The sequence below is a fragment of the Methylobacterium sp. BTF04 genome (assembly GCF_010692745.1).
Classification (GTDB): domain Bacteria; phylum Pseudomonadota; class Alphaproteobacteria; order Rhizobiales; family Beijerinckiaceae; genus Methylobacterium.
Genome location: NZ_JAAHTB010000036.1, coordinates 1 through 45,135, shown reverse-complemented (window position 1 = coordinate 45,135; position 45,135 = coordinate 1). Strand labels below are relative to the sequence as shown.

The 45,135-nt window shown below is 69.6% G+C and carries 52 protein-coding genes; 18 read left to right on the top strand and 34 right to left on the bottom strand.

All coding sequences use genetic code 11. The features are described from left to right. Nucleotides 1-218: type II toxin-antitoxin system VapC family toxin (locus G3T14_RS18390; protein ID WP_204262929.1), on the top strand; the 218-nt coding region annotated here is incomplete at its 5' end. A 3-nt stretch (nucleotides 219-221) separates the two neighbouring features. Here the strand turns inward: G3T14_RS18390 and G3T14_RS18385 are convergent. The 8 genes from G3T14_RS18385 to G3T14_RS18350 all read right to left on the bottom strand — a co-directional run bounded on the left by G3T14_RS18385 (nucleotide 222) and on the right by G3T14_RS18350 (nucleotide 5,584). Next, nucleotides 222-899 (bottom strand): response regulator transcription factor, encoded by a 678-nt coding sequence (locus tag G3T14_RS18385; protein ID WP_163643991.1) that lies wholly within the window; start codon nucleotides 897-899, stop codon nucleotides 222-224. Nucleotides 900-968: 69 nt separating this feature from the next. Beyond that, the gene (locus G3T14_RS18380; protein ID WP_163643990.1) at nucleotides 969-1,343 is read right to left on the bottom strand and encodes a PepSY domain-containing protein; all 375 of its coding nucleotides are present in this window, start codon (nucleotides 1,341-1,343) and stop codon (nucleotides 969-971) included. 101 nt (nucleotides 1,344-1,444) lie between these two features. Further along, nucleotides 1,445-1,654 carry a hypothetical protein gene (locus G3T14_RS18375; RefSeq protein WP_163643989.1) on the bottom strand — a complete coding sequence of 70 codons (210 nt, stop codon included), beginning with the start codon at nucleotides 1,652-1,654 and terminating at the stop codon, nucleotides 1,445-1,447. 25 nt (nucleotides 1,655-1,679) lie between these two features. Further along, nucleotides 1,680-2,027 (bottom strand): hypothetical protein, encoded by a 348-nt coding sequence (locus tag G3T14_RS18370; protein WP_163643988.1) that lies wholly within the window; start codon nucleotides 2,025-2,027, stop codon nucleotides 1,680-1,682. 43 nt (nucleotides 2,028-2,070) lie between these two features. After that, complete coding sequence (locus G3T14_RS18365) at nucleotides 2,071-2,577, bottom strand: hypothetical protein (RefSeq protein WP_246733413.1); 507 nt, start codon at nucleotides 2,575-2,577, stop codon at nucleotides 2,071-2,073. Nucleotides 2,578-2,607: 30 nt separating this feature from the next. Next, on the bottom strand, nucleotides 2,608-3,255 hold the full coding sequence (locus G3T14_RS18360; protein ID WP_163643987.1) for a lysozyme: 648 nt from the start codon (nucleotides 3,253-3,255) through the stop codon (nucleotides 2,608-2,610). A gap of 489 nt (nucleotides 3,256-3,744) precedes the next feature. Next, nucleotides 3,745-5,337 (bottom strand): DUF2793 domain-containing protein, encoded by a 1,593-nt coding sequence (locus tag G3T14_RS18355; protein WP_163643986.1) that lies wholly within the window; start codon nucleotides 5,335-5,337, stop codon nucleotides 3,745-3,747. Nucleotides 5,338-5,359: 22 nt separating this feature from the next. Beyond that, entirely contained in the window at nucleotides 5,360-5,584 is a 225-nt protein-coding gene (locus tag G3T14_RS18350) for a DUF1289 domain-containing protein (RefSeq protein WP_163643985.1), read from the bottom strand. Between the two features lie 69 nt (nucleotides 5,585-5,653). Here G3T14_RS18350 and G3T14_RS18345 point away from each other — a divergent pair, with 69 nt between their 5' ends. After that, nucleotides 5,654-5,932 (top strand): metal/formaldehyde-sensitive transcriptional repressor, encoded by a 279-nt coding sequence (locus G3T14_RS18345; RefSeq protein WP_163643984.1) that lies wholly within the window; start codon nucleotides 5,654-5,656, stop codon nucleotides 5,930-5,932. Between the two features lie 27 nt (nucleotides 5,933-5,959). After that, entirely contained in the window at nucleotides 5,960-7,063 is a 1,104-nt protein-coding gene (locus G3T14_RS18340; protein WP_163643983.1) for a nickel/cobalt efflux transporter, read from the top strand. Here G3T14_RS18340 and G3T14_RS18335 read toward each other — a convergent pair. Next, a complete protein-coding gene (locus G3T14_RS18335; protein ID WP_163643982.1) occupies nucleotides 7,040-10,969 on the bottom strand; it encodes a glycoside hydrolase/phage tail family protein in 3,930 nt (1,309 codons plus the stop codon). The two genes, G3T14_RS18340 and G3T14_RS18335, sit on opposite strands and share 24 nt — an antisense overlap. A 65-nt stretch (nucleotides 10,970-11,034) precedes the next feature. Between G3T14_RS18335 and G3T14_RS18330 the strand changes: the two genes are divergently transcribed. Together G3T14_RS18330 and G3T14_RS18325 are read left to right on the top strand one after the other, a co-directional pair. Beyond that, nucleotides 11,035-11,340 (top strand): type II toxin-antitoxin system RelE/ParE family toxin, encoded by a 306-nt coding sequence (locus tag G3T14_RS18330; protein ID WP_163643981.1) that lies wholly within the window; start codon nucleotides 11,035-11,037, stop codon nucleotides 11,338-11,340. Continuing rightward, nucleotides 11,337-11,621, top strand: a complete 285-nt coding sequence (locus G3T14_RS18325; RefSeq protein ID WP_163643980.1) for an addiction module antidote protein — start codon at nucleotides 11,337-11,339, stop codon at nucleotides 11,619-11,621. Before G3T14_RS18330 ends, G3T14_RS18325 begins: the two co-directional genes overlap by 4 nt. Here the strand turns inward: G3T14_RS18325 and G3T14_RS18320 are convergent. The 10 genes from G3T14_RS18320 to G3T14_RS18275 are packed head-to-tail and all read right to left on the bottom strand — an operon-like array spanning nucleotide 11,605 to nucleotide 16,635. Continuing rightward, a complete protein-coding gene (locus G3T14_RS18320; protein ID WP_246733412.1) occupies nucleotides 11,605-12,063 on the bottom strand; it encodes a peptidase P60 in 459 nt (152 codons plus the stop codon). The two genes, G3T14_RS18325 and G3T14_RS18320, sit on opposite strands and share 17 nt — an antisense overlap. A gap of 8 nt (nucleotides 12,064-12,071) precedes the next feature. Next, complete coding sequence (locus G3T14_RS18315) at nucleotides 12,072-12,965, bottom strand: DUF2163 domain-containing protein (RefSeq protein WP_163643978.1); 894 nt, start codon at nucleotides 12,963-12,965, stop codon at nucleotides 12,072-12,074. A 50-nt stretch (nucleotides 12,966-13,015) separates the two neighbouring features. Then, nucleotides 13,016-13,651: a DUF2460 domain-containing protein gene (locus G3T14_RS18310; RefSeq protein ID WP_163643977.1), complete on the bottom strand. Its 636-nt coding sequence runs from the start codon at nucleotides 13,649-13,651 to the stop codon at nucleotides 13,016-13,018. A 31-nt stretch (nucleotides 13,652-13,682) separates the two neighbouring features. After that, nucleotides 13,683-14,258: a phage tail tape measure protein gene (locus tag G3T14_RS18305; protein WP_163643976.1), complete on the bottom strand. Its 576-nt coding sequence runs from the start codon at nucleotides 14,256-14,258 to the stop codon at nucleotides 13,683-13,685. 17 nt (nucleotides 14,259-14,275) lie between these two features. Then, nucleotides 14,276-14,497, bottom strand: coding sequence for a phage tail assembly chaperone (locus G3T14_RS18300; RefSeq protein ID WP_163643975.1), 222 nt, complete (start codon nucleotides 14,495-14,497; stop codon nucleotides 14,276-14,278). Continuing rightward, the gene (locus G3T14_RS18295) at nucleotides 14,494-14,814 is read right to left on the bottom strand and encodes a gene transfer agent family protein (RefSeq protein ID WP_163643974.1); all 321 of its coding nucleotides are present in this window, start codon (nucleotides 14,812-14,814) and stop codon (nucleotides 14,494-14,496) included. Before G3T14_RS18295 ends, G3T14_RS18300 begins: the two co-directional genes overlap by 4 nt. Nucleotides 14,815-14,817: 3 nt before the next feature. Continuing rightward, nucleotides 14,818-15,225: a phage major tail protein, TP901-1 family gene (locus tag G3T14_RS18290; protein WP_163643973.1), complete on the bottom strand. Its 408-nt coding sequence runs from the start codon at nucleotides 15,223-15,225 to the stop codon at nucleotides 14,818-14,820. A gap of 18 nt (nucleotides 15,226-15,243) precedes the next feature. Beyond that, the gene (locus tag G3T14_RS18285) at nucleotides 15,244-15,681 is read right to left on the bottom strand and encodes a DUF3168 domain-containing protein (RefSeq protein ID WP_163643972.1); all 438 of its coding nucleotides are present in this window, start codon (nucleotides 15,679-15,681) and stop codon (nucleotides 15,244-15,246) included. Then, the gene (locus G3T14_RS18280) at nucleotides 15,681-16,034 is read right to left on the bottom strand and encodes a head-tail adaptor protein (RefSeq protein ID WP_163643971.1); all 354 of its coding nucleotides are present in this window, start codon (nucleotides 16,032-16,034) and stop codon (nucleotides 15,681-15,683) included. The genes G3T14_RS18285 and G3T14_RS18280 overlap by 1 nt, the downstream gene beginning before the upstream one ends. Before the next feature lie 31 nt (nucleotides 16,035-16,065). Beyond that, complete coding sequence (locus tag G3T14_RS18275; RefSeq protein ID WP_163643970.1) at nucleotides 16,066-16,635, bottom strand: hypothetical protein; 570 nt, start codon at nucleotides 16,633-16,635, stop codon at nucleotides 16,066-16,068. 42 nt (nucleotides 16,636-16,677) lie between these two features. On the opposite strand from G3T14_RS18275, the gene G3T14_RS18270 reads away from it, so the two are divergent. Both G3T14_RS18270 and G3T14_RS18265 read left to right on the top strand, forming a co-directional pair. Next, a complete protein-coding gene (locus G3T14_RS18270) occupies nucleotides 16,678-17,415 on the top strand; it encodes a S1 family peptidase (protein ID WP_163643969.1) in 738 nt (245 codons plus the stop codon). Between the two features lie 113 nt (nucleotides 17,416-17,528). Continuing rightward, nucleotides 17,529-18,389, top strand: coding sequence for a trypsin-like serine protease (locus G3T14_RS18265; protein ID WP_163643968.1), 861 nt, complete (start codon nucleotides 17,529-17,531; stop codon nucleotides 18,387-18,389). Between the two features lie 28 nt (nucleotides 18,390-18,417). On the opposite strand, the gene G3T14_RS18260 is transcribed toward G3T14_RS18265, so the two are convergent. The 3 genes from G3T14_RS18260 to G3T14_RS18250 all read right to left on the bottom strand — a co-directional run bounded on the left by G3T14_RS18260 (nucleotide 18,418) and on the right by G3T14_RS18250 (nucleotide 21,172). Further along, nucleotides 18,418-19,137, bottom strand: a complete 720-nt coding sequence (locus tag G3T14_RS18260; protein WP_163643967.1) for a nucleoside deaminase — start codon at nucleotides 19,135-19,137, stop codon at nucleotides 18,418-18,420. A gap of 230 nt (nucleotides 19,138-19,367) precedes the next feature. Continuing rightward, nucleotides 19,368-20,549 (bottom strand): phage major capsid protein, encoded by a 1,182-nt coding sequence (locus G3T14_RS18255; protein ID WP_163643993.1) that lies wholly within the window; start codon nucleotides 20,547-20,549, stop codon nucleotides 19,368-19,370. A gap of 92 nt (nucleotides 20,550-20,641) precedes the next feature. Then, nucleotides 20,642-21,172, bottom strand: a complete 531-nt coding sequence (locus tag G3T14_RS18250) for an HK97 family phage prohead protease (RefSeq protein ID WP_163643966.1) — start codon at nucleotides 21,170-21,172, stop codon at nucleotides 20,642-20,644. A gap of 84 nt (nucleotides 21,173-21,256) precedes the next feature. Between G3T14_RS18250 and G3T14_RS18245 the strand changes: the two genes are divergently transcribed. After that, on the top strand, nucleotides 21,257-21,505 hold the full coding sequence (locus G3T14_RS18245; RefSeq protein ID WP_163643965.1) for a type II toxin-antitoxin system VapB family antitoxin: 249 nt from the start codon (nucleotides 21,257-21,259) through the stop codon (nucleotides 21,503-21,505). Further along, nucleotides 21,502-21,915, top strand: a complete 414-nt coding sequence (locus G3T14_RS18240; protein WP_163643964.1) for a type II toxin-antitoxin system VapC family toxin — start codon at nucleotides 21,502-21,504, stop codon at nucleotides 21,913-21,915. The genes G3T14_RS18245 and G3T14_RS18240 overlap by 4 nt, the downstream gene beginning before the upstream one ends. On the opposite strand, the gene G3T14_RS18235 is transcribed toward G3T14_RS18240, so the two are convergent. The 3 genes from G3T14_RS18235 to G3T14_RS18225 all read right to left on the bottom strand — a co-directional run bounded on the left by G3T14_RS18235 (nucleotide 21,894) and on the right by G3T14_RS18225 (nucleotide 25,101). Further along, a complete protein-coding gene (locus tag G3T14_RS18235; RefSeq protein ID WP_163643963.1) occupies nucleotides 21,894-23,051 on the bottom strand; it encodes a phage portal protein in 1,158 nt (385 codons plus the stop codon). The genes G3T14_RS18240 and G3T14_RS18235 overlap by 22 nt on opposite strands. 90 nt (nucleotides 23,052-23,141) lie before the next feature. Next, nucleotides 23,142-24,416 (bottom strand): terminase family protein, encoded by a 1,275-nt coding sequence (locus G3T14_RS18230; RefSeq protein WP_163643962.1) that lies wholly within the window; start codon nucleotides 24,414-24,416, stop codon nucleotides 23,142-23,144. Beyond that, on the bottom strand, nucleotides 24,361-25,101 hold the full coding sequence (locus G3T14_RS18225) for a hypothetical protein (RefSeq protein ID WP_163643961.1): 741 nt from the start codon (nucleotides 25,099-25,101) through the stop codon (nucleotides 24,361-24,363). Before G3T14_RS18225 ends, G3T14_RS18230 begins: the two co-directional genes overlap by 56 nt. 282 nt (nucleotides 25,102-25,383) lie before the next feature. Here G3T14_RS18225 and G3T14_RS18220 point away from each other — a divergent pair, with 282 nt between their 5' ends. Next, nucleotides 25,384-25,818: a cupin domain-containing protein gene (locus tag G3T14_RS18220; protein WP_163643960.1), complete on the top strand. Its 435-nt coding sequence runs from the start codon at nucleotides 25,384-25,386 to the stop codon at nucleotides 25,816-25,818. A gap of 352 nt (nucleotides 25,819-26,170) precedes the next feature. On the opposite strand, the gene G3T14_RS18215 is transcribed toward G3T14_RS18220, so the two are convergent. Beyond that, nucleotides 26,171-27,148, bottom strand: a complete 978-nt coding sequence (locus G3T14_RS18215) for a serine protease (protein WP_163643959.1) — start codon at nucleotides 27,146-27,148, stop codon at nucleotides 26,171-26,173. 648 nt (nucleotides 27,149-27,796) lie between these two features. Here G3T14_RS18215 and G3T14_RS18210 point away from each other — a divergent pair. After that, complete coding sequence (locus G3T14_RS18210; RefSeq protein ID WP_163643958.1) at nucleotides 27,797-28,525, top strand: class I SAM-dependent methyltransferase; 729 nt, start codon at nucleotides 27,797-27,799, stop codon at nucleotides 28,523-28,525. A 25-nt stretch (nucleotides 28,526-28,550) separates the two neighbouring features. On the opposite strand, the gene G3T14_RS18205 is transcribed toward G3T14_RS18210, so the two are convergent. The 3 genes from G3T14_RS18205 to G3T14_RS18195 form a co-directional block, all read right to left on the bottom strand. Continuing rightward, a complete protein-coding gene (locus tag G3T14_RS18205; RefSeq protein ID WP_163643957.1) occupies nucleotides 28,551-30,314 on the bottom strand; it encodes an ABC transporter ATP-binding protein in 1,764 nt (587 codons plus the stop codon). A gap of 303 nt (nucleotides 30,315-30,617) precedes the next feature. Then, a complete protein-coding gene (locus tag G3T14_RS18200; protein WP_163643956.1) occupies nucleotides 30,618-31,991 on the bottom strand; it encodes an MFS transporter in 1,374 nt (457 codons plus the stop codon). After that, nucleotides 31,988-32,680, bottom strand: coding sequence for a PRC-barrel domain-containing protein (locus G3T14_RS18195; protein WP_163643992.1), 693 nt, complete (start codon nucleotides 32,678-32,680; stop codon nucleotides 31,988-31,990). The genes G3T14_RS18200 and G3T14_RS18195 overlap by 4 nt, the downstream gene beginning before the upstream one ends. 418 nt (nucleotides 32,681-33,098) lie before the next feature. Between G3T14_RS18195 and G3T14_RS18190 the strand changes: the two genes are divergently transcribed. From G3T14_RS18190 to G3T14_RS18180, 3 genes are all read left to right on the top strand, one after another. Then, complete coding sequence (locus tag G3T14_RS18190; protein WP_163643955.1) at nucleotides 33,099-33,473, top strand: hypothetical protein; 375 nt, start codon at nucleotides 33,099-33,101, stop codon at nucleotides 33,471-33,473. A 174-nt stretch (nucleotides 33,474-33,647) separates the two neighbouring features. Beyond that, a complete protein-coding gene (locus tag G3T14_RS18185; protein ID WP_348645302.1) occupies nucleotides 33,648-35,999 on the top strand; it encodes an FUSC family protein in 2,352 nt (783 codons plus the stop codon). Beyond that, nucleotides 35,897-36,334: a PRC-barrel domain-containing protein gene (locus G3T14_RS18180; protein WP_163643954.1), complete on the top strand. Its 438-nt coding sequence runs from the start codon at nucleotides 35,897-35,899 to the stop codon at nucleotides 36,332-36,334. The genes G3T14_RS18185 and G3T14_RS18180 overlap by 103 nt, the downstream gene beginning before the upstream one ends. Before the next feature lie 7 nt (nucleotides 36,335-36,341). On the opposite strand, the gene G3T14_RS18175 is transcribed toward G3T14_RS18180, so the two are convergent. The 4 genes from G3T14_RS18175 to G3T14_RS18160 form a co-directional block, all read right to left on the bottom strand. Further along, nucleotides 36,342-36,704 (bottom strand): nitrile hydratase accessory protein, encoded by a 363-nt coding sequence (locus G3T14_RS18175; RefSeq protein ID WP_163643953.1) that lies wholly within the window; start codon nucleotides 36,702-36,704, stop codon nucleotides 36,342-36,344. After that, entirely contained in the window at nucleotides 36,701-37,372 is a 672-nt protein-coding gene (gene nthB, locus G3T14_RS18170; protein WP_163643952.1) for a nitrile hydratase subunit beta, read from the bottom strand. The genes G3T14_RS18175 and nthB overlap by 4 nt, the downstream gene beginning before the upstream one ends. Next, the gene (gene nthA, locus G3T14_RS18165; protein WP_163643951.1) at nucleotides 37,369-37,998 is read right to left on the bottom strand and encodes a nitrile hydratase subunit alpha; all 630 of its coding nucleotides are present in this window, start codon (nucleotides 37,996-37,998) and stop codon (nucleotides 37,369-37,371) included. Before nthA ends, nthB begins: the two co-directional genes overlap by 4 nt. 78 nt (nucleotides 37,999-38,076) lie before the next feature. Continuing rightward, nucleotides 38,077-38,730 (bottom strand): response regulator transcription factor, encoded by a 654-nt coding sequence (locus G3T14_RS18160; RefSeq protein ID WP_163643950.1) that lies wholly within the window; start codon nucleotides 38,728-38,730, stop codon nucleotides 38,077-38,079. A gap of 169 nt (nucleotides 38,731-38,899) precedes the next feature. On the opposite strand from G3T14_RS18160, the gene G3T14_RS18155 reads away from it, so the two are divergent. The 4 genes from G3T14_RS18155 to G3T14_RS18140 all read left to right on the top strand — a co-directional run bounded on the left by G3T14_RS18155 (nucleotide 38,900) and on the right by G3T14_RS18140 (nucleotide 44,756). Then, entirely contained in the window at nucleotides 38,900-40,087 is a 1,188-nt protein-coding gene (locus G3T14_RS18155) for an FIST N-terminal domain-containing protein (RefSeq protein ID WP_163643949.1), read from the top strand. Further along, nucleotides 40,084-41,421 (top strand): hybrid sensor histidine kinase/response regulator, encoded by a 1,338-nt coding sequence (locus tag G3T14_RS18150; RefSeq protein WP_163643948.1) that lies wholly within the window; start codon nucleotides 40,084-40,086, stop codon nucleotides 41,419-41,421. The genes G3T14_RS18155 and G3T14_RS18150 overlap by 4 nt, the downstream gene beginning before the upstream one ends. A gap of 290 nt (nucleotides 41,422-41,711) precedes the next feature. Next, entirely contained in the window at nucleotides 41,712-43,688 is a 1,977-nt protein-coding gene (locus G3T14_RS18145; protein ID WP_163643947.1) for a CoA-transferase, read from the top strand. Between the two features lie 147 nt (nucleotides 43,689-43,835). After that, complete coding sequence (locus G3T14_RS18140) at nucleotides 43,836-44,756, top strand: bestrophin family protein (protein WP_163643946.1); 921 nt, start codon at nucleotides 43,836-43,838, stop codon at nucleotides 44,754-44,756. Nucleotides 44,757-44,799: 43 nt separating this feature from the next. On the opposite strand, the gene G3T14_RS18135 is transcribed toward G3T14_RS18140, so the two are convergent. Continuing rightward, entirely contained in the window at nucleotides 44,800-44,964 is a 165-nt protein-coding gene (locus G3T14_RS18135) for a hypothetical protein (RefSeq protein ID WP_163643945.1), read from the bottom strand. Between the last annotated feature and the right edge of the window lie 171 nt (nucleotides 44,965-45,135).

Genomic DNA, 45,135 nt, shown 5'->3' with positions numbered 1-45,135 from the left:
CGGAGACCTCCTCCTTCACAAAAAGAGCTCTCCACTTTTCCGAGGCAAGTCCACTTGTCGCCTTCACGCGGTATGGGAAAGGCCAGGGGCATCCGGCGCAACTCAATATGGGCGATTGTTTCGCCTATGCGGTGGCGAAGAATCACCGGGCCGCGCTGCTCTACAAGGGTAACGACTTCGCGAACACGGATGCGGGCGGGGCGTCGCCGGGCCCCTGACCCTCACACCCGCGGCGGCGGCACCGTCGGGTCCACCAGATAGCCCAGGCCCCGCACCGTCTGGATCAGGTCCACCGCGAGCTTCTTCCGCAGGCGTCCGACGAAGACCTCGATCGTATTCGAATCGCGGTCGAAATCCTGGTCGTAGAGGTGCTCGGTCAATTCCGCCCGCGACACCACACGGCCGGTGTGGTGCATCAGGTAGGACAGCAGCCGGTATTCGTGGCTCGTGAGCTTGACCGGATTGCCGTCGACGAAGACCCGCCCCGAGCGGGTGTCGAGCACTACCGGGCCGCAGGCGATCTGGCTGGTGGCGTGGCCGGCCGCGCGCCGCAGCAGCGCCCGCACGCGCGCCATCAGTTCTTCCATGTGGAACGGCTTCGTCACGTAGTCGTCGGCGCCGGCATCGAAGCCGTCGACCTTGTCCGACCAGCGGTCGCGGGCGGTGAGGATGATGACGGGGGTCTTGATTCCGGCGCGGCGCCACTTCTGCAGCACGCTGACCCCGTCGGTCTTGGGCAGGCCCATGTCGAGGATGATCGCGTCGTAGGGCTCGTTCTCGCCGAGATAGCCGCCCTCCTCGCCGTCGAAGGCTTTGTCGGCCACGTAGCCGGCCTCCTCCAGCGCGCTCACCACCTGCCGGTTGATGTCCCGGTCGTCCTCCACCACCAGCAGCCGCACGTCACCGCACTCCTATTTTGGGGAGATCCATTTGAATCGGCCCGGTCATGGGCTTGGTCATGGGCCTGATCATGGCTCCGTGACCTGGCCGGTCGTAGCATCGACCATGACATGGACGAAGCGCCCGTCCCGGCGCAGGGCCGTGAGCAGGTAGACCAGCGCGTCCTCGTGCCGGCACAGGCGGGCGCGCTGGATCTCGGCGCGCGGGATGACCTGGCGGGCGGCCCGGATGGCGGCCACCGGCTCGATCACCCGCTTGTCGGCCACCGCCTCGCGCAGGTCGGCGGCGCTGAGGCAGGAATCGCTCGGCGGCGCCGCCCGCAGGGGCGCGACCACCGTCCCGGTTCCGGCCCCGATGGTCTCCTCGGCGAGCGTGTCCATCGACCCCATCGCGAAGCCCGCGACGGTCAGGCCGATCAACAGCAGGGCGAGGAGGATGCGCATGGGTCGATGGGACTAGGGGAAGGGCACTGAATGCGCCCTGAATGCGAGCCCAAGCCCAACCTGGACCGTTCGGTTCCCGGACCTGAGATGTTCTAACCGTCTCAGAGCGGCAGGCCGGCCTGGGCGACGAGGCGGTCGAGGGTCGCCCGCAGGGTCGCGCTGACGTGATCCTGGCTGTCGATGTGGTCGAGGGCGGCCTTGCGCAGGGCGATCATCGAGCGATCGAAGCGTTGCCGGGCGGTGTGCAGCCGGAGTGCCGCGGCCCGGCGCCGGCCGCGGGCGCGGCGGAAGGACTTCAGGAAGTGCGTCATCGGGCGTCCTCGTTTCTGGGAAGGGTTACGGACACGGCCGCGGTTCTGCGATCCGGCGCAGGATCTCGTCGAATTTTTCGCGGGCCCGCTCATCGTTTCGGTCGACGCCGCGCGCGATCTCGGCGGCCAGCCGCGACAGATCCTCCAGCACGCGGGTGCGGTTCTCCAGGGCGGCGGCCATCGCCGCGTTGGTCTGCGAGGCCCGTTCCAGGGCGGTGGCGGTGGCACCGGTCTCGCCGATCCGCGCCTCCTGCGCACGCTGGGCCTCACGGTGGAGATGCAGGCAGGCGAGCCCGAGCATCACCGCCACGACCCAGCCGGCCCCGTCATGGGTGAACAGCAGGCGCACTCCCTCGAACGCGATCTTTTCCACGGCGCATCCTCCACACGGCGCATCCTCCGTGCCGTCGCTTGCCTCACGGGACCGGGCGGCCCCGCGCGGCGGCGAGTGCGGGGGCCAGGGTGTTGGCAGCGGTGGCGGCCTCTTCCAGGGCAAGGCTGCGAAACACCTTCTCGCCGAGGCCGTCGGTGCCACCCGCCGCCTTCACCAGCCAGCCCGGTGCCTCGCCGAGGGCGCGTTGCACCGCGCCTGCGATCACCGCGGACCCGACCGCGATGGTCAGGGTCCGTCCGCGCACGGCGCCGGCCACCGCGTTGATCGCGTAGTCGCCGACGTTGCGGACCAGCCGCTCCACCAGAGTGGTGGTGACCAGGACCCGCAAGGGCCCCGCGAGCCGGGCGAGGGCCGCCGTGGCGGCGGTGACGGCCAGCGGTACCATCACGTGTCCGATGCCTTGCGCGACGGCCGCGAGGGTGTCGCCCCAGGGCAGCACCACGGCGTCGCCGGCGAGAGCCGTGCCTACCGAGAGAAGCAGCAGCGGCATCGACGCTGCGGTGAGACGGACGATGGGACGGGTGCTCATGGGGGCATGTCTCCGTTGCGGATGAGTGGTTCAGGCGTCGCGCCGCAGGCGGGTGCGCAGCGCGGTCCAGAGGCGCGCGAGCGTGCCCGTCGGTGCAGGCGGCTCCGGGCGGCGGACCGGCAGGGTTGCTGCGGCGCGGGGGATGGATCGGCGCGCAGAGGGCAAGGCCGGCAGTACGGCCGACAGCGGCGCCCCCGGTGCGATGATCGGCGCGGCGTCGCCCCGGCGGGCACGCGGCGGCGCCAGGGCATAGGGCGTACGGAACTGGTCGTATTCGGCGCCCCGGCGCGGGATCAGTTCGGCAGGACGGTTCCACAGCAGAATCGCCGCGGCGGCGCCATCGCGGTCTCCTGCCGCCAGCCGGCGGACCACGCTGGAGCGCGCGAAGGCGCCCGGGCCGATGTTGAAGCAGAGCGAGACCAGGGCGTCGAAGGCGTGGTCGGCGAGATCCGGCGGCACGGTCGCGGCGACGCTGCGGACGTAGCGCGCCACGTCGCGGGCAAACAGCGCATCGCATTCGGCCGCGGTGATCCGAAGTCCCGGCGTCACGGTCGGCGGACCGGCCGCGGAGGTGTGGCCGATCCCGATGGTCCAGATTCCCACGGAATCGCGATAGGCCGCCAGCCGGCGCCCCTCGCGAGCGATGAGCACGGCGCGGCCGAGGTCGGTCAGGTGCATGGTGGACTCCAAAGTTTGTCGGAGAGTCGTCGGACCGTCATGATTTCGCGCAGGGGTCGGCGATTGCTGAGCCCTGTGAGAGCGAACTCGCAGGGGGCCTGCCGCAGGATCGTCCTCGGTATTCCCGGGCGATCGGAAGTCCGGCGTGATGATCCTGCGCGTCGGCGAAGCGAGGATTACTTCAGAATACTCGCGACATTTTTTGGCGTGCAGGTAGGAGACGTTTCCTTGAGAGGACTTTGTAACGACAGAATGTAGGAACGCTCATATTATACGAGTGCTGGAGCCGCCTCAGTATCGCGCCCGCTTGTCTCAGTTGGATAGGGCGCGAAACTGCTCGGATACGGTTCATGCTCCGCAGTTTTTCGTGCGGCGTTACACGAATTTTGTCAGAGATAAGCCCAAGAATTCAACCTTGAAGGCATGATCGACACACGGCTGCACGAACGGGCTATCGCCATCGATCATTGGAAAATTCGACTTATACTTTCAGGAAAGCTGCTCACCGCTGAACAGGGAATCCGTTGCCGCAACATAGCCGTCGGCGCCGGTGAAGCGGACGAAGACCTCGACCGTATCGCCAGCGGCGAGCGCCAGTGTCGTGCCGAGCGCGAGGGTGGAGACGCCGTCGGTCAGCGAACCGGTCAGGGCCACCCGGCCGCGGCCGGCGGGGCTCCCGTTTCGGTAGAACTGCGCCTCGAAGGCGGTGGGCGCGCTCGTGCCGTTGCGCTTGAATCCCAGATTGGCCGTGAAAGTGTGGAGACCGGTTTCTGCTGCGGTGAAGCGACTCGTGGCCGCCGCGAAGGCGCCCTGTGTGTTGGAATCGACCGTGTTGAACTGGATTCTGGTCCAGGCGCCGGCAGCGAGATAATTGTCGAAGTTCGTCCACGCGGCGAATTTCGGAAGGTTGGTCAGTCGGTTCCAGCGCGCTCCGTCATGGGCCTTGAACGCCGTCGTGGTGGAATCGAACACCAGCTGACCGGCGGCGGCGCCCTCGATCGACGGCGCCGCTTGCGGCTGCAATTCCAGTGCGCCGTTGGCGCGAAACTTCACCACCGAGCGCCGGGCGGTTGCGCCGATGGGCGTGGTCTGGAAATCGATCGCGGTGCCATTGCCCGCCGGCGTGAAGTCCTCCTCCGCAAAGCCGTTGAACGCCACCACATTGAGGGAATAGGCCCCATCGCTGCGCCAGCCAGCGCCGAAGAACCCGAAGAAGCGGTCGAGGGCCTTGATGCCCGCCGGTGCGGTGGGCGTGCCTCGCGCGGACCTGGCCTGAAAGGACGCGACCGGTGGGATCGTCGCCGCCCCATCGCCGCCAAAATTATCCACCTGAACGCTGTGTGGCACGACGCCGGGACCGGGGGGCGCGCCGGGGCGTAGCGTCGTCAGGTGCAGTCCAGCTTCGGGGGCGACCGTCTGGCCGAAGCCGACGCTTCCGGTGGTCGGGTTCACGGTGAAGGCCTGGGCGTAGCCTGTGCCGTCCGCGCTGACCTTGAGGCCGATCTGGTCGGTTCCGAACAGCCCCAGCATCGCACGGGTCGAGAAGCCATCCTGGAAGACGATTCCGGCATCGTTGGCCGGGGCCTTCTTGTTCATCGTCAGGCGCATGTCGCCCGATCCCGGCGTCGTGTCGTCCCACGAGAACAGGGCTGCGTCGGATTTCACGGCGAGGCGGTTCACGGCATCGGCCGCCGTGCCGATGCCGAGCCGGGTGAGGTTCTGCAGCGCCTTGACCGTATCCCGGAAGCCGGTCCAGGCGGTGCCGGTGAACAGGTAGAGTTCGGCCTCGTCGACCACGAAGGCGAGCCAGCCGGCCTTGGGCGAAAAGTCGACCCAGTGTCCGTCCTGAAAGCGCACGATCCGGCCTGCGAGGCCGGCCCAGGCGCCGGTCGGGTTCGCTGCCGCGAGGAGATAGCGGTCGCCGTCCGCCGGGTTGGCGGGCGGTGCGGTGCGGTCCTTGTCGAGGCAGGCGAGCTGCACCAGCGTGTCGAGGCCGGCCAGCGCCTCGTTGTGGGTGACGTGTTTCTGCGCCTGCCCCGCCGCGATCAGCGGCAGCGCGAGGTTGGCGGTCATCTGCGACATCGGCCGGCTCCGGGGTGGAGGGTTACGGGTCGCCGGCCTCGGCCGTTCGACCCTCTGGATCGTTGACGCGCACTCGCTCCACCCGCCGAGGCAGGTCGCGGGCGAGCGCGGTGCGCCGATACGGCGTCAGGCTTCGCCAGGCGCGGATTTCGGGGATCGTGAGGCCGCAGCCGAAGCACCACCCCGTCCGCCCGTCGAAGCGGCAGACGGAGATGCACGGGTCGGATTTCGCGTCGCTCTTCGCCATGCTTGTGCGCCTCTCGTCGATAGGGTACCCCCCTACCTTAGAAACGACGCGATGGCATTCGGGAAAACGATGTCCCACACGATCAAGGACAAGGGAAAACTGCTCGCCCGCGTCCGGCGAATCCGCGGGCAGGCCGAGGCGGTGGAGCGGGCTTTGGAGGCCGAGCTCGGCTGCACCGATGTGCTGATGCTCGTCGCCTCCATGCGCGGGGCCATCAACGGGCTCACCGCCGAGGTGATGGAGGACCACATCCGCCACCACGTGGTCGACCCTGCCCATGAGCCGGATCCGGAGCGCGCCAAGGGGGCCACCGAGCTGATCGAGGTGCTGCGCACCTACCTGAAGTGACCGCCGACCGATGACGGTGTCTCCCTCATGACCTCCCTTCCCGAACTCCTCCGCCAGGGCAGCGCGCATGCGTGGCTGTTCGTGCCGAGTGCGATCCTGCTCGGGGCCCTGCACGGGCTCGAGCCCGGCCATTCGAAGACGATGATGGCCGCCTTCATCGTCGCGGTCCGGGGCACGGTGACCCAGGCAGTGCTGCTCGGCCTGTCGGCGACGCTGTCGCATACCGTCGTGGTGTGGGCGGTGGCGCTGGCCGGGCTGTATCTCGGCCAGCATTGGGGCTCCGAGGCCACGGAGCCCTATTTTCAGATCGCCTCGGCCGTCGTCATCGTCGCCATCGCCGCCTGGATGATCGGGCGGACCTGGGCGGAGCGCCGCGGCGGCCACCATCACCCACATCATGAGCCCGAGGTCCGGCGCATCGCTACCGGTGGCGGCGGTGTTGCCACGCTCGCCATATACGAGGATGGCGTGCCGCCGCGCTGGCGCCTGCGCTTCGAGGGATCCGCGCGCCTCGCCGCGGGGCAAGTCACCCTGGAGACGACGCGGCCCGATGGCGCGCGCCAGACCTTCGGCTTCGTCGATCGGGGAGAACACCTCGAAAGCATCGCGGAAATCCCGGAACCGCACGCCTTCACGGCCTCGCTCCACCTCGTGCGCGGCGCGCTGAGCGAAACCCACACGGTGGTGTTCCAAGAGCACGACCACGACCACGACGATGCCCACGCGCGGGCCCATGCGTACGATATCCGCAACCGGTTCGCCGGCCGCAGCGCCACCACCGGGCAGATCGTCCTGTTCGGCCTCACCGGTGGGCTGATCCCGTGTCCGGCGGCGATCACCGTGCTGCTGCTCTGCATCCAGTTGAAGGAAATCAGCCTCGGGATCGTTCTGGTGCTGTGCTTCAGTATCGGGCTGGCGCTCACCATGGTCGCGGCCGGTGTGGTCGCGGCGCTCGGCGTGCGCCACGTGGCGCGCCGCTGGCAGGGCTTCGATACGCTGGCCCGGAGAGCACCCTACGTCTCGGGGGCGCTGATCATCTGCGTCGGGCTCTACACCGGGTTCCAGGGCTGGAGCGCCCTGCACGGGCACACGGATCAGGCCGCTCTCTCATGGTCCGCTACCCGCCCATGATCCTTGCCCGCCCATGATCCTTGCCCGCTCGCGGCAGGGCGGCCCACGGCCGGTGGCCAGGCCGATCTGCGCGACGCCGAGGTCCAGGCTCGCCTGCGGCCCTCCGAAATCGGCGGTCTCGTCGGCAGTCCGGTACAGCAGCGTCGGGCTCGCGGCGGTGAGGGTGCGGACCAGGCGCCCGCCCTCCCCGAAGATCTCGACGACATACGCCTCCGGATCGTCGAGGGGGATCTCGGCCACGTCCCAGGAATCGCCGTCGCGGCGGGCCCGGCGGATCCAGGTGACCCGCACCCCGTCCGCCTCGCGCCGGGCCCGGAGGTGGACCGGACTCAACGGGCGCAAGGCCAGCAACCCGGCGGTTGCGAACAGCTCCGCGAAGGCCGGATCGCCGGGGTCGCGGTCCGCCGGGCCGATCCTATAGCGAAAGGCGCGGCCGGCCTCGTCGAGGCGCTCGACCAGCGGCACCACGGCCTCGTCGAGACGTACGATCAGGCTGCCCGCCGGAAGGGTGCGGGCCGCCTCACCCTCGCTGCCGGCAAGCCCGCGCAGGAGCCGGGTGAGCCGGTAGGTCTGCGGCCCGATCAACGTGATCCCGGCGGCCGAGATCAGCTCCACGGCGCCGTCCGTCCCGATCAGCGCGAACAGGTTGCCGCCGGCCAGTGCCTGTTCCTCGTCGATGGCCCCGAGCGCGCCGGCATGGCGCAGGTGGACGTCGAGCCGATTCGCGCGGTCGAAGCGCCATAGCGGTCCCGGCGCCAGAGCCGTCAGGGTCTGCCCGAGGCAGGCGGGATAATCGGCAAAGCCGTGCAGGCTCAACGGCGCGCCCGCGCCGGCCGAGCGCCAGATCGCCACCGCGCCGGGCCACGGATCGGCGGCTACCGCCAGCACCTGCAACGGCGTCGGCGCACCCCGGTCGGCGGGCAGGTCGAGGACCACCGCGAAGGGCCGCCCGGCGAGCAGAGGCACCGCCCGGCGCGGCTGCGCCTCGGCCCGGCCGGGGGCGCGGGGCCGCCGCGCCTGGAGCGGTATTGCGCGCGTCTCCATCCGCCGCCCGGCAGGGCCGTCGGCGATCCGCACGATGCGATGGGGGTTGGCGTCCCCCGGCAGGCCGAGGAGGTCGCCGGGGGCGAGATCGATCCGGCGCGGGCTGAGCGTCAGGCTCGCGGTGTCGCGCCCGGCGAGGGTGGCATCGAGCAGCGCCTCGGCCAGGGCCTCGGCCTCGTCCCGGCGGGTGACGATGGCGGCCTCGACCCGGGTTTCGCGCCGCCGCGCTCCCGCCGGCCGGGTCGCGGCGGCGTCGGCCTTGCGGTATTGCGCGCTCTCCCCGTCGATGAAACTCACCGCGATGGAGCGTGGCAGCTCGCTCTCCTGCGCCCGCACCCGGCTCACCGGCGCCGCGTCGCCCTCGGGCGCCACGAGATCGTCCGCAGCGATATCCGCCGCCGCCACGCGCCGGGGTGCGCCGATGGTCAGGGTGCCGGCCACCGCCGAGACGGCGAGGCCGTAGAGTTCGGTGAGCGGTTCCAGGGCGGCCCGGGCCGACATCGGCCGGTCGATCACCGTGCCGTCGAGGAAGGCGGAGGCCGTGATCCGCGTCGGCGCGGTGATGCCGAAATCGGCCAGCATCGCGGCGATCAGCCGGTCGAGGTCGAGCCCTTCGATCCGTCCGGTGATCCAGTGGCCGACGGACCAGTTGCCCGCATCCGCCCACACCGTGTCGTAATCGGGAAAGGCCGGGTAGGGCCGCGCATCCCAGGCCCACACGAAGAGCGCATCGGCCGGCACCATCGGGCCGCCATAGAGCGGCGAGACCGGATTGTGCGCCGCCTCGAAGCCGGGCAGCGCCGGATCGAAGCGCGCCAGGATCGCCTCCAGACCGCGCGCCTGGATCAGGTCGTCGCGTCGCCCCGTGGAAAAGGGCGGGGCGGCGTTCTCGGAGGATTTCGGGTCGGGGAACACGTTGGGGCCGTTGGTGCCCTTGTCCACTGCCGGCACCCCGATCTCGGTGAGCCAGATCGGCTTCGAGCGCGGCACCCACGGCGTCGCCTGCGTCTCGATCCCGCCGTCGCGCTCGATATGGGCGTGGCTCCACCACGCCACCAGATCCTTGGCGCGGTAGATCCACGGCTTGGCATAGGCCCCGTCGCTGATCGGACTGCGCATTTGCGCCGCCCGGTCGGCCTCGGTGGCGTAAAACCAGTCGAACGCCTCGCCGGCGCCGATCCGGCTCTTGAGATAGGCGCGGTCGTGGATCTCGTCGGCGACGGCGAGATCGGCATGGGCGTCCCCGTCGCGCCAGTCGGTGAGCGGCGGATAATAGTCGATGCCCACCGCATCGATGGCCGGATCGGCGAACAGCGCGTCGAGGGGAAACCGCACGCTGGCGCCGCCCGCGCGGACATCGGCGCCGTACTCGGTCCAGTCGGCGGCGTAGACGAGGCCGACCCCCGTCCCGAGCCGGGTGCGGACCTCGGCGGCCAGCGCACGGAACGCCTCCACCGCCGGGTAGCGCCCGGATTCTCCCCGTACGCGGGTGAGGCCGACGAATTCGCTGCCGACGATGAAGCCCGACAGGGCGTTGCCGGCGGCCGCCCAGGTCGCGGCCAGATCGGCGTAATGCAGCACGAGGCGGCGGTAGCCCTGCGCCCGGTCGAAGAAGGCCGCCACCTGCGTGCCGGCCGCCGCCGTGCCGTCCGGGCTGCCGGTCCGGCCGGGGGCGGGGTCGCAGGTGATGCGCCCGCGCCAGGGATGGGCCGGCTGGTGCCCGGCCGCGGCGTCGCGCGGGTCCGGCAGGGTGTTGTCGGCGGCGATATCCATCATCAGGAACGGGTAGAGCACCACGGCGAGCCCGCGCCGGTGCAACTCGGCCACCAGCCGGGTCAGTCCGGCATCGGAGGGCGTACCGCCATAGGCCGCTCCGCCGCCGGGTGCGGTGGAGACGGCCGCGACCCGGTCGCGGGTGAGCCCGGCCACGCGCCATGCGTCGCCGGTGGTGGATTTCTGCGCCCGGTCGACCTTGGGCTGCACCGTGCATTGTCCGGCGCGCAGGTCGTCGCCGAACCAGGCCGCCACCACCGAGACGCGGGACAGGCGCGGGCACAGGGCCTGGAGCGCATCGAGGGAGGCGACGACGTCGGTGGCTGCCTGGAGCTGGAAGCGGTTGGCGGGCCGGGTCGCGCCGTATCCGGCATCCTCGCTGACCGGGACCGGGTCGAGGCCGAACTCGGTGGAGCCGGGGATGAGGCACACGGCGCGGATCATCCCGGCGAGGCCCGCCACAGGCCGCACCACCTCGAAGGCGAATTGCGGCACCCGATTGCCGAAGGGGGCCAGCGCCAGGTGCTCGAAGACGATGTAGGCGAGGCCGCGATAGGCCGGCGCCCGGTCCACCCCTTCCTTGGCGACGATCAGCGGATCGGGCTCCTGCGTCTCGCTGCCCCGGTGCAGCCGGTAGGTCAGGGTGGTGCGGTCGATCTCCTGCCCGTCGGCCCAGATCCGGCGGACATGGGCGATCGTGCCCTCGCACAGGCCGATGGCGAGGTCGGCCGAGTAGGCGTAGGCGGTGCGCACGGTCTTCTGCCCGCCCCCGCCCTTCGCGCCACCCGAGGCGCGCTCCACGCTGGTGTTGGCGACCTCGAGCGGTCGCGTCGCCCAGATCAGGGTGCCGCCGACCTTGGCTCGGCCATAGACCCGCGCCACGGGATCGCCCTCGGTGGAACTCAGGCCCGCCACCTCGGTGAGGCGTGGCCCCGCGACGAAGCGCGGCCCCGCCTTGCCGCCAAACAGCGCCCCGTCGATCCCGGCGCCGGCCGCCGAGCCGAGCGCGCTGCCGATGGCGCCCCCGATCGGCCCACCCAAAGCCGTGCCGGCCGCCGCCCCGGCGGTTTGCAGGATCAGCGTGGCCATGGCGGGCTCCGGCGGAAGGGGAGGACTGGCTTGTCGAATCGTATCCTGCCGGATACGAATTAGGCATGCCGTTGATCCAACTTTCAGATCAATTCAGGCGTTGGCTGCATGGCCTACGCGATGCTCGCGCCAAGGCGCGGGTCACCGCCCGTCTCCGAGCCGCGACCCTCGGGCATTTCGGCGACGTCGAGCCGGTCGGTGATGGAGTCTTCGAGATGCGGATTCACACCGGACCGGGATACCGGCTGTATTACACCCGGCGCGGTGAGGCTGTTTATCTGCTTCTGATCGGTGGTGATAAGTCGAGCCAGAGTCGAGATATCCAGAAAGCTCGACAGATGGCTATAGATCTCGATCGGACTCCATCATGACCCAGTTCACACCGTTCGACGCTTCGGAGTTCTTGGACAACCCCGATGTCATTGCCGAGTACTTGGCGGCGGCCCTCGAAGATCCTGATCCGGAGGTTTTCGTGGCGGCTCTCGGTGATGTCGCGAAGGCACGCGGCATGACCCAGATCGCCAAGGATTCGGGCCTAGGGCGCGAGAGCCTCTACAAGGCGCTCTCCCCGGGCTCGAAGCTGCGCTACGAGACGGTTCGGAAGGTCATGAGCGGGCTTGGCGTCAGGCTGACGATCACCCCGACCCCGTGACGGCTCCCGGAAACCGGAACGCATGGGCCAAATGCCGGCGCCACCAGCGGGTGAGCGCCACCTCGGTCACCGCGGCCCCATCATGGGCGTGGACCATGGTGTCCGGTCGGCAGGCGATGGCGCAATGCTTGGCCGGCAGGTGGGCGCGAAAGGCGAAGAGCAGCACGTCGCCGGGTTGCGGCGCATAGGCCGCGAGCGGGCCGGCGACGGGGACGAGGTGGCGCCGGGCGGCCTCGGCCAGCGGATCGCTGCCGAGGGCGGCCGATTCCGCCCAGGAGGCGGCATAGGGCGGAGCCGCCTCCGGCTCCGGTCCGAGAAGGCCTCGCCAGACCCCGCGCACGAGGCCGAGGCAGTCGCAGCCGATTCCCTTGAGCGAGGCCTGATGCCGGTAGGGCGTGCCGATCCAGGCCCGCGCCTCGGCGACGATGCTGTTCGGACTCATGGATACCCTCATCGGAACAGGCTGCCGCCATCGAGGCCGGGGCCGGAGCCCGGCGCGTGGCGCAGCACGAAGTCGTTGCCCGGCAGGTGCGGGAAGCCCCGGAAGGCGCGGGCGTTGGCGAATTTCTGGCCGCAGGTGGTAAAGCGCTTGTCGCAGCCCGCCGTAACCGTGAAGCGGTCTCCCGGCGCCGGGGCGCGGGCCGGGCTCTGCCACAGGTCGAGGCGGTGGCCGGCGGCCCCGACGCCATGGGCACGGATATCCGCGGACAGGCCGGCATTGGCGCCCGCGCTCCAGGCGAGGCGCCCGCTCGAGAACCAGCCCGCCGCGAAATCCGCCGCGAGGGTGACGTCGAGGCTCCCCGGTTCGCTCTGCGCCAGGACCGTGCCGCCGGCCCGGAAGCGCGGATCCTGAAGGTCGATGCCGCAGCGGCCATCGCCGAGATCGGCATCGCAGGTGGCGCGGTAGGTCCGGCCGTTCTCCGCATCGAGGCGGTCCATCAGGCCCCGCACTTCGGCGACGAAGCCGGCGCCGGCCCGGCGGACTTCGCCGATGCTGCCGATATCGAGGAGCAGGCGCGTCTCCGGGTTGGTCCAATCCACCAGCCAGGTCTCCACCGCCGCCCCGTCGTAGAGCCCTCCGGCCACGTCCGCATCGGTGAGGCCGGCGGCGGTGAGCGCGCCCGCCACCTCGCCCCCGCCGACGGCGAAGCCGAGTTCGGCGCTGGCCTCGGCCGCCTCCAGCCCCGAGCGGGCGGCGTAGGTGACCCCGGCGAAGGCGAGGTCGCGGTCGTGGTCGGTGAAGCCCAGCACCGCACCGTCGCGTCGGGTGAGCGACCAGCAATGGCACAGGGTGGTGGACCCGCCCGCGAGATGCGCGGCGAGGTCGGGGGGCAGGTCTCGCATGGTCCAAACTCCCCGATCGGCTCACCCGACGGCGGACGCGCGCCTGCCGGTCAAGGCACGATCTCGATCAGCGGCACCTTGGGGATCTCGCCGGCCGAGAAGGCCGAGAGGTCCACGGTGAGGTCGTCGGTGTCGAAGCGCACCGGCACGTCGAAGGCGAAGCCCGCGGTGACGATGGCCCCCGCCGGGGGCGCGGTGGCGAGGGTGACGAGCCCCGTCGCCGCGTCGCAGGCGAAGGCGGCGAGCGTCAGTTCGCGGCCCGCCACCGCGACGCGGACGCTTCCGGAGACCGGCTTGGCGATGACCCGGCGGTAGGGCAGCGGTCCGTCACCGTAGGTTTTCGCGAGTTGGAACGCGCGGGTCACCCCATCGCCGGCGCCGAGCCTCTGGTCGGTGGCCGCGACGGCGCGGGAGGGCGGCCCCGAGAGATGATCGACCCGGTCGCGATAGCGAAACCCGAACAGTCGGCCGCGCCGCTCCTCGAAGAAGGCCAGCACCGCGTGGAGCGCATCCAGGTTGCGGATGCCGAAGCCGGCGTCGAAGCGCCGGCGCGAATCCGCCCAGCGGCTGTTGCGGTGCTCCCGCCCCGAGGCCAGCGTGACGATCTCGGTCATCCGGCTCGGTCCCCCGCTGCCGCGCAGGGCGACGTCGAGGGGAAAGCGCACCTCGTGGAAATCGGTGGCCATGGTGTCACGGTCTCCCCGGTCGGGTTGGCGCTCACAGGCCGCGCCGGCCGCGCGCCACCGCTCGGGCGAGGCTGGCGGCGACCTGGGCTTCCGAGCGCCGGAAGCCGGCGATGTCCGGCGTGGTGATGTTGACGGTGACGGTGGCGCCCGTACCGCCGCCGGCGGCGACCCCGAGGCGCCCGTCGCTGCCGCGCTTGAGCGGCAGGATCGCCTCCGGTCCGGCCTCGCCCACCAGGCCGAGGCCGCCCCGCATCGGAAAGTAGGTGGGCGCGGCCACAACACCGCCGCTGGCGAAGGGCTGCACCCGGCCTCCCGCGATGACGCCGCCCGTGGCGAAGGCCGTGGCCTCGCTGGTGGCGTCGCTGTTGAGCAGCCCTTTCACCAGGCCGGTGATGCCGGCCTTGACCGGGCTCAGCGCCGCCTTGATCGCCACGTTGGAAAACTTGGTGGCGAGGCTGCCCAGCACCCCGTCGAGGGTGCGACCGGCGCCGACATTGCCGGTGAGCGCCTTCGACAGGCTCTGGCCGAATTTCTGGGCGAGCTTGTCGAGGGTATCGAGCTGCTTGATGCGCGCGGCGGTGTCGCGGTCGGAGGTGGTCTCGGCCATCGGAGTGTGTCCTCGCGTCAGGCGTCGTCGGGATAGGCGGCGATGAGCCGGTCGAGATCGGCCCGGCCCGCGGCGGGGGATCGCCGGGTCGACGGGCCTGCGGCGGCGATCAGCTCGCGCGGCGTGGCGGCCCAGAAGTCGCGCGGACGCCAGCGCAGGGTCCCGAGCCCCAGCGCCAGCGCGTCGTCCCACGGGAAGGCGGAAGGAGCGTCCGGCGCGGTCCCGCCCGTGGCGTTCAAGGGTCCGGCGGTGCGCCGAAGGCGGCATCGAGCGCCGCACCGAGGCGCGTGCCGATCTCGTCGAGATCGCCGGCCAGCGGCAGGGCCGCCACTGCCGCGTCGTCGAGGGCGTGGCCGCCCCCGCGCAGGGCCGCCCCGAGCAGCGCGATGAGGTCGCGCGCGGCGAGGCGCCCATGGGAGAAGCGCTCGGCGAGGCCGGCGAGATCGCCCGCCCCGAGGGCGTCCTCGAGTTCGGCGAGCGCCCCCAGCGTCAGGCACAGGGTGTAGCGCTCAGGGCCGAGGGTGAGGGACACCTCGCCGCGCCTGCGGTTGGCCATGGCTCAGGACGCCGTGAAGGTGAGGGGGCCGGCGGAGTCGAGCGCCATGTCGAAGGTCACTTCGCCGGCATGGTCGCCGCGATAATCCAGGCTGGTGATCTGGAAGAGCCCCTCCAGGGTGCCGAAGCCCGGCACCACCACCTGGAGGGTGTCGAGGGCGCCGTCGAAGAACATCTGCCGCAGGCGCAGATCCGAGGCCTCGTCGCGAAACACGCCGGAGCCGGAGATGGCGGCGCGGCGCACCCCGGCCCCGGACAGAAGCTCGCGCCAGCGCCCGGCGGATTCGGCATTGGTGACGTCCACCGCCTCGGCGTTGAAGGTGATCTGGCGGGTGCGCAGGCCGGCCACGGCGACGAAGCCGGCGCCGTTGCCGACCCGGATGAGAAGGTCCTTGCCTCGTTGTGCGGTCATGGTCGGGCTCCGGCGAGATCAGGATTCGAGCGCTTCGGTGAGCGCCTGCAGGGTCAGGGTGGCGCGGGCCTCGCCGGTGGCCGCATCCCGCCGCACGGCGAGGGCCTGCACCCGCAGGGTCACGAGGGCGTGGCCGGTCAGTGCCAGCGGCGCATCGGCGAGGAGGCCGGCCATGCGCTCGGCCGCATCGATGGCGCTGCGCGTGGAGCCCGGCCGGGCGAACAGGATCAGCGCCAGGCCGTGCGCGTGACGGCGCGCACCGTCGACGGAGTCGTCGCGGATCTCGGCATCGCCGAACACGGCGTAGACCGGGACGGACCCGCGCGGCGGCTCGTCGTAGAGGCGGAACGTACCGCCCATCATCCGGGCGAGCGCCGCGTCCGTGGCCAGATAGGCCAGGATGGCGCCACGCAGGGCCAGCAGCGGGCTCCTGGGGATTGGATCGGTGGCGGCCATCACGGGGCCTCCGCTTCGGTGGTTTCCTCCACGTGGCAGACGAGGTCGCGGCGGTCGCCGTCGGGGTCGCCGGCCGCGCGGATCACGAACCGGCGCGGCCCGGCGGCGAGCCGCATGGCCGGCGCGATCCCGGTGCGGTAGGCGAGCCGGACCCGGTGGGTCGCCACCACGTCCGCCCGGCCGCCGCGGACACGCTCGGCCGTACCGAGCGGCTCCAGCGCGCCCCACAGGAGCGGCCCGGCGACGTAGCGGCGCACCACGCCGCCGAAGCCGTCCGGGCTGTCCACGGGCCGTTCGAGCACGAAGCGGCGGCGCCGCGCGCCGATGGGCACGCGGGGGGAAGGCTGCGTCATGGGTCGTCTCCGGTCTGGTGGCGGGCGCGCGCTACAGCCGCATCCGCCGCTGCGGCGCGATCAGCGCCGCCAGGGTCGCGGGTGGCGCGGCCAGTCCCGGCTCGTCGCCGCGATGCACGAACCACTGGGCGGTGAGGTGCCGGATCGCCTGGATCAGGTCGGGCGGCGCCGGCGGGCCATCGCCGCCATGGCCCGCCGTGACCTCGACGAGGGCGGCCCGGCGGTAGAGGTCCGGGGCGGCCGGATCGACCAGGAGGCAGGGCGCCTCCACCAGGTCGGGACCGAGCCGGACCAGGCCGGGCGCGAGGTCGGTGACGATCCCGTCGGCATCGACGAGGCCGGCCCGGACCAGTCCGAGCACGGGGCTCAGGGGCAGCGGCACGATCCCGTCCGCCGGCCAGCCGGTGAGCATCATCCGGTAGCGGCCCGGGGTGAGCAGGCGCCGGCTCGCGCTCTCCACCTGCGCCCGGGCGGCGGCGATGAGGCGCGACACCAGCGCGTCCTCGGCACCGCCATCGTCGGGGTCGAGGCGCAGCGAGAGGCGCATCTCCGACAGGCTGACCGGCTCGACGGTGGGGCCATCGACGCGTATCGGGGTCATGGTCGTCTCCGTCGGGTGCGACGCGAAAAAGGGTGGTGGGCGATGGCCGTACGTTCTCGATCGGCCGCCCTGCTCTGGCTGATGCTGGCATCCGCTCCGGCCGGCGCGGTGGTAGGGGGCCGCGAAGCGCCCGAGGCCGCCGGCTCGGCCGTGATGGTTCTGTCCTCCAACGGCGGCGTCTGCACCGGCGTGGTCCTGGGACCGGATACGGTGCTCACCGCCGGCCATTGCGTGGCCGCCCGCGCCGAGCACCGGGTCCATTTCAAGGACGCGGCCGGCGCGCCCATCCTCGTCGAACTCGCCGCCCGCGCGCTTCATCCGGGCTACGATTCCGGCGCGGTGGCGGGCCGGCGTCGCTCGGTCGATCTCGCGCTGCTGCGCACCGCGACCCCGCTGCCCGCCCGTTTCGGGCCCGCGACCCTGAGCGCCGCGATGCCGCGGGCCGGCGAGACGGTGAGCGTTGCGGGCTACGGCGTCTCGGCACCGGGCGTCGCCCGCACCACCGGCACGTTCCGCAGCGTCGATCTCGCGGTGGTCGAACCCTATGGCCCGAGCCGGATCCTGGTCTGGCTCAAGCCCACGGCGGGGCCGGCGGGCGCCTGCCAGGGCGATTCCGGCGGTCCGATCGCCATCGGCGCGGATGTGGTCGCGGTCTCGGCCTGGGTCGGCGGCGGGGCTTGCGGCAGCCTCACCCAGGGCGTCCTCCTCGGTCCGCAGCGCGCCTGGATCGACCGGACGCTGGGCGGCTGGGGCGATGCGGCGCGCTGGGCCGCCCCGTGAGGATGAGCGGGTTGCCTCCCGGACCAGGGAACCAGAGCTTGGCCGGGCGATTGCCTTCGGATACGCTTCGTCATGGTTTCGTCCGGCGCAGGGCTGGGCGCGGGAGAGACACGATGTTGCCGACCGCGCTCCGCAAGGCCGCCCTCGCGGCCGTGATCGGGTGTCTGCCCGCCCCGGCCTTCGCCGTGATCAACGGCGAGGTCTCGCGCGACCCCGACGGCCTGCGCGCCTCGGTGGTGCGCATCGAGAGCACCCAGGGCGAAATCTGCTCCGGCACCTTGATCGCCCGCGACCTCGTGCTCACCGCCGCGCATTGCGTGATGCACCAGGCCGGCTACAGCGTCGTCGCCGTCGACCGGAATTTCCGTCAGCGTCGCATCCTGGCCGTGGCGGCCGCGATGCATCCCGACTTCGTGCCCGGCACCACGCCGGAGGACCAGCCCGGCACCGATCTCGCCCTGCTCAAGCTCGCCGAGCCGCTGGGGGCCGACTTCCAGCCCCTCGATCCGCGCGGGGGCACCATCAACACCGGCGATCCGGTGGACATCGCCGGCTTCGGCGTGGTGGCGGAGAACCGCCGCAACACCGCCCGCACCCTCCGCCAGGCCCATCTGGTGTCGATCGGCTCGCTTCAGGTGGCCAACACCGTCACGGTGGTCACCGATCGGCGGCGCATGGCCGAGACGGCGGGCGCCGGTGCCTGCCTGGGCGATTCCGGCGGTCCGATCCTGAGCGGCGGCCCCGGCAACTACCGGATCGTCGGCGTGGTGAGCTGGTCGAGCGGCGCCATGCGCCAGGACAAGCGCGCCCGCACCGCCTGCGGCGGCTTCACCGCCGTCACGCCCACCGGCGAGCATGCCGGCTGGATCACGTCGCGGGCCGCCGAAATGGCGCAGCTCTCGGTGGGCGAGGCCATGGCCGGCCTGCGCGGCAACCGCTCCGACTGGATGGCCCGGCCGGGCCGGTCTCGCTGACGCTAAAGGACGCGCAAGCCGGTGCCCCTCAGTAGGGGTGCCGATCCTGCTTGTCGGTCCAGGCCTTGTAGGCCTTGAGCCCAACCTCCCGCTCGAAATTCTCGGTGACGGCGATGCGCCGCTCGCCCCAGGGCTTGGCGAAATCCTCGTACTGGAAGGCGTCGTCGAAGCCGATGGCGCTGGTGTCCTTGAGGCTTGCGGCAAAATAGACGTGGTCGATGCGTGACCAGTAGATCGCGCTCATGCACATCGGGCAGGGCGCGCCGTTGATGTAGATCTCGCAGCCCTTCAGCATGCGGGCGCGCTCGGGAACGGGGTCGGGCGAGCCGGGCTCGCGGGCGATCATCTCGAGGATCGTGCCCGCGCCGTATTCGCTGCCGAGCAGGGCCTTCGGGTTGAGGCGCGCCGAGGCATCCATGATCGCCGTGACTTCCGCGTGGAACACCGGGATCCCGGTGAGCAGCACGCGGTTCTGGCCGCGTCCGATGATCTCGCCATCCTTGACGATCACGGCGCCGAACGGGCCACCCCAGCCCTTCTCGACGGATTCGATGGCGAGGCGCGTCGCCTCTTCCATGAATTTGCGTTTGTCCGGCGCGGCGACCACGGCCGCGGCCGGACTCGTCGACAGACCGGCCGTGGTGGCGACGCCCGCAGCGACCGCGCTCGCGAGGAACAGGCGCCGGTTCGGCGTGTCGAGGGCCGAACACCCCGCGTCGTGACCGGCCTCGCAGCTGCAGGATGTCATGCCGTATCGATCCTTCGATGAACAGGAGGCCGCGCAGAACCGGAGACGACGCGTGTCGCTCCGGGCGCGATGACCGGATGATCCCGGCGATGGCCGCGTATCACCTGAACAGATAAGAAACGGCCGCCTATTCGTGAGCAATCCAACCCATTCATCGAATCGGCCATTGGGATTGTCTGCGTTAAAGTTGTCCCGCCTCCGACTTGGTCTCACCGGAGGCGGGCTTTCGCTCAGGCGAACTTCAGCAGCTTGATCGCGTCGAAGTCCTGCACGCCGCCGCCCACGCGCTTGGTGGTGTAGAACAGCACATAGGGCTTGGCCGAGTAGGGGTCGCGCAGCACCCGCAGGCCGGCGCGGTCCACCACGAGGTAGCCGCGGCGGAAATCGCCGAAGGCGATCGAGAGGCTGCCGGCGGCGGCATCCGGCATCGCCTCGGTCTCCGCCACGGAGAAGCCGAGCAGGCTCGCGGCGCGGTCGGCGGCCTGCGGCGGTTGCCACAGGTAGTTGCCCTCGGCGTCTTTCATCTTGCGGATCGTGCTCTGCACCCGGCGGTTCATCACGAAGCTGGCGTTCTGGCGGTAGCCGGCACGCAGGGCGTAGACGAGGTCGTAGAGCACGTCCGCCGGGTTTGCGGCCGGAAACGCCCCGGCCGCGCCCGTTGCCACGGTTCCGAGCTTGCCCGGCACCCAGGCGGCGTTGGCCACGGTGTCGTAGCTGAGGAACCCGCGCGGGCGGCTGACGCCGTTGCCGGTGACGAAGGCGGTGCCCTCCTGCTCGGCGAAGGCGGTCTCGACCTCGTCGGCGAGCCAGGCGTCGATGTCGACGATGGCGTCGTCGAGCAGCGTCTGGGTCGCCGCCGGCATGGCGTAGAGTTCCATGGCGGGGAAGCTCAGTTCCGACAGGGTCGGCGCGTCGGTCTGCGGCCGCGGCGCAGCCTCGGCGACCCAGCCCGAGACCGCGTCGCTCACCGAAACCGCGCGCTTGTACTGGCCGCCCGAGATGGTGCGTACGGTGGCGAGCGCCCGGATCGGTGAGAGACGGGCGAGGCGGGTGAGCACGTCACGCTCCACGATCGCCGGCACGAGGTAGCCGCCATCGGGGCCGGACCCGGCCGAGAGCGCCTTTTCCTCCAGGCGCTTCAGCCCGGCGCTCTCGCCGGCCCGGACGTAGAGGTCGAAGGCCGATTTGTGCTCGGTGGCCGCCGCATCGTGGACCACCGCGCCGGCGGCACCGAGCGGCGGGCGCCGCCCGTCGAGGGTGATGCGGTCGAGGCGGGTGCGGGCGGAGTCGAGCGCCGCGTCGATGCGGGCGAGCTTCTCCTCGGTGAGGACGTCGCGCCGCCCGGTGATCTCGGCAAGGCGGAGGTCGTTGGTCTCCTTGAACGCCTCGAAGGCGCGGGACAATTCACCCATCGCCGCGTTCACGGCGGGGTCGGCCGGGCCATGGCCGGCGGCCTTGTCTTCCAGGGAAAGAGCGTTTTTGGTCTCGAACGGGGCGTGGACGGTCATGCGAACCTCGACGTGCGGGGGGAGGGGGCGGCGACGGGCCGGGTGGAAGCGGAGACCGGCGGGCGCCGGGAGGGCGCCACACGCCGGGCGAAGGCGCGCAGTTCGGCCGCGAGCGGCGCGGATTTGGTCGCGATCCGCGCGCCGGATTGCAGCGGGAAGGTGACGAGGGAGATCTCCCAGAGATCGACGCTGTGGAGCCGGCGCAGGCCGCCGCGCTCGGGCGCCGAGCGCAGGGTGCGAAAGCCGATGGAGAGCCCGTCGAGGGCGCCCTCGCGCATCAGCGCATCGAGTTCGCGGGCGCGCTGCACGGCGAGGTTCAGCTGGCCCGCGACGCGCAATCCGCGCGCATCCTCGGTGAGGGACAGCCAGCGCCCGACGGGCTCGGCCGGATCGTGCTGCCACAGCATGCGCACGCCCTCCGCGCCGCGCTGGGCGAGACTCGCCGCGAAGGCGCCCGCCGCCACCACGTCGCGCCCGAGATCGGGCACGCCGAACAGGCTGGCATAGCCGGTGAAATGGCCGTCCATCGAACCCCCCGGAAACCGGTGTGGATGACACGGCGTCCGGCTCGGGATATCCTCGTTTCAGCGAGGATATCCATCGAGGTCGGCATGCCGCTCTACATCAAGGACGACGCGACGGCCGCGCTCGTGGCGCAACTCGCCCGCGCCGCCGGCGTGACCAAATCCGAGGCGGTGCGCCGGGCGGTGGCGGCGGAATTGGCGCGGCTGGCGCCGGCCGCTCCCGAACCGCTTGCGCTGCGCACGCGCTTTGCCCAATTGCGCGCCCGCCATCCGCTGCCGGCGGCCACGGGCGCAGCGGCCGACAAGGCGTTCTTCGACGACTTGAGCGACGCATGACCCTGTTCGTCGATGCCTCGGCCCTGATCGCGATCATCGCCGGCGAGGCCGACGCGGATGCCTTGAGCGACATCCTCGAATCCGATCCCGATCGGCTCTGCTCGGCCCTCTCCCTGTGGGAGACCGTCGCCGGGCTGGTGCGCAGCCACGCGCTCACGGTGGCGGCGGCCCGTGCCCAGGTCGAGCTGTTCTGCGAGGCCGGCGACCTCCGCCTCGTCTCCATCGGGGAGGCCGAGTTCGCCCTGGCGGTGGAGGCCTATGGCCGCTTCGGCAAGGGCCGGCATCCGGCGTCGCTGAACATGGGGGATTGCCACGCCTATGCCTGCGCCAGGGCGCACGGGGCGGGGCTGCTGTTCAAGGGCGACGATTTTTCGAAGACCGATATCGCTCAGGCCGGCCGCGGCCCGTAGCCCACCGCTTCGCGCTTTTCGGCCTCGCTCAGGAAATCCGCGCCCTGCACCCGGCGCCACAGCGATTCGCGCTCGGGCGCCAGCGCCTCGATGGCGTCGAGGTCGGGTTCGAGCCGGGTCGGGCCGAAGGCCGGTTCGAGCCACTGGCTCAGGCAATCGGCGGTGCGGCGCACCAGCGGGATCACGGTCTGGCGGTAGAAGGCGCGATTGGCCTCGGCGTAATTGGCATGGGTGTTGTCGCCGGGCAGGCCGAGCAGCAGCGGCGGCACGCCGAAAGCCAGGGCGATCTCGCGGGCGGCCCCGCTTTTCGCCTCCACGAAATCCATGTCCTTGGGGGACAGCGCGAGCGGCTTCCAGTCGAGGCCGCCCTCCAGCAGCAGCGGGCGCCCGGCATTGCCGGCTCCCTGGTAGTTCGTCTCCAGCTCGGATTTCAGGCGGCTGAACTGCGCCTCGCTCAAGGTGCTGCCCGCCGACGAGGCGAAGACCAGGGCGCCGGAGGGGCGCGCGGCGTTGTCGAGGAGCGCCTTGTTCCAGGCGCCGGCCGCGTTGTGGATGTCGAGGGCGGTGGCCGCCGCCTCCATCGGCGACAGGCCGTAATGGTCGTCCGTCGGGTGGAACAGGGTGAGGTGGAGGATGGGCGCCACGCCGTCCTGGGTCTGGTCGTACCGCAGGGTGCGCCCGCCCACGGTGTAGGCGTAGGCGATCGGCCAGCCATCCGGCCCCGGCACCACCCGCATCCGGTCGGGGCGCAGCCCGTGCAGCTCGCGGATCGTCCCGTCGAGGCCGACCGCCTCGAGATAGGCGTTCCCCGACACCATGAGGTGGCCGTAGAGCGACTCGAGCAGCCGGGCGCCGCCCTCGCGCGGGTTCGGCCGGGCGAGGAGCTGCAGCAGCGGATGATCCGCATCCGCATCGGCCAGCACCAGGGGCAGGCTGGCGGCGGCCTCCGCCACCAGCCGCACCGCCCGGTGCACCACCGCGTTGCGCTGGAACCCCTCACGGGCGAGCGCCCCACCCTCGCGCGCGGTCCAGACCGGCCGGCCCTCGCCGTAGAACGTCACCGCCAGGGGCGCGGCCTTGGTCGCGGGGGCGGGGCCGGCGGCCCGTCGGACGAGCCGGCTGAGAAGGTTTGCCATGGGGCGTCCTTGTCGAAAGACCTGCTGGGTCGGTGAGGGAGCTTGACGCGTCCGGTTTCCCTCTCCGCGCCTGCGGGGAGACAAGGCCGCTCACAGCCGCCGGATCCGCGGCTCGGCCGGCACCCGCAGCATCAGGTGCGTCAGCGCCCAGACCAGGGCGTCGAGGCGGTCGGGCGAGGCGCCCGAGGACAGGCCGTCGGCGCCGAAATCGCAGAGCTCGTCCTCGAGCGCCGGCAGGGCGCCGACATGATGGACGCGGCCCTGCGCGTACAGCACCGAAACCGGCTCGGCTCGCAGGTATTTTCCGCGGGTGGCCCGCACCGGGGTGACCGGCACCGCGGCGTCGACCTCGTTGAGGACGGCGGTGGCCATCTCGCCGCCCTGGTTGACCTCGACCACGAGGCCGTCGGCGGAGAGCCGGTGGTAGAGCGCCAACGCCGCCGAGGCCCAGGCCTGCGGGCTGGCCCGGGCCAGCGTGGCGTCGGCGAGCACATAGGCCTCGCCGGAGGCCGCGATCCCAGCCGCCACGATCCCGCAGGCATCGGCCCCGGCCTTGGAGGAGGCCGGCGGGTCCACCGCCACGACGATGCGGCGCAGCTCCGGGGCGTCGCGGACGCGGGTCGCCTCGATGCGGTCGCGGGTCCAGAGCGCGTCGGCGCGGTCCTCGATCAGCTCGCCGTCGAGCTCCTGGCGTCCGAGCCGGGTGCCGGCATAGCGCCCCACCACCGCGTCGAGGAACGACGGGGCGAGGTTTTGGGCATTGTCGGCGGTGCGGGAGCGGCTGATCACCGTGGTCGGATCGGCGAGGATGCGGCGCAGCAGCGGGATCGGCCGCGGCGTCGTGGTGACGAGGCCGCGCGGGGTCTGGCCGAGCCGCAGGCCGAACTGGATCATGTCCCAGGTGCTCTCGGCATAGCGCCACTTGGCGAGTTCGTCGGACCAGGCGGCGCCGAATTGCGGACCGCGCAGGGAATCCGGCTCCTCCGCCGAGAAGGCGAGGGCGACGGCGCCGTTGTCCCAGTCGAGCCGCCGCCGCGAGGGCGACCAATGCGGCCGCCGGCCATTCAGCGCGAGCAGGCCGGACGGCCCTTCGATCATCACGTCGCGGACATCCGCGAAGGTCTCGCCGATCAGGGCGATGCGCCCCACCGGACCTTGCGTGAAGGCCGGGTCGCCGGTGGCCAGCGCCCGCACCCATTCGGCCCCGGTGCGGGTCTTGCCCGAGCCGCGCCCGCCCACCACCGCCCAGGTGGTCCAGGGTTGTCCCGGGCAGGGCGGCAACTGGTCGGATCGCGCCGCATGCAGCCAGTCATGGGCCAGCGCCCGGATCAGGTGCGGCGGCAGGCTCGCCAGGAAGGCCGGCATCCGCCCGCTCAGGGAGGCCTGCCGCATAACGCTGCGCGATCTGCGCGCGCAGGGCGGACAGATCGGATTCTTCGGGGCCGAACTCTTCGGTACCGGAGCTTTGGAAGCCGAAGCTTTGGAGGCCGGCTTGCGAGCGATCCGCGCCATCGTCCCCTCCGTCCGTGGCTGCTTCGTCGAGGAGGCGCTTCAGGCCGCCGAGATCCCGGAGGATGCGGGCGGTGTCGAGGGTGGCCGGCGGATCGTCCGACAAAGCCGCGTCGAAGCGGGCGATCTGCCGGGCGATGTGGCCGCGCAGGGCCGCCCGCAGGCCGGGGCTCGACAGCCCCTTAGCCCCGTCGTCGAGCAGCATGCCCGGCCGCCGCCCGGTGAGGCCCATGGTCTCGAACAGGGCCACGGCGCGGGGGCGCGGCGCGCCCATGGCCACCGCGAGGTCGCCGATCTCCACCAAAGGCTGGCGATACAGCCGCGCCACCGCCGCCCGTCGCGGCGCCGGCCATGCGGAGGGTTCGGGGATCTGGCGATGGCCGAATCGGACCGGTCGCCAGCCGTAGCGCCGGTTCCAGCACCGGATGGTCGATAGACGGGCGCCGGTCTGCGCCGCGATCGCCCGCACGGACAATCCGGTGTCGCGCATCAGCGCTTCGGTGGCGTCCCGGACGGCGATGTCGACCGCGCACTTGGTCATCGCCGCCTCCCGTCCCACTCACACTTCTGGAGCGTGGGGAAGTGATACCCCAGGAGCGTCGCGCTGTCAAACATTAATTCCTAATATGCGGAATTTAGTCCGGTTCTCATGGGGTGCCAGAGGGCGCCGCCATGCCGCCGCGGCCGGATCTTCCACCCCGGACGAATGGCGGGATCGTCACGCGGGCGCAGCCGCCTCGTGTCCGCCGCACCCGGTTGGGCGCCTCCGCAAAACCCGCTATCGTGCCGGCCAAGCAACGGCGACTTTCGGGGGAGACGGCACATGAGCGACGCAACCAGCAGCGGCCCCGTGACGGCGCATGCGGTCTTCGATGTCGGCGCGTATGCGGCGCGGCTGCCCGAGACCTGCGACACGATGGTGGCCGACCACCGCTTCACCGACGATCCGGCGGCGAGCGCCCGGGTGTTCCGGGTCTACCACCCGACTCCGCCGCACAGCCACGCGAGCTGCGACGAGTATCTCTATGCCCTGTCGGGCCGCTGCCTGATGCAGCTCGCCGACGCGCCCCCGGTGGAGGTCGGCCCCGGCATGCTGGTGTTCTTCAAGCGCAACGTGGTGCACGCGGTGCCCGAGATTCTGGAGCACCCGATGGTGTTCCTCTCGGTGGACACCCCCCGGCGCGAACCCCGCGACATCCGCTTCGTCGAGGCCGGCACCGGCACGCCGGACAGCTTCATCCGGCAGAGCGAGGGGTAGGCCGCAGTGCTGGGCGGTGGCGTGAGCGGTGAATGCCGCCGTCCGACACTGGTCGCACTCGGTTGGCGGCCACCCGGCCTCATTGAGCCGTTTCACCGCAAGGTGTCAGGGCGCCAGCTGATCAGTACCTGACGTTTGGTACCTATCGCCAACGACTGCTTTGGGTGGTTTTGAGACTGTCCGGTTCGGGGTGTTAAGGCTCAAAGGCGGACACTGCCGTTGCGTCCGCTATTGACCCGCACCCTCACACGATAGGCGATGAGTTGCTTGAGCGGCGTCGACGGTTGTGCGCCTAGTGGCGTGGGAATGCGCACTAAGCTCTGACTTAAATTCAGGATTGCTTGATAATATACTAAGCGCGTATATAATCTCCGTTGCACGGGTTATACGCTATTCTAGCGATGTCAAACATTTGGTGACTTGCGGCCCATTGCTGAGCTTCGGCTAAATCTTGGCCAATGCATACTAACTGTCCTCCCAAATCGAATACGCCGACGCAGAAAAACAAGCCAGGGTTGGATGGGTCAATCGAGCCCATCATCTGTGCAGGCAAATTCCATCCTGCGAAGAAGGTTGCAGTGCCGACGCCACCCGCGATGCCCGAACTGACGACGCCAACTACGTGGCCAGCTTCGTTGAAAACTGGCCCTCCGCTCATGCCGCCCGGCCAGTCCGCTGCCACACGGAATATAGGCCACGGACGACCACGACCGCCGTCTGCTAGCTCGATGTCGGTAATCTTTCCGAATGACCCATACATGTACTGCGAGATTGGGCGATCGTCTCTACCTTCGGTCTTGTCGAGACCGGCGTATCCAAGTGCTAAAACGCGCTCGCCGGGACGGGGCCACCAGCGTCGCAGATCAAGTGGTAAATACGGCGTTCTATGTTCACTAGATTTTGATGCATGAATCCTTAGTACCACAAGCTCTGTAAGATTGCGCAACCGTGGTATTCCAAGCGGAGGCGTTTCTACTGCAATTTGGGCATGGCACCCGCTTAACGGACGCCATGCGTCCGCAGCTATGGGCGGAGTTCCAATGGCAAGGCCCTGTAGCTCAAGAGCAACCAAACGGAGATCAGGGCGCAGTATCGCCTGCGTGCCGGTACGATCCGCCTCAAATAAATTTTCGAGGACGTGGTACGCTGTTACACAGCGTGACCACGGGTCTATACGGAACGTGGTGCCTTCGCCGCGCGGCCGATTGTCCGGCTGCTGAGGATCGAAGCTGAATAGCGGCAATATTTTCGACCTTAGCTCCGGATCTTGGACTAAAAATAGGCCATCGCTTTCGATCGCGCCGCTCTCTGGCTCAGCTGGAAAACTCATTCAGAAATACTGCCTTATCGTTCTAAGAGCATTGGCAAACGCGATTTTAGTATCATGGGCGTGATCTGACAAACGTGCTTGCGTACGGAGAGGATGGATTCCCAGTCGAGGCGAGGCATTAAGTAGAAGATTCTCCATAAGCTCAAGGATGATGGTCTGATCTCCCTCTTAAGGTGGGAAACGGCTAAATATGAAAAAATGGTTGCTTCTGGGAGGCGCCGAGCTTTGCTCACATGCCCGACATAGTTCGCGACCCGTTCGTCCGCTTCCGGGCGGAGGGCTAAAGCCTGCTTTCTGCTCTGAGCAGACAGCGCGAGACCGTCAACGAACGTCCGCTTCGGGTGAGCGCCCAGGTCGCTCCCGTTAGCTGAGTTGGGTCGTTAGCCGCCCTAGCAAAAGGTACCGAGTGCTACGTTCAGACCTCGACACGGTATCCATACCACCTTGAGCCAGCGGACGAGCATCTGCCGACGAATGCGGTCCGGCATGCCCTGGACGAGCGTCGGTATCCTGCGTCGTGGAGGGATAGTCGACGCAACCAGAAATGACTTGAAAACCTGGGCCGTTTCGCTCTGAACTCGTCGGGAGCCGATGCGATTCCTGTCGCAGGGGCCGAACTTGATTTCGGATAGGCAGGGAGCGGCGGCGATGACCTTCCAGTTCAGCACGCCGGCACTCAACACCTATTACGACAAGGCCTACGACGCGCGCGAATGCGACTGGCGGGAGGTCTGTGCCGTCGACAAGGCCGACCACATCGGCGCGCTGCTCGGCGCGCGCCGGACCGAGGTCGAGACGGTGGTCGAGGTCGGCTGCGGGACCGGCGACGTGGTGGCGCGGCTCAGTAGCCTGGGGATCGGCCGGCGCCTCGTCGGCATCGATATCGTCGACCCCGCCCTGAACAACGCCCGGACGCGCCACGCCGCCAACGTCTCGTTCCTGCAGCAGACCGGCGCGCGGTTGCCGTTCGACGACGAATCCACCGATCTCGTGGTCGCCAGCCATGTGCTGGAGCATGTGGAGTGCGAGCGGGCGTTCCTGGCCGAGCTGGCGCGGATCAGCCGGCGCTATCTCTATGTCGAGGTGCCGTGCGAGCTCCACCTGCGGACGCGCGCTCGCGATCTGCAGGATACGCTCGAGATCGGCCACATCAACGCCTACACGCCGGAATCCTTCGCCCTGACCCTGGCGACGTCGGGCCTCCGGATCGTGGACATCGCCTGCTTCGACCACAGCCTCGCCGTGCACGCCTTCCATGGCTCGCGGCTGAGCGGTGTCGTCAAGCGCGCCGTCCGCTCGGGGATGCTCCGGCTTCATGCCGGCCTCGCCCCGAAGCTCTTCACTTATCATTGCGGCGCGCTCTGCACGCGGGCGTGAGCGCCGTCGGGCCTCGATCCCGGGCTCAGGCCGCCGCCAGGGACAGCGACATCGATTCCTTCTTCATCAGCTCGCGGTAGAATCCGTCGAGATGGGTGAGCTTGTCGGGCGATCCGTCCTGGACGATGCGGCCGCCCTCCAGCACCACGATCCGGTCGAAATCCTTGAGCGTCGAGAGCCGGTGCGCGATGGCGATGACGGTGCGGCCGTTCATCAGGTTGGCGAGGGCATGCCGGATCGCCTCCTCGGATTCGGCGTCGAGGGCCGAGGTCGCCTCGTCGAGGAGCAGGATCGGCGAATCCTTCAGGATCGCGCGCGCGATGGCGATGCGCTGGCGCTGGCCGCCCGAGAGCTTCACGCCGCGGTCGCCCACGATGGTGTCGAACCCTTCGGGAAGCGCCTCGATGAAGTCGGTGCAATGGGCGGCGGCGGCGGCCTTCCACACATCTTCGTCGGAGGCGTCGGGCCGGCCGTAGCGGATGTTTTCGCGCAAGGTCCGGTGGAACATCGAGACGTCCTGGGGGACCACCGTGATCGCCTCGCGCAGCGAATCCTGGGTCACCCGGTGGATGTCCTGGCCGTTGAGCAGGATGCGGCCGCCCTGGGAATCGTAGAAGCGCTGCAGCAGCGAGAACAGGGTCGACTTGCCGCCGCCCGACTTGCCGACGAGCCCGACGCGCTGTCCCGGCAGGATGTGGAGGTCGAAATCGGTGAACACGCCGCGCCCGTCCGGGTACGAGAAGGCGACGTGGTCGAAGGTGATCTCGGCGCCGGTGCCGGACAGCGGCACCGCCTCGGGGTGGTCGATGAGGTCGTGCGGCTGCAGCAGGGTGTGGAGCGCCTCCGCCAGGCGGGCGGTGTGCTGGGTCGCGTCCACCAGGGCCACCGCGAGGTCGCGGGTGGCGGCGAGGATGCGGATGCCCAGGGTGCAGACCAGCACCACCTGGCCGTTGGTGGCCTGGCCGGCTTCCCACATGGTGATCGCCCAGTAGAGCAGCCCCAACACCGCCAGCACGGTGAGGACCGCGTGCACGATGCGCAGCTTCTCGAGGTAGAGCAGCGACGAGCGGCGCGAGCGCATCTCGACGCCAATGGTGCCGTCGAAGCGGACGTATTCGCGCTTGAACGCCGAAAACGCGCGCACCAGCGGCATGTTGCCCACGAGATCCACCATCTCGCCGTCGACGGAGGCGGCCTTGGCGGCGAAGTCGTGGTGGAGCGGCTTGCCGGCCGCCGCCATCTTGAACATCAGCACCACCACCGCGGCGAAGATGCCGGCGAGCACCCCCGCCATCGTGAGGCTGACGGTGGCGATGTAGAGGATCGACAGGAAAGCGGCCACGCAGGGCGGCATCACGTTGAACACGAACATGTTCTCGACCGTGAAGATCGCGTTCGAGGTCGCCGTGATGCGGCTCGCCAGGGTGCCGGGCTGCCGGTCGGCGAAGAACGAGGGCGAGTGCCCGGTCATGTGCCGGAACAGGTCGCGCCGGATGTCGCCGGTCACGCCCACGAAGGTGAAGGACCCGGTGAGACTCGCCACGCGCCAGAGCATGTTGTCGGCGGCGATGAAGGCGATGAGGATGCCGAGCGCCCCCCACACCAGGCCGGCCTGCGGACCCTTGCTCAGCGCGTCGACCACGCCCTTCAGGGCATAATCGGTGCTCACCGAGAAGGCGACGGCGCCCAGCACCGCGCACAAGATGACCAGATGCGGCAGCGCCCGCCGTCGCAGGTAGCGACCGACGAACGCAAACGGCCTGTCGGCATAGACGCAGAGGTCTTCCATCGCGGTGACCATCCCGATTTCAGACGCCCCTCGCGGGGCGCCGTTCTGTCCCATGCAGGGTGTCCCTCGCGGAACGCCCTCTCGTCCCGTGCGTGGCGTCGCACGGAGTTTTGCGGCCCAAGGTCGCAACGCAAAGCCGGGCCAAGCGTTGCAGCCTCACGTCAAGCTGCATCCGATTGCTTTGCGAGTCTGGCCGACCGGTCAAGCCTGCCCAACCGAACCTGAACGGCGCTTGAGTGGCAAAGCGAATTCGGTGCCGACCGCGTGCCACGCATGGCTGGCCGCTCTGGAGCCCGACCCGGATCAAGCCGGCTCGCTCCGGCGGGTCTCCGGCATGATCAGAGCGAGGAGCGCGAATCCGGCAAAGCCGACGATCGCGAGCCCGAGGAAAGCGGTGTGGCTCCCCAGGCGATCGGCCATGATGCCCGCCAGCGACGTCGACAGGGCCGCGCCGATCCCCATCGCGGTACCGACGGCGCCGAGCGCCAGGTTGAACCGGCCCGATTCGCGGGTGACGTCGGAGACCACCAGCGGCACCATCACGCCGAACACCGCCGCCGAGATGCCATCGAAAACCTGGATCGCCACCAGGAGCTCGGGGGTGTCGGTATAGGCGAACAGCAATCCGCGGATCGGCAGGGCGGCAAAGCCGATGAGCAGCAGCGGGCGCCGGCCCCAGCGCTCGGCCGCGCGCCCGACCGCAGGGCCCGACACGGCCAGAACCACCTGAGGCACCACGATGCAGGCGGCGATGAGGGCGGTGGCCGTCTCGCTCGCCCGCAGGGTCATCATGCTGCCCACCAGCGGCAGCATCGCCGCATTGGCGAGGAAAAACAGCGTCATGCAGGCCGCAAAGCACAGCAGGGCCCGGTTGGTGAGCAGGGCCCGGATCGAGCCGTCCGACCGCGGCGCCGACGCCGGATCGCCCTTCGTTCGCTCCGGCTTCGGTGGTCCGTTGATCGTATCGGAGCGGATGAACGACAGCGCCACCAGCGTCGGCACCATCAGGGCCGCTGTCAGGTAGAACACCGCGTCGTTGGAGAGATAATAGCCGCAGGCTCCCATGCCGGCGGCGGCCACCGCGTTGCCGAGCGCCGAGAAGCTGGCATTGCGCCCGAGCCGCTCGCCCGCCCGGGCATGGCCGACGAGGCCGATGCTGATGGCGGCGATGGCCGGCGTCAGGATGCAGCTCGCCGCCGAATGCGCCGCCATGGCGAGCAGCACCACGAGGAAACTCGGCCACATGGCGAGGGCGAAGGCGCTGGCGGAGATCGCCACCACCGACAGGCCGGCGGCGAAGCGCCGGGACCGGACCACATCGACGAAGGCGCCGCCGGGCACCTGCCCGAGCAGGCTGACGAGGCTGCCGACCGTAAGCGCGAAGCCGATATCCGACTGCGTCCACTTCGCCTGGGTGAAGTAGACCGCCAGGAACGGCCCGAACCCGGTTTGGAGGTTCGCGACGAAGAACGCGAAGCCGTCGAGACCCCGGCTGCTGGTGCGTGAGATCGCCTTCATGTCGGCGGTGGCCTCCGCTGCCGTCCCGCCCGAGGCACCCTCGGCAGGGCCGTCTTCCGCCTGCGCTCCGCGCCGCGCCACCGGGCGCGGCCGGAACTCGGACCGCGGCGCTTCCCGGGGCTTGAGGGCGCGACGGTTCTTCGGAAGGGGTACCGTCATTTATCCGGCGTCTTCTCGGCCGGCCTGTCCGGTGCCTTCTCGGGCGCCGGGACCTTGTCGGCGGGAGGCGGAGCGACGGGTGCCGGCGCCGGATTCGGCACGGTCGGGGGTGGGACGACGGGAGCCGCGGCCTGCTCGCCCTCGGCTGCGGCCGAGGGACTGGCGGGGCCGAGCACCACGATCGGGTCGCCGGGCTTGTATTCGGGGGACACCCGGACCTGATTGCGGCTCAGCTGCAACACCAGGCGGCTCGGCTTGCCGTCGGAGGAGAACCGCATCGAGCGCCAGTCCACTGCGATCTTGCGCGAGCCGACGCCGAGGAAGCCGCCGAAATCGATGATCGCGGCCCGCGGACGTCCGTCCTTGTCAAGGATGATGTCGATGATCCGGCCCATATCCTCGCCGGTGGAGCTGCGCACGGCCTTGCCGAGCACGCCTTCGTAATCCTGCGTGTCGAGCACCGTGGCCGGCGTCCCCGTCGGCAAAACCTGCGGTGGCGAGGCCGGTGGTGTCTGGGCCTGAGGCGGAACAGCTGGAGGAGCCTGGGGCGCCGATGCGCCGGGCACCGGCACGGGTGGGCTCGCCGGCGCCTCGGCGTTGCCGGGAGCAGGATTGGCTTGGCCGGTGGTCGGCTGGCCTTCGGCGGCCGCGGCGGCGGCCCACAGGGTGATCGTCGCGGCGGCGATCATCCGGACAGTTCTGAACACGCGCGTTCCCCGAGTGAATTCGTTTCGCCGGTTTCCACACTCTCGGTCGACCCGGCGGGCTCCCGCCAAGCGGAGAACTCGTCCATGCCCGCGGACCAAGGCGAAGTTGTGGATGGGCGAAGGTGTGGATGGAAATCGAGCCGGCCGACACGCCCCGTCGGAGGAAAGCCCGCATGGGACAACACTCCGCGGGGCAAGAACCGGACCGCCTCGGCGATCGTGGAGATCCTCGATTAACATTCTGCCATCGCGCGAAGGTCCACCGCAATCCGATTGCGCACCGGTTGTGCCCCAGGCTTCGTCTGGTTTTCGCCGGAACCGCGTCGTAGACAGACGCCAGAAACACCGTGCCGCCGGCCGTAGCGTCGGCCGGATCGGGTCCCGAGAACGAGAAACAACGATGCGCCTTCTTCCCACAGCCTGCGCCGTGGCGCTCCTCGCTGCCGGCCTCGGTGGCTGTCAGGCATTGGGCGGCGGCGGTGGCGTCATGCCCGAGACCGATGTCGGCCCCCCGCCCTCCATGCGCGGTGCCGTGCCCGGCGCAAGCCGCAACCGCAGTGCTTCCGTCGATACCGACGGCCAGCCGTTGCAGACGGCGCCCACCCGGCGCCTCGACCTGCCGAAGTCTGCGGGCGGCCAAGCCCGTGCGTCGACGGCCGAGGAGCGCCGCATCCGCCGCGAGGACATCGAGGGCACTTCCGAAGGCCGCAGTTCATCCGGCGGCATCTCGCCCACCGTCGGTTCGGGCGGTGTCGGCGTCGGCGGTAAATTCTAGTATTCGCTGACGCGGCCGATCCGGGGCGCCTTCGACGATAGGTCGTTGCGGGCGCCTGGATCGGGTCGATCACGACAGGCGAGCGGCCCAGCCCTTCGGAGAACGCGGTTCTGCGGGCGCCTGATCGGTTCTAAACTGCGGGCGCCGGGCTTTCGCCGCGGCGGAGCCTGCCGAGTGTCGCCGTTACCGCCCAGTCCCTCGAACGCGACCGATCCAGCCTCCGCGTCGCCCGGCTGGCGTAGTCGGGCTGCCGGTTTCGTCAGCGGCCGGGGCAGCCTCGGCAATCCCGGTGCCGACCTGACACGACTGCCGATCGGCCTCGATCCGCGCGGCCTCAGCCTCGTGGAGGGTGTGCGCGCCGCCCTCGCCTTCGGCGTCATCATCCTGCTCAACGAGTGGGTGGATTGGCCGCCGCTCCTCACCATGGCGTTCGCGGCCAATCTCGCGTGCTTTGCCGATACCGGCGGCCCGATGCGGTCGCGCCTCGTGGTGCTCACGATCTTCTCGGTGCTCGGCAGCACGATCTGGAGCCTGTTCGGACTGATCCAGCCGGCGGGACCCTGGTTGGTGGTGCCCATCGCCACCTTGGTGATCTTCTGCTGCACCTATGCCCGCGTCTGGGGCGTGCAGGCGCAGGCCGCTGGCAACGTGCTGGTGCTCGTGCTCTGCATCGCCCTCGACAGGCCGCTCACCGGCGCACAGGCCCTGGTGGTGGCGGGCATGTTCCTCGCTGGCGGCCTGTGGGCGACACTCTTGGCCCTAGTCCTGTGGCGCCTGCATCCCTACCGCCCGACCCACCGGGCGGTGGCGGAGGTCTGGCGTCGGCTCGCCCGGCTCAGCGGGGACCTCGAAGCCCTGGCCCTGGCCGACGACCTGCGCCTGCGGGCCTTCGACGCCCATGCCCGCGCCCACAGGCGCGGCGTGCGCGAGGCGATCGAACAGGCCCGCACCCTGATCATCGATCTCGCCCGCAGCCGCGAGCGCATCTCCGACCGCACGGCGCAGGCGCTGATCCGGTTGGAGGCGGCCGAGCAGCTCTTCGCCGCGCTGATCGCCCTCTCCGACCTCATCGAGGCGGAACCGGCCGCCATCCGCCGCCGGCGCCCGCGTCGCCTGCTCCGGCGCCTGCGTCCGCTCCTCATCGTCGTCTCGCGCGCGATTCGGGACGATACGCTGCTGGATCTCGCTCACCTCGAGCGGGCCATCGTTCGGGCCGAGCGTGGCTATGCCGCCGATCCCGTGCTCAACGGTCTCGCCGGGCGCATCTTCGACCGCCTGCGGATCGGCGCCAAGCTGTCGACGCCCGACGGTTACCGGCCGGGCGGTGCCCTCATGGGGCGGGCGAGCCTGCCGCTCGGGACGCGCCTCCTCACACCCCTGCGCACCAATTTCACCGTCGCTTCGGCCAACCTGCGCCATGCTGTGCGGGCCAGCGTAGTCACGGCTCCGGCGCTCGGGGCGACCCTGATCTGGTCCGGCCCCTTCGCACACTGGCTCACCATGACCGTGGTGCTGACGATGCAGCCGTTCTACGCCGCCACCTGGCAGCGCGCCCTGGAGCGGATCGGCGGCACCGTGCTCGGGGGCCTCTTCGGTGCAGTGCTCGCCGGAATCGCCACCACGCCGCTGGCGCTGGCCGCCCTGATCTTTCCGCTCAGCATCGTCGGTTTCGCAGCCCGGCAGGTGAGCTACGGGTTCTTCATCGCGTGCCTTACGCCGCTCGTGGTGCTCCTCGTCGAAGTGCTGGAGCCCGGCCACGGGTCCTGGGAGGTTGCGGGCATGCGCGCTCTGTTCACCCTCCTCGGCGGCTTCATCGCCGTGGTGAGCTGCCTCGTGCTGTGGCCGATCTGGGAGCCGGATCAGGTCCGGATCGAACTGCGCAAGGCGGTCAAGGCCCATGCGGATTTCGCGCGTGCCGTGCTGTCGGATCCGGTGGAGGCAGAGCGCAGCGGCGCCGCCGGTCAGGCGGCCCGCGCCACCGGCTGGCCCTCAACGATCTCGAGGCGGCACTGGCCCGCGCGCTTCAGCAGCCCCGCGCCGGGCGCCACCCGCAGGTCGAATCCGCCATGGTGGCCGATGCGACCCTCCGCCGGATCGGCGCCCGTCTCACCGCCCTGCGCTACGATGGCGACCGTGCCGCATCCGATGCCGAGGGGGCGTGGGCGGCCTGGATCACCGCTACGCTCGCCCGTCTCGCTGCCGGCGAGCCCGCCACGCGTCCTCCTGACGGTCCGCGCAGCGACATCCTGCGGCGCCTCGCTTCGCAGGTGGAGCTTCTGGCCGGAACGCTTCATCCAGCGCCCGCCGCGGACGGGCGCGACGGCACCATTCCGGTCTGATCGGCCGGCTGCTTTTCGCGGGAACCGTGCTCCAGGGTCGGGTTTTGTTCCGGCACGTGGTCCCAATGCGTCAAGGAGCCTGCAATGCCCACCAATCTTCCGAACGAGCGCAGCCTTCGGCCCGCAGGTTCGATGGAACTCGACCCCGCCGCCGAGGGCGTCGCCATGGACGAGACGCCGCGCCTGATCGCCTCCGACAAGGTCGAGGGTACGCCGGCCTATGCGAAGGACGGCACGCATCTCGGGACCATCGACAACTTCATGGTCGACAAGGTGTCGGGACAGGTCGCCTACGCCGTCCTGTCGTTCGGTGGCTTCCTCGGCCTTGGCGAAAGCCATCACCCGGTGCCATGGCGCGCCCTGCGCTACGACGTGAGGCTCGGCGGCTACGTCCTCGACATCGACCGGGACACCCTGGTGGGAGCGCCGAGCCACGGCCCGGGCGAGGACGCCTTCGCCGACCCGGCCTATGGCGGCCGCATCGACGATCATTACGGCCGTCCGCGTCGCGTGGCGGCCTGAGCGGGTTTCAGCGGCCGTAGCGCGGATCGTTCTCGATCAGGATCGGGGCACCGTGCGGCGTCGCTTCTGCCGCCCGCAGAAAGGCTGCGCTGCGGGCACCGATCAGCGCGGCATCGGTGATGCCGCGTGCGGCCAGGAGCGCTTCGAGCGCAATGAGCCAGTGGGTGTAGTCGGCCGGGGCCTCGGGGGCGTTCTCCGGTCTGATCGCCTTGCCCAGCGCCCGCGCCCATTCGGCCGGCGTGAACAGCCCGGCTTCCTGCAGGGTCATCACGAGGGCGAAAACCTGGGCCTCCCAAGGCTCTGAAAAGCGAGACGGCTCTTCAAAGAGGGAAGGCCCGGCGAACGGGAAGGCGGCTTCGCCGTCCTTCATGTCGATGTCCCTGCAGGCTCGAGATAGCTTTCGAACGCCGCTACGATGACGTAGTCGCCCACCGCGCCGGTCTCGCCCCACAACGCGGTCGCGGTGAACCCCACGGTGTAGAGCCATTGCGGGCTCTCACCCGCTCCTCGCGCATTGGTGTCCGGAAACACGAAGGCCCCATGCATCCGCTCGATCGTGCCGGTCCGGCCACGGACGTAGCGCGGCAGCCGCGTATGCCCGACGGGATGGATGTTGCGCGCCACGACCGCGTCGCCCACGGCGTATCGGGCCGGGCCCGGTGCCGGCCGATCGCTCGGGAAGCCGGAACCGAAGCGGGGTCCGACCGCGTCGGCGCGCAGGACCCGTGTCACCGGCCTTGCGGGTATCACGGGCGTTCCGTGCGCGATCTCATCCGGCGTCGCCAGGGCGTTCTCGACGATCTGGCGTTCGAGGGCGGTGTGCCAGATCGCATAGTAGCTCGCCGACAAGTATTCGGCTGGTGGCATGTCTTCGCGAGCGGAGCGGCTGGCATCCAGGCTCCACGTGCCGGTGAAGCCCATGGCGAGGGCCATCGCGAAGACGCGCCGCTCCCACTCGGCGTGGAACACCGGTTCGCCGGGCTCCGGCACGACGGGGCCGAAGCCCATCATGCCGCCGAGATCGTGGCCGCCGTTCACGCCTCGCTCTCCCGCGCGGCGGGCAGGCCGGTGCCGATCATCGCGTCGCGGCTGACGAGGGCGGCGAGCTGCATCTCGTCGAGAGTCTCCGTTCCGGGAGGCCGCATCGGCAGCACCATGTAGCGCAGCTCCGCAGTCGAATCCCACACGGTGATCCGCGTCGCGTCCGGCAGGACCAATCCGAAATCGCCGAGCACCCCGCGCGGATCGATCACCGCGCGAGCCCGATAGGGCGGCGACTTGTACCAGACCGGCGGCAGGCCGAGTACCGTCCAGGGATAACAGGAGCACAGGGTGCAGACGACGAGGTTGTGCGTCTCGGGGGTGTTGGCGACCACCACCATGTGCTCGCCGCCGCGCCCGCCGATGCCGAGTTCGGCGATCGCCGGCGTCGCGGCGTTCAGGAGCCGTTCGCGGAAGGCGGGATCGACCCAGGCCCGTGCCACCACCCGCGCGCCGTCATGCGGCCCGACTTGCGTTTCGTAGCGCGCGATCAGCGCGTCGAGCGCGGCCGGATCGACGTAACCTTTCTCGATCAGGATCGATTCGAGTGCACGCACCCGCGCGGCGATCGGCGACAGGGTGCTGCTGGCTTCGTCGTGATCATGGTCGTGATGCTGCGTCATGCCGATCCTCGAACTCCGCGGTCCCCGAGAATGTCCGCCTCGTAGACTTCAGGATGTCCCGCCGCGGTTGGCCGCCGCTCACGACGCTTCGGCACGGGCGACATGGCCGAAATCCAGGCTCGCGGTCTCGATCACGATCTGCGTGCGACTGATCACGTGGAGCTTGCGCAGGATCTCGGAGACGTGGGCCTTCACGGTGGAATCGCCGACCTGGAGTTCATGGGCGATCTGCTTGTTGAGCATGCCCTGGCGGATCATCGTCATCACCCGGACCTGCTGCGGCGTGAGGCGTGCGATGCGAGCGGCCAGCGATGGTTTCGGGTCGGCCGCGTTTCGCGCGTCGTCGAGATCGGCCGGCACCGATAGGCCGCCGGCCAGCACGTCGGCGATGGCGCGGGTCAGCGTCGCCTTGTCCACCGCCTTGGGGACGAAGCCGGCAGCCCCGTAATCGAGGGCCTCGCGCATGATGCGCGGGTCTTCGAGGCCCGAGACGACCAGGACCGGCACGCGCGGGAACGCGGCCCGGATCGCCAAGAGCCCATCGAAGCCGGACACCCCCTGCATCGAGAGATCGAGGAGAACGAGTTCGATGGCGCGGGCGCCGGCCAAGGCAGCGCAGGCGGTGGCGATCCCGTCGGCCTCGTGCAGCGTCGCGTCCGGATAGGCGAGCCGGATGGCGCTGCCGAGCGCCTCGCGGAAGAGCGGATGGTCGTCGACGATCAACAGGTGCATGGGCGTTCCGCCTGCGCGCTCCGACGCCGCATGATGGGACCAGCAGGCGCCCGCGCGCAAGCGCAGGCCGGCGCGTCGCTTCATTGCACGGCTTTCGACTGCGCGACATACTCGTCGCCGCGTCGAGAAGTGGAGCGTCAAGCCCGACGCCGCCGGATGGGAGCGAGCCGTGGAGAAGGGGACGCAGGTGCGCACGCATCTGTGCGGCATCACGACGGCGTGGACCGAAGCCCGCGACGCGGCCGCGGCGGTGGCCGAGATCCGCGCGGTGATCGGTGCCCGCAGCGTCGCTCAGGTGGTGGCGTTCTTCTCCGCCGATTATGAGGTCGAGGCCCTGAGCACGGCGCTGGCCGAGCGGTTTCCCGGCGCGGGCATCGTCGGCTGCACCATGTCGGGCGGAATCTGCCCGGCGGGAGGGCTGGAGCGGGGCCTCGTCGTCATCGCCTTTCCCCGGACGGGCTTTCGCATCGTCACGGCGGTCCTCGACGCCATCGACCATCTCGACGTCGAGCGAACTGCCTCCAGCGTGCGCGCCCTGCGCCGGAGCCTCGACGCTGCGGGGACCGATCCGCCGGGTCGACGCTTCGCCCTGTCGCTGATCGACGGGCTCGCCAACGCGGAGGAGACGGTGGTCTCGGCCATCGCCTGGGCCCTCGACGGCATTCCGCTGGTGGGCGGTTCGGCGGGCGACGATCTCACCTTCCGCGAGACCGTGCTGCTCCACGACGGCGTGATCCACCGCCGCGCCGCGGTACTCGTCTTGGTGGAGACCGACTTTCCGATTCAGATCTTCAAGAGCGACAATTTCGAGCCCACCGGCACGAAATTCGTGGTCACGGCCTCCGACGATGAGCAGCGCATCGTCCACGAACTCAATGCCGAGCCCGCCGCCCGCGAATACGCTATGGCGGTGGGACTCGATCCCGAGCTGCTGACGCCGATGAGTTTTGCCGCTTATCCGCTCGCGGTGAAAATCGGCGGCGAGTATTTCTGCCGCTCGATCCGGCGGATGAACCCGGATGGGAGCCTGAGCTTCTTCTGCGCCATCGACGAGGGGGTGGTTCTCACCCTCGCCCGGCCGCGCGACATCGTGGCGGCGACGCAAGCCGAGTTGACGCGCCTCGACGCCGAGCTCGGCGGGATCGACGTCGTCATCGGGTTCGAGTGCGTGCTGCGCCGGCTCGACGCCGAGAGCCGCCAGGTCCGGCAGGGCATCTTCGATCTTTACCGGCGCTACGACATCGTCGGATTCGACACCTATGGCGAGCAGTATCGCTCGATGCACCTCAACCAGACCTTCACCGGCATCGCCATCGGACGGGCTATGCCCGCCTCTGCCGCACGCCCCGCCGCATGACTGCGCAAACCGCCGAAAGCGAGAACCTGCGGCGCATCGCCAAGCTGGAGCGCATCAACGCCGCTCTGATGGCGCATGTCGAACGCAGCATGGACCAACAGGGCGGCGCCTATTCCCTGTTCCAGACCGCGATCATGCTGGAGGGGCGCGTCCGTGCGCGCACCGAGGAACTCACCGGCCTGATGAACAGTCTGGAGCGCTCGAACGCGGCGCTGGTGGCAGCCAAGGAGGATGCGGAGAACGCCAACCGCTCGAAGACCCGGTTCCTGGCGGCCGCGAGCCACGACCTGCTCCAGCCCCTGAATGCCGCCCGCCTCTCCGCCTCGGCCCTTGCCGACCTGCCGCTCGGGACCGAGGCCCTTGCCGTCGCCGGCCAGGTCGAACGTGGGCTGCAGATCATCGAGGACCTGATCAAGACGCTGCTGGACATCTCCAAGCTCGATGCCGGCGTGGTCCGCCCCGTGATCAAGCCGGTGGCGCTGGCCGAGCATCTCGCCGCCATCGTGGCGAGCTTCCGGCCCTTCGCCGAGCGAAAGGGCTTACGCCTGCTGGTGCGCGGTCCGGACCTCGTCGTCGCCACCGATCCGTCGATGCTTCAGCGCATCCTGCAGAACCTCGTCTCCAACGCGATCCGCTACACCCGCCGTGGCGGCGTGCTCGTGGCCGTGCGGCGGCGCGGCGGCCTCTGCCGGGTCGAGGTGATCGATACCGGCTGCGGCATCGCCGCGGCTGAGCACGCTCTCGTCTTCGATGAGTTCTTTCGCGGCGGCACGGACGGCGATGGGGGCGAACCCGGCCTCGGGCTCGGCCTGTCCATCGTCCGCCGGATGGCCCAGGCCCTCGACCACTCGCTCGGTCTCGATTCCCGCCTCGGCCGGGGCACCCGCATGTCGCTGACGCTTCCGCTGGGTCGGCCATATCCGGATGGCGAGCCGGTCCGCACCGTCCCGGTTTCGACCCGGCTGACAGGCGCGCGGGTGCTGATCGTCGAGAACGATCCGCTCACCGCCGACGCCCTCGAACGGCTTCTGCGCAACTGGGATGCGGAGGTGCAGACGTTTCGCGACTGGCCCGGCGTCGCAGCGGCGCTGGCGGCCGGCATGGCCGTGCCCGACCTCCTCGTGCTCGACTATCACCTCGACAACGGCGCCTGCGGCCTCGATGTCGCCGCGCACCTGCAGCCACGGACCGGACGACGCCTGCCCGTCATCGTCACCACCGCCGACCATTCCCCCGCGATCGCCGCCCGGGTGTCCGCGATCGACGGACATCTCATCCACAAGCCTATGCGGCCGGCCGAGCTGCGCGCGCTGCTGACCTACCTCCTTGCCTGAGACCAGGCCCAGGGTCTGCGTCCAAGATTATAATGAATAATGATCGATGCTGCGATCAGCATAACCCGAATCTCGTCATCTCTGCCGCAGTTCTCCAGGGCGCCGGCAGCGTGCTCTGTGCATTGCGTCAAAAGAAAATTGCAGCGCAGCGACAAAATCTGCTCGCTTGCGAAGCCTGAAACCGATCTCTACGCTCGACGGAGCGAACAAGACTTCCGCGTCAAGGGTATCGGCGGAATATTGCCTCCGAATTGATGCGGCGGTGGGGCTCGTGGAGGAAGACACGGTTCATGAAGAAAAATAAGGTCATCACGGCCGGGGAAGCGATCGCGCTGATCCGACAGAACGACGTGGTCACCACGACCGGCTTCGTACAGAGCTGCATCCCGGAGGCGCTTCATGCCGCCCTGGAGAAGCGCTTCATTGACACCGGTGCCCCGCGCGACCTGACCCTGATCATGACCGCGGGCGCCGGCGACAGCAAGGGCCTCGGCACCGGGCGCCTGCACCACGAGGGCTTGCTCAAGCGGGTCATCGCGGCGAATTTCGGCCGGATGCCGAAAGTCGCCAAGGCGGCGCAGGAGAACAAGATTTTCGGCTACAACCTGCCGCAGGGCGTGATCTCGCAGCTCTACCGTGCCTGCGCCGCCGGCCAGCCGGGGCTATTCTCCAAGGTGGGGCTGCACACCTACGTCGATCCGCGCCACGGTGGGGCCCGCGTCAACACCCTGACGCAGGACGAGATCGTCAAGCTCGTGGAGGTCGATGGCGAGGAGTGGCTGTTCTACACCGCCACCAAGATCGACGTGGCCTTCATCCGCGGCACCTCAGCCGATCCGTCAGGCAACATCTCCTTCGAGAAGGAGGCGCTGACCCTCGATTGTCTCGCCCAGGCGATGGCGGCCCGCAACAACGGCGGCATCGTGATCGCGCAGGTGGAGCGCATCGTCGACGACGGCTTCCTGCTGCCCAAGGACGTGCGGGTGCCCGGCATCCTGGTCGATTGCGTGGTGCTGGCCGAGCCCGAAATGCACCGCATGAACTACGGCATCCAGCACGATGCGGCCCTGGCCGGCCAGATCCGCGTGCCGGTGACCGGAATGAAGAAAATGGCGCTCGACGCCCGCAAGGTCATCGCCCGCCGCGCGGCCTTCGAATTGCCGCCCAACGGCGTGGTCAATCTCGGCGTCGGCGCCCCCGAGGGTATCTCGGCGGTGGCCAACGAGGAGAAGGTGACGCCCTACATCACCCTCACCACGGAGGCCGGGGCAGTGGGTGGCGTGCTGGCCTCGGGGTCGAGCTTCGGCGCGGCGACCAACGCCGATTGCGTCATCGACCAGAACCAGATGTTCGATTTCTACGACGGCGGCGGCCTCGACATGACTTGCCTCGGGCTCGCCGAGTGCGACCAGCATGGCAACGTCAACACCAGCATGTTCGGCGGCCGTCTCAACGGCTGCGGCGGCTTCATCAACATCAGCCAAAACGCCCGCTGCGTGGTCTTCGCCGGCACCTTCACCGTGGGTGGCCTCGAGACGGTGATCGAGGACGGCAAGCTTCGCATCGTCACCGAAGGTCGCTCGCAAAAATTCCTGCCACAGGTCGAGCAGATCACCTTCAGCGGTTCCTACGCCCAGATGCGCTCGCAGCCGGTGATCTACGTCACCGAGCGCTGCGTGTTCCAGCTCACCGAAGGTGGCCTCGAACTGATCGAGGTGGCACCGGGCATCGATATCGAGCGCGATATCCTGCCCCATATGGGCTTCCGGCCGATCATCAATCACCCCTCGTTGATGGACGCCCGCCTGTTCCGGGATGAGCCGATGGAGCTGCTCGCCGACTTGCTCAACCTGAACCTCTCCGAGCGGGTGAGCTACGACGCGGAGCGCAACATCCTGTTCATCAACCTCGAGGGCTGGCATGCCCGCGTGAAGAGCGACATCGACGATCTGCGCAAGGTGCTGGTCGATGCCTGCAAGAAGGCCGGTCAGCGGGTCAACTCGGTGGTCAACCACGACGGGTTCCGGATCAACGAGAACCTGTACGACGACTATGCGAGCATGATTCAATATCTCGCGGCGAACTATTACGCGACCACCACCCGCTACGCCACGAGCGCCTTCCTGCGCCTGAAGATGGAAGAGGCCCTCAACCGCCGCGGTCTTGCGCCCCACGTCTTCGAGCGCAAGGAGGACGCCCACGCTTTCGTCGATGGTCTCGACAAGAAGATCCGTCGGGCCTCCACGGCGATCGCTTCGGCGGCCTAAAGTACGGTCGAGCCTGCGTCCTGTCGCTCGGGAATCGCGACAGGTCCTCTCTGCTTGCACGAGAGGGACCCATGCTGCCGAGGCCTGTTGTTAAGGCAGCAATCCCCTGCGTCGCGCCTTGCCCGGCCCAAACATGCCGAGAAAACAATGGTCGTCCGCGCGCGTCCTGGCCTCTTCGCGATCCTGTTCACGCTGCGGGGCTCGATCCTGCCGCAGGTGGCGCCCAAGGTGCTCGGCATCACCGCCATGGCGGTCGTCGCGGTGGCGGCCGAACGGCGCTGGCCAGAGGCGTTTCCGATCACCGCCGGGATCGGGCCGTTCACGCTGATCGGGCTCGCCCTGTCGATCTTCCTGAGTTTTCGCAACGGCGCCTGCTACGATCGTTGGTGGGAGGCGCGCCGGGCCTGGGGCGCGCTCATCGTCGAGACCCGCGGGATCGCCCGCCTGCTTGGCGCGCTCCTGCCTGAACCGGAGCATGACGCCGTGCGCATGCGGAGCCTGCGGCGTCTGGCGGCTTTCGCGCATGCGCTCCATGCGCATTTGCGGGGTGGGAACGAAGCGTCGGCCGCAGCGCCCTGGCTGGTGGCCGCCGAAGCCGAAGCGCTCGGCCGCCACCCGACACCGGCGGATACCGTGCTCGTATGGCTCACCGCCGATCTCGCGCACGTCTACCGCAGCGGCGTCCTGACCGACGTGCTGTTCGGAGCCCTCGACAACAAGATCATGGCTCTCGCGCAAGCCCAGGTGGTGTGCGAGCGCATCCTGAATACGCCGCTGCCCTTCGCCTATACGCTGCTGCTCTATCGCACCGCGTGGCTGTATTGCCTGCTGCTGCCGTTCGGTCTTGCGGGATCGCTCGGCTGGGTGACGCCGCTGGCAGTGGCGCTGGTCGCCTACACCTTCTTCGGCCTCGACGCGCTCGGCGACGAATTGGAGGAGCCATTCGGCACGGCCCCCAACGATCTGCCGCTCGATGCGATGCTGCACACCATCGACGGCATCGTCCTCGATGCGCTCGGCGAACCCGCCCCGCCGCCCCTGAAGCCGGAGGGGTATCTCTTGACGTGAGGGTCTGGCGTCGCGGCTGATCTGGCTGCGTCAAAAATCTCGGTCAAAACCTGCTGGGAATGACCAGATAGCTTTCGCCGTAGACCGGATAAGACACGACGCCCCTGTATTCGTTCCCCAAACAGCCTTGAATGGGGCCGATGGCCGTCAATTCGTCCTTATCGGACAGCACGATCATCCGCCCCGCCGCGATGAGGGCGGTGATCAAAGATTTTCTTTCCTCATAGGATTCCGCGCTATCCCCGATAGCAAAATAAACGTCGAGATCCACACGCTTACTAAAGAGAAATTTTTTTGGAACAACGCGTCTGATGCTGTATTCTTTTGATTATCTCTGCATGGTTTGCTGGGGCCACCAGTGGAAGAGGGTGTTGTCCCG

Coding starts and splice junctions, on each gene's coding strand:
- G3T14_RS18380 (WP_163643990.1), bottom strand. CDS start 1,343: ATGCGCATCCTCCTCGCCCTGCTGTTGATCGGCCTGACCGTCGCGGGC.
- G3T14_RS18375 (WP_163643989.1), bottom strand. CDS start 1,654: ATGACGCACTTCCTGAAGTCCTTCCGCCGCGCCCGCGGCCGGCGCCGG.
- G3T14_RS18365 (WP_246733413.1), bottom strand. CDS start 2,577: ATGAGCACCCGTCCCATCGTCCGTCTCACCGCAGCGTCGATGCCGCTG.
- G3T14_RS18360 (WP_163643987.1), bottom strand. CDS start 3,255: ATGCACCTGACCGACCTCGGCCGCGCCGTGCTCATCGCTCGCGAGGGG.
- G3T14_RS18355 (WP_163643986.1), bottom strand. CDS start 5,337: ATGTCGCAGATGACCGCCAACCTCGCGCTGCCGCTGATCGCGGCGGGG.
- G3T14_RS18350 (WP_163643985.1), bottom strand. CDS start 5,584: ATGGCGAAGAGCGACGCGAAATCCGACCCGTGCATCTCCGTCTGCCGC.
- G3T14_RS18345 (WP_163643984.1), top strand. CDS start 5,654: ATGTCCCACACGATCAAGGACAAGGGAAAACTGCTCGCCCGCGTCCGG.
- G3T14_RS18340 (WP_163643983.1), top strand. CDS start 5,960: ATGACCTCCCTTCCCGAACTCCTCCGCCAGGGCAGCGCGCATGCGTGG.
- G3T14_RS18335 (WP_163643982.1), bottom strand. CDS start 10,969: ATGGCCACGCTGATCCTGCAAACCGCCGGGGCGGCGGCCGGCACGGCT.
- G3T14_RS18330 (WP_163643981.1), top strand. CDS start 11,035: ATGCCGTTGATCCAACTTTCAGATCAATTCAGGCGTTGGCTGCATGGC.
- G3T14_RS18325 (WP_163643980.1), top strand. CDS start 11,337: ATGACCCAGTTCACACCGTTCGACGCTTCGGAGTTCTTGGACAACCCC.
- G3T14_RS18320 (WP_246733412.1), bottom strand. CDS start 12,063: ATGAGTCCGAACAGCATCGTCGCCGAGGCGCGGGCCTGGATCGGCACG.
- G3T14_RS18315 (WP_163643978.1), bottom strand. CDS start 12,965: ATGCGAGACCTGCCCCCCGACCTCGCCGCGCATCTCGCGGGCGGGTCC.
- G3T14_RS18310 (WP_163643977.1), bottom strand. CDS start 13,651: ATGGCCACCGATTTCCACGAGGTGCGCTTTCCCCTCGACGTCGCCCTG.
- G3T14_RS18305 (WP_163643976.1), bottom strand. CDS start 14,258: ATGGCCGAGACCACCTCCGACCGCGACACCGCCGCGCGCATCAAGCAG.
- G3T14_RS18295 (WP_163643974.1), bottom strand. CDS start 14,814: ATGGCCAACCGCAGGCGCGGCGAGGTGTCCCTCACCCTCGGCCCTGAG.
- G3T14_RS18290 (WP_163643973.1), bottom strand. CDS start 15,225: ATGACCGCACAACGAGGCAAGGACCTTCTCATCCGGGTCGGCAACGGC.
- G3T14_RS18285 (WP_163643972.1), bottom strand. CDS start 15,681: ATGGCCGCCACCGATCCAATCCCCAGGAGCCCGCTGCTGGCCCTGCGT.
- G3T14_RS18280 (WP_163643971.1), bottom strand. CDS start 16,034: ATGACGCAGCCTTCCCCCCGCGTGCCCATCGGCGCGCGGCGCCGCCGC.
- G3T14_RS18275 (WP_163643970.1), bottom strand. CDS start 16,635: ATGACCCCGATACGCGTCGATGGCCCCACCGTCGAGCCGGTCAGCCTG.
- G3T14_RS18270 (WP_163643969.1), top strand. CDS start 16,678: ATGGCCGTACGTTCTCGATCGGCCGCCCTGCTCTGGCTGATGCTGGCA.
- G3T14_RS18265 (WP_163643968.1), top strand. CDS start 17,529: ATGTTGCCGACCGCGCTCCGCAAGGCCGCCCTCGCGGCCGTGATCGGG.
- G3T14_RS18260 (WP_163643967.1), bottom strand. CDS start 19,137: ATGACATCCTGCAGCTGCGAGGCCGGTCACGACGCGGGGTGTTCGGCC.
- G3T14_RS18255 (WP_163643993.1), bottom strand. CDS start 20,549: ATGGGTGAATTGTCCCGCGCCTTCGAGGCGTTCAAGGAGACCAACGAC.
- G3T14_RS18250 (WP_163643966.1), bottom strand. CDS start 21,172: ATGGACGGCCATTTCACCGGCTATGCCAGCCTGTTCGGCGTGCCCGAT.
- G3T14_RS18245 (WP_163643965.1), top strand. CDS start 21,257: ATGCCGCTCTACATCAAGGACGACGCGACGGCCGCGCTCGTGGCGCAA.
- G3T14_RS18240 (WP_163643964.1), top strand. CDS start 21,502: ATGACCCTGTTCGTCGATGCCTCGGCCCTGATCGCGATCATCGCCGGC.
- G3T14_RS18235 (WP_163643963.1), bottom strand. CDS start 23,051: ATGGCAAACCTTCTCAGCCGGCTCGTCCGACGGGCCGCCGGCCCCGCC.
- G3T14_RS18230 (WP_163643962.1), bottom strand. CDS start 24,416: ATGCCGGCCTTCCTGGCGAGCCTGCCGCCGCACCTGATCCGGGCGCTG.
- G3T14_RS18225 (WP_163643961.1), bottom strand. CDS start 25,101: ATGACCAAGTGCGCGGTCGACATCGCCGTCCGGGACGCCACCGAAGCG.
- G3T14_RS18220 (WP_163643960.1), top strand. CDS start 25,384: ATGAGCGACGCAACCAGCAGCGGCCCCGTGACGGCGCATGCGGTCTTC.
- G3T14_RS18215 (WP_163643959.1), bottom strand. CDS start 27,148: ATGAGTTTTCCAGCTGAGCCAGAGAGCGGCGCGATCGAAAGCGATGGC.
- G3T14_RS18210 (WP_163643958.1), top strand. CDS start 27,797: ATGACCTTCCAGTTCAGCACGCCGGCACTCAACACCTATTACGACAAG.
- G3T14_RS18205 (WP_163643957.1), bottom strand. CDS start 30,314: ATGGAAGACCTCTGCGTCTATGCCGACAGGCCGTTTGCGTTCGTCGGT.
- G3T14_RS18200 (WP_163643956.1), bottom strand. CDS start 31,991: ATGACGGTACCCCTTCCGAAGAACCGTCGCGCCCTCAAGCCCCGGGAA.
- G3T14_RS18195 (WP_163643992.1), bottom strand. CDS start 32,680: ATGATCGCCGCCGCGACGATCACCCTGTGGGCCGCCGCCGCGGCCGCC.
- G3T14_RS18190 (WP_163643955.1), top strand. CDS start 33,099: ATGCGCCTTCTTCCCACAGCCTGCGCCGTGGCGCTCCTCGCTGCCGGC.
- G3T14_RS18180 (WP_163643954.1), top strand. CDS start 35,897: ATGCCCACCAATCTTCCGAACGAGCGCAGCCTTCGGCCCGCAGGTTCG.
- G3T14_RS18175 (WP_163643953.1), bottom strand. CDS start 36,704: ATGAAGGACGGCGAAGCCGCCTTCCCGTTCGCCGGGCCTTCCCTCTTT.
- nthA (WP_163643951.1), bottom strand. CDS start 37,998: ATGACGCAGCATCACGACCATGATCACGACGAAGCCAGCAGCACCCTG.
- G3T14_RS18160 (WP_163643950.1), bottom strand. CDS start 38,730: ATGCACCTGTTGATCGTCGACGACCATCCGCTCTTCCGCGAGGCGCTC.
- G3T14_RS18150 (WP_163643948.1), top strand. CDS start 40,084: ATGACTGCGCAAACCGCCGAAAGCGAGAACCTGCGGCGCATCGCCAAG.
- G3T14_RS18145 (WP_163643947.1), top strand. CDS start 41,712: ATGAAGAAAAATAAGGTCATCACGGCCGGGGAAGCGATCGCGCTGATC.
- G3T14_RS18140 (WP_163643946.1), top strand. CDS start 43,836: ATGGTCGTCCGCGCGCGTCCTGGCCTCTTCGCGATCCTGTTCACGCTG.